Origin of the sequence: Cupriavidus sp. HMR-1 (genome assembly GCF_000319775.1) — a bacterium.
Classification (GTDB): domain Bacteria; phylum Pseudomonadota; class Gammaproteobacteria; order Burkholderiales; family Burkholderiaceae; genus Cupriavidus; species Cupriavidus metallidurans.
This window is the reverse complement of record NZ_ANKP01000026.1, coordinates 1-57,671: the sequence shown is the minus strand read 5'-3', so window position 1 is coordinate 57,671 and position 57,671 is coordinate 1. Positions and strand designations below refer to the sequence as shown.

General features: G+C 63.9%; 51 protein-coding genes and 1 tRNA gene (1 of these 52 running past the window's edge). 38 read left to right on the top strand and 14 right to left on the bottom strand.

The features are described from left to right. The 3 genes from D769_RS02650 to ttcA all read left to right on the top strand — a co-directional run. Positions 1–286, top strand: partial view of an SDR family oxidoreductase gene (locus D769_RS02650; protein WP_080709639.1) — the 3' portion only. Its footprint begins 533 nt before the window's first position; only the last 286 of its 819 coding nucleotides appear in the window; its start codon lies beyond the left edge, outside the window; it ends in the stop codon at positions 284–286. A gap of 21 nt (positions 287–307) precedes the next feature. Continuing rightward, complete coding sequence (locus D769_RS02645; protein WP_008641837.1) at positions 308–706, top strand: dihydroneopterin aldolase; 399 nt, start codon at positions 308–310, stop codon at positions 704–706. Positions 707–821: 115 nt separating this feature from the next. After that, entirely contained in the window at positions 822–1,766 is a 945-nt protein-coding gene (ttcA, locus tag D769_RS02640) for a tRNA 2-thiocytidine(32) synthetase TtcA (protein ID WP_008641835.1), read from the top strand. A gap of 39 nt (positions 1,767–1,805) precedes the next feature. Here ttcA and D769_RS02635 read toward each other — a convergent pair whose 3' ends face one another. Further along, positions 1,806–2,669 carry a DUF6279 family lipoprotein gene (locus D769_RS02635; RefSeq protein ID WP_008641834.1) on the bottom strand — a complete coding sequence of 288 codons (864 nt, stop codon included), beginning with the start codon at positions 2,667–2,669 and terminating at the stop codon, positions 1,806–1,808. A gap of 230 nt (positions 2,670–2,899) precedes the next feature. Between D769_RS02635 and glmU the strand changes: the two genes are divergently transcribed. The 9 genes from glmU (at position 2,900) to D769_RS02590 (ending at position 14,646) form a co-directional block, all read left to right on the top strand. Beyond that, positions 2,900–4,264, top strand: coding sequence for a bifunctional UDP-N-acetylglucosamine diphosphorylase/glucosamine-1-phosphate N-acetyltransferase GlmU (glmU, locus tag D769_RS02630; protein WP_008641833.1), 1,365 nt, complete (start codon positions 2,900–2,902; stop codon positions 4,262–4,264). A 14-nt stretch (positions 4,265–4,278) separates the two neighbouring features. After that, positions 4,279–6,117 carry a glutamine--fructose-6-phosphate transaminase (isomerizing) gene (gene glmS, locus D769_RS02625; RefSeq protein WP_008641832.1) on the top strand — a complete coding sequence of 613 codons (1,839 nt, stop codon included), beginning with the start codon at positions 4,279–4,281 and terminating at the stop codon, positions 6,115–6,117. A gap of 508 nt (positions 6,118–6,625) precedes the next feature. Next, complete coding sequence (locus D769_RS32900; RefSeq protein ID WP_081596762.1) at positions 6,626–7,147, top strand: type IV pilin protein; 522 nt, start codon at positions 6,626–6,628, stop codon at positions 7,145–7,147. Next, the gene (locus D769_RS02615) at positions 7,147–7,746 is read left to right on the top strand and encodes a GspH/FimT family pseudopilin (protein ID WP_008641830.1); all 600 of its coding nucleotides are present in this window, start codon (positions 7,147–7,149) and stop codon (positions 7,744–7,746) included. The genes D769_RS32900 and D769_RS02615 overlap by 1 nt, the downstream gene beginning before the upstream one ends. Then, a complete protein-coding gene (locus D769_RS02610; RefSeq protein WP_080709641.1) occupies positions 7,733–8,218 on the top strand; it encodes a prepilin-type N-terminal cleavage/methylation domain-containing protein in 486 nt (161 codons plus the stop codon). Before D769_RS02615 ends, D769_RS02610 begins: the two co-directional genes overlap by 14 nt. An 89-nt stretch (positions 8,219–8,307) precedes the next feature. After that, positions 8,308–9,462, top strand: a complete 1,155-nt coding sequence (locus D769_RS02605; RefSeq protein WP_193750026.1) for a PilW family protein — start codon at positions 8,308–8,310, stop codon at positions 9,460–9,462. A gap of 2 nt (positions 9,463–9,464) precedes the next feature. Beyond that, positions 9,465–10,079 (top strand): hypothetical protein, encoded by a 615-nt coding sequence (locus D769_RS02600; RefSeq protein ID WP_008641827.1) that lies wholly within the window; start codon positions 9,465–9,467, stop codon positions 10,077–10,079. A gap of 15 nt (positions 10,080–10,094) precedes the next feature. Next, the gene (locus tag D769_RS02595; RefSeq protein ID WP_008641826.1) at positions 10,095–13,943 is read left to right on the top strand and encodes a PilC/PilY family type IV pilus protein; all 3,849 of its coding nucleotides are present in this window, start codon (positions 10,095–10,097) and stop codon (positions 13,941–13,943) included. Positions 13,944–13,974: 31 nt separating this feature from the next. Next, entirely contained in the window at positions 13,975–14,646 is a 672-nt protein-coding gene (locus D769_RS02590; protein WP_008641825.1) for a hypothetical protein, read from the top strand. 37 nt (positions 14,647–14,683) lie between these two features. Here the strand turns inward: D769_RS02590 and D769_RS02585 are convergent, their stop codons facing one another. Continuing rightward, positions 14,684–15,916, bottom strand: a complete 1,233-nt coding sequence (locus D769_RS02585; protein WP_008641824.1) for a GGDEF domain-containing protein — start codon at positions 15,914–15,916, stop codon at positions 14,684–14,686. Between the two features lie 321 nt (positions 15,917–16,237). On the opposite strand from D769_RS02585, the gene ribA reads away from it, so the two are divergent. The 6 genes from ribA (at position 16,238) to D769_RS02560 (ending at position 19,553) form a co-directional block, all read left to right on the top strand. Next, a complete protein-coding gene (gene ribA / locus D769_RS02580) occupies positions 16,238–16,834 on the top strand; it encodes a GTP cyclohydrolase II (protein WP_008641823.1) in 597 nt (198 codons plus the stop codon). A gap of 25 nt (positions 16,835–16,859) precedes the next feature. Further along, on the top strand, positions 16,860–16,988 hold the full coding sequence (locus D769_RS32895) for a hypothetical protein (RefSeq protein ID WP_267880398.1): 129 nt from the start codon (positions 16,860–16,862) through the stop codon (positions 16,986–16,988). 60 nt (positions 16,989–17,048) lie between these two features. After that, complete coding sequence (gene bfr / locus D769_RS02575) at positions 17,049–17,525, top strand: bacterioferritin (RefSeq protein WP_008641822.1); 477 nt, start codon at positions 17,049–17,051, stop codon at positions 17,523–17,525. 84 nt (positions 17,526–17,609) lie between these two features. After that, positions 17,610–17,684: transfer RNA gene (locus D769_RS02570), tRNA-Cys, on the top strand. Between the two features lie 361 nt (positions 17,685–18,045). Beyond that, positions 18,046–18,489 (top strand): GNAT family N-acetyltransferase, encoded by a 444-nt coding sequence (locus D769_RS02565; RefSeq protein WP_008641821.1) that lies wholly within the window; start codon positions 18,046–18,048, stop codon positions 18,487–18,489. 80 nt (positions 18,490–18,569) lie between these two features. Next, on the top strand, positions 18,570–19,553 hold the full coding sequence (locus D769_RS02560) for a quinone oxidoreductase (RefSeq protein ID WP_008641820.1): 984 nt from the start codon (positions 18,570–18,572) through the stop codon (positions 19,551–19,553). Positions 19,554–19,575: 22 nt separating this feature from the next. On the opposite strand, the gene dmeF is transcribed toward D769_RS02560, so the two are convergent. Continuing rightward, positions 19,576–20,640 (bottom strand): CDF family Co(II)/Ni(II) efflux transporter DmeF, encoded by a 1,065-nt coding sequence (gene dmeF / locus D769_RS02555; RefSeq protein WP_040010833.1) that lies wholly within the window; start codon positions 20,638–20,640, stop codon positions 19,576–19,578. A 131-nt stretch (positions 20,641–20,771) separates the two neighbouring features. Further along, on the bottom strand, positions 20,772–21,698 hold the full coding sequence (locus D769_RS02550; protein ID WP_008641816.1) for a LysR family transcriptional regulator: 927 nt from the start codon (positions 21,696–21,698) through the stop codon (positions 20,772–20,774). A gap of 134 nt (positions 21,699–21,832) precedes the next feature. Between D769_RS02550 and leuC the strand changes: the two genes are divergently transcribed. The 4 genes from leuC (at position 21,833) to D769_RS02530 (ending at position 25,931) form a co-directional block, all read left to right on the top strand. Beyond that, on the top strand, positions 21,833–23,251 hold the full coding sequence (gene leuC / locus D769_RS02545) for a 3-isopropylmalate dehydratase large subunit (RefSeq protein ID WP_008641814.1): 1,419 nt from the start codon (positions 21,833–21,835) through the stop codon (positions 23,249–23,251). After that, on the top strand, positions 23,244–23,897 hold the full coding sequence (gene leuD / locus D769_RS02540) for a 3-isopropylmalate dehydratase small subunit (protein WP_008641813.1): 654 nt from the start codon (positions 23,244–23,246) through the stop codon (positions 23,895–23,897). The genes leuC and leuD overlap by 8 nt, the downstream gene beginning before the upstream one ends. A 13-nt stretch (positions 23,898–23,910) precedes the next feature. Beyond that, complete coding sequence (locus D769_RS02535; protein WP_008641810.1) at positions 23,911–24,789, top strand: alpha/beta hydrolase; 879 nt, start codon at positions 23,911–23,913, stop codon at positions 24,787–24,789. Between the two features lie 554 nt (positions 24,790–25,343). Then, complete coding sequence (locus tag D769_RS02530) at positions 25,344–25,931, top strand: acyloxyacyl hydrolase (RefSeq protein ID WP_040010832.1); 588 nt, start codon at positions 25,344–25,346, stop codon at positions 25,929–25,931. Positions 25,932–25,948: 17 nt separating this feature from the next. Here D769_RS02530 and D769_RS02525 read toward each other — a convergent pair whose 3' ends face one another. After that, the gene (locus D769_RS02525) at positions 25,949–27,394 is read right to left on the bottom strand and encodes a PLP-dependent aminotransferase family protein (protein ID WP_008641807.1); all 1,446 of its coding nucleotides are present in this window, start codon (positions 27,392–27,394) and stop codon (positions 25,949–25,951) included. A gap of 300 nt (positions 27,395–27,694) precedes the next feature. Here D769_RS02525 and D769_RS02520 point away from each other — a divergent pair, with 300 nt between their 5' ends. The 3 genes from D769_RS02520 to D769_RS02510 all read left to right on the top strand — a co-directional run bounded on the left by D769_RS02520 (position 27,695) and on the right by D769_RS02510 (position 32,191). After that, complete coding sequence (locus D769_RS02520) at positions 27,695–29,026, top strand: aspartate aminotransferase family protein (protein ID WP_008641804.1); 1,332 nt, start codon at positions 27,695–27,697, stop codon at positions 29,024–29,026. A gap of 40 nt (positions 29,027–29,066) precedes the next feature. Then, complete coding sequence (locus tag D769_RS02515; protein WP_008641802.1) at positions 29,067–30,584, top strand: CoA-acylating methylmalonate-semialdehyde dehydrogenase; 1,518 nt, start codon at positions 29,067–29,069, stop codon at positions 30,582–30,584. A gap of 197 nt (positions 30,585–30,781) precedes the next feature. Then, positions 30,782–32,191 (top strand): amino acid permease, encoded by a 1,410-nt coding sequence (locus tag D769_RS02510; protein ID WP_008641800.1) that lies wholly within the window; start codon positions 30,782–30,784, stop codon positions 32,189–32,191. Here the strand turns inward: D769_RS02510 and D769_RS02505 are convergent, their stop codons facing one another. After that, complete coding sequence (locus tag D769_RS02505; protein ID WP_008641798.1) at positions 32,192–33,592, bottom strand: PLP-dependent aminotransferase family protein; 1,401 nt, start codon at positions 33,590–33,592, stop codon at positions 32,192–32,194. A 160-nt stretch (positions 33,593–33,752) separates the two neighbouring features. Between D769_RS02505 and D769_RS02500 the strand changes: the two genes are divergently transcribed. The 5 genes from D769_RS02500 (at position 33,753) to D769_RS02480 (ending at position 40,707) form a co-directional block, all read left to right on the top strand. Next, the gene (locus D769_RS02500; RefSeq protein WP_008641796.1) at positions 33,753–34,091 is read left to right on the top strand and encodes a DUF2917 domain-containing protein; all 339 of its coding nucleotides are present in this window, start codon (positions 33,753–33,755) and stop codon (positions 34,089–34,091) included. A gap of 248 nt (positions 34,092–34,339) precedes the next feature. After that, positions 34,340–37,621, top strand: a complete 3,282-nt coding sequence (gene icmF / locus D769_RS02495) for a fused isobutyryl-CoA mutase/GTPase IcmF (RefSeq protein WP_008641794.1) — start codon at positions 34,340–34,342, stop codon at positions 37,619–37,621. Between the two features lie 89 nt (positions 37,622–37,710). Then, positions 37,711–38,148, top strand: coding sequence for an HIT family protein (locus tag D769_RS02490; protein WP_008641792.1), 438 nt, complete (start codon positions 37,711–37,713; stop codon positions 38,146–38,148). 57 nt (positions 38,149–38,205) lie between these two features. Continuing rightward, a complete protein-coding gene (locus D769_RS02485) occupies positions 38,206–39,060 on the top strand; it encodes a 3-hydroxybutyryl-CoA dehydrogenase (protein WP_008641790.1) in 855 nt (284 codons plus the stop codon). Positions 39,061–39,243: 183 nt separating this feature from the next. Then, the gene (locus tag D769_RS02480; protein WP_241227834.1) at positions 39,244–40,707 is read left to right on the top strand and encodes an insecticidal delta-endotoxin Cry8Ea1 family protein; all 1,464 of its coding nucleotides are present in this window, start codon (positions 39,244–39,246) and stop codon (positions 40,705–40,707) included. A 3-nt stretch (positions 40,708–40,710) separates the two neighbouring features. On the opposite strand, the gene D769_RS02475 is transcribed toward D769_RS02480, so the two are convergent. After that, complete coding sequence (locus D769_RS02475) at positions 40,711–41,388, bottom strand: Crp/Fnr family transcriptional regulator (RefSeq protein ID WP_008641787.1); 678 nt, start codon at positions 41,386–41,388, stop codon at positions 40,711–40,713. Positions 41,389–41,644: 256 nt separating this feature from the next. Here D769_RS02475 and D769_RS02470 point away from each other — a divergent pair, with 256 nt between their 5' ends. From D769_RS02470 to D769_RS02440, 7 genes are all read left to right on the top strand, one after another. Continuing rightward, positions 41,645–43,609, top strand: a complete 1,965-nt coding sequence (locus tag D769_RS02470; RefSeq protein ID WP_008641785.1) for an AMP-binding protein — start codon at positions 41,645–41,647, stop codon at positions 43,607–43,609. A gap of 16 nt (positions 43,610–43,625) precedes the next feature. Continuing rightward, entirely contained in the window at positions 43,626–44,567 is a 942-nt protein-coding gene (locus D769_RS02465) for an ABC transporter ATP-binding protein (protein WP_008641783.1), read from the top strand. A gap of 40 nt (positions 44,568–44,607) precedes the next feature. Beyond that, complete coding sequence (locus D769_RS02460; protein WP_008641781.1) at positions 44,608–45,522, top strand: branched-chain amino acid ABC transporter permease; 915 nt, start codon at positions 44,608–44,610, stop codon at positions 45,520–45,522. 12 nt (positions 45,523–45,534) lie between these two features. After that, the gene (locus D769_RS02455; RefSeq protein WP_008641779.1) at positions 45,535–46,611 is read left to right on the top strand and encodes a branched-chain amino acid ABC transporter permease; all 1,077 of its coding nucleotides are present in this window, start codon (positions 45,535–45,537) and stop codon (positions 46,609–46,611) included. A 63-nt stretch (positions 46,612–46,674) separates the two neighbouring features. Beyond that, a complete protein-coding gene (locus D769_RS02450; RefSeq protein WP_008641778.1) occupies positions 46,675–48,012 on the top strand; it encodes an ABC transporter substrate-binding protein in 1,338 nt (445 codons plus the stop codon). Between the two features lie 62 nt (positions 48,013–48,074). After that, complete coding sequence (locus D769_RS02445; RefSeq protein ID WP_008641776.1) at positions 48,075–48,890, top strand: ABC transporter ATP-binding protein; 816 nt, start codon at positions 48,075–48,077, stop codon at positions 48,888–48,890. A 14-nt stretch (positions 48,891–48,904) separates the two neighbouring features. Further along, positions 48,905–50,167, top strand: a complete 1,263-nt coding sequence (locus D769_RS02440; protein ID WP_008641774.1) for an AMP-binding protein — start codon at positions 48,905–48,907, stop codon at positions 50,165–50,167. Between the two features lie 50 nt (positions 50,168–50,217). On the opposite strand, the gene D769_RS02435 is transcribed toward D769_RS02440, so the two are convergent. The 7 genes from D769_RS02435 to D769_RS02405 all read right to left on the bottom strand — a co-directional run bounded on the left by D769_RS02435 (position 50,218) and on the right by D769_RS02405 (position 55,941). Continuing rightward, positions 50,218–50,670: a YbaN family protein gene (locus D769_RS02435; RefSeq protein ID WP_008641772.1), complete on the bottom strand. Its 453-nt coding sequence runs from the start codon at positions 50,668–50,670 to the stop codon at positions 50,218–50,220. A 40-nt stretch (positions 50,671–50,710) separates the two neighbouring features. Beyond that, on the bottom strand, positions 50,711–51,688 hold the full coding sequence (locus D769_RS02430) for a nitronate monooxygenase family protein (protein WP_008641770.1): 978 nt from the start codon (positions 51,686–51,688) through the stop codon (positions 50,711–50,713). A 403-nt stretch (positions 51,689–52,091) separates the two neighbouring features. Further along, positions 52,092–53,285: a class I SAM-dependent rRNA methyltransferase gene (locus D769_RS02425; protein ID WP_008641768.1), complete on the bottom strand. Its 1,194-nt coding sequence runs from the start codon at positions 53,283–53,285 to the stop codon at positions 52,092–52,094. A 4-nt stretch (positions 53,286–53,289) separates the two neighbouring features. Continuing rightward, positions 53,290–53,598, bottom strand: coding sequence for a YbeD family protein (locus D769_RS02420; RefSeq protein ID WP_008641766.1), 309 nt, complete (start codon positions 53,596–53,598; stop codon positions 53,290–53,292). 17 nt (positions 53,599–53,615) lie between these two features. Continuing rightward, a complete protein-coding gene (locus D769_RS02415; RefSeq protein ID WP_008641765.1) occupies positions 53,616–54,809 on the bottom strand; it encodes a D-alanyl-D-alanine carboxypeptidase family protein in 1,194 nt (397 codons plus the stop codon). 43 nt (positions 54,810–54,852) lie between these two features. After that, positions 54,853–55,497 (bottom strand): alpha/beta hydrolase, encoded by a 645-nt coding sequence (locus D769_RS02410; protein ID WP_008641761.1) that lies wholly within the window; start codon positions 55,495–55,497, stop codon positions 54,853–54,855. 123 nt (positions 55,498–55,620) lie between these two features. Beyond that, on the bottom strand, positions 55,621–55,941 hold the full coding sequence (locus tag D769_RS02405; protein ID WP_008641760.1) for a ferredoxin: 321 nt from the start codon (positions 55,939–55,941) through the stop codon (positions 55,621–55,623). A gap of 446 nt (positions 55,942–56,387) precedes the next feature. Here D769_RS02405 and D769_RS02400 point away from each other — a divergent pair. After that, positions 56,388–57,671 (top strand): dicarboxylate/amino acid:cation symporter (locus D769_RS02400; RefSeq protein WP_040010830.1); only part of this gene is annotated, 1,284 nt, incomplete at its 3' end.

Below are 57,671 nucleotides of genomic sequence, written 5' to 3'. Positions count from 1 at the left end.
CGCGCTGCAGACTGCCACGGTGCAGCTTGCGCAGGCACTGGCGCCGCGTCTGCGGGTGGTGGGCGTCGCGCCCGGCATCACGCTGGTGTCCGGCGACCAGTCCGACCCGGGCTTTGTCCGCGCCCATGGGATGACGCCGCTGGGCCAGTCGTCTACGCCGGAAGACATCGCGCAGGCCGTGGCCTACCTGGCCGTGGCGCGCGCCGTTACCGGCACCACGTTGTACGTCGACGGAGGCCAGCACCTGATGCCGCTGGCCCGCGACGTGATGTTCCTTACTGAATAAGCTGTTTCTGATTTGCCAGCCATGACCTTTGCCGCCCTCTCCCATCCCAGCCTGCAAAACTGCCGTCGCATGTTCCTGCGCAACTATGAAGTGCAGATCAACATTGGCGTGCACGAATTCGAGAAGAAGGGCGAACAGCGCGTGCTCGTCAATATCGACCTGTTCGTGTCGCTGGCCGAGACCACGCCGCAGGCCGACAAGCTCGAGGAAGTGGTCGACTACGACTTCATGCGCAACACCGTGGCCGAGCGCATGGCGCGTGGCCATATCCACCTGCAGGAAACGCTGTGCGACGACGTGGCGCGCGCGATGCTGCAGCACCCGAAGGTGCGCGCCGTGCGCGTGTCGACCGAAAAACCGGACGTCTACCCGGATTGCGATGCCGTCGGCGTGGAAGTGTTCCACGTCAAGCCCGCCTGATCTGGCCGCTCTGCCCGAGCGGGGCCGCGCAGCGCCGGGCGGTGGGCTCCAGTAGAATGTTGGCCCGTTGAAACCGGGCCATTGTTCCGCGCCCGTACTGATCCAGGTATGTCATATGAGTCACTCCGCTAACTTCTATCGTCTCGAAACCCGTCTGCAGTCGCTGACCGGCAAGGCCATCGGCGACTTCGGCATGATCGAGGACGGCGACACAGTGCTGGTCTGCATGAGTGGCGGCAAGGACTCTTACACGATGCTGTCGGTGCTGACGGCGCTTCAGAAACGGGCGCCGATCCAGTTCAAGCTGATCGCGATGAACCTGGACCAGAAGCAGCCGGGCTTTCCCGAGCATGTGCTGCCGGCATACCTGAAGTCTCTCGGCGTGGAGTATGTGATCGTCGAGGCGGACACGTACTCGATCGTCAAGGAGAAGGTGCCCGAGGGCAAGACCACCTGCTCGTTGTGCTCGCGCCTGCGCCGCGGCGTGATCTATCGCACGGCCAAGGAGCTGGGCGCCAACAAGATCGCGCTGGGCCATCACCGCGACGACATCGTCAATACGTTCTTCCTGAACATGTTCTTCGGCGGCAAGATGAAGGCGATGCCGCCGAAGCTGGCCACCGACGACGGCCAGCACATCGTGATCCGGCCGCTGGCGTACTGCGCGGAGAAGGACATCGCGTCGTATGCGCGTGCCATGGCATTCCCGATCATCCCGTGCAACCTGTGCGGCTCGCAGGAAAACCTGCAGCGCAAGAAGGTGAGCGAAATGCTGCAGGCATGGGAGCGCGAGAACCCGGGCAGGATCGACAACATCTTCTCGGCGCTACGCAACGTGGTGCCGTCGCACCTGGCCGATACGGACCTGTTCCCGTTCACGGGGCTGGCTACCGGGTTGGGCAAGATCGACGAGGCATCGCTGTTCGGCGAGACCACGTTCACGCAGCAGGCGCTGACCTTCACGGGCAATGTCGAGGCGAACCGGATGGAGTTCGTGCGCTTCGACAAGATCCAGAAGGCCCAGGAGGCGTCGGAACAGGCTTCGGAACCGTCGGCCTGACGCCTCCCCCCGCCTCCCCCCGCCTTCCCCCAAGGTTGGCTACTGTGACGCCTGCGCGGAGCGCCCGGGCTCGCGCATCAACGCCTGCACATCCTCGATCCATCCCTGGAAGCGCTTGACCGCGTGGGCCTTCTGTTCCGGCGTGGTCAGGTTGGCGATCGTCACCGTCAGGTTGATCCCCGCATCGGTACTCCGCTGCTGGCCCGTGGCCGGGCGCTGCCAGTCGTCGGCATAGTGACGCAGCATCTCTTCGGCCTGCGCCTTGGGCGGGCGCGTGGTCGAGATCTCGCGCGCCAGCGCCACCCATTCCTGCTGGCGGCGCACGCGCTCGCTGTAACGGGCGTCGGCGTTCAGCATATAGGGCCCCATCGCGTCGCGGATGGCCTTTTCCTGGTCGCGCGAGAAGCTGCCATAGACCAGCTTGGCATAGTCCATGATCTTGTCGTAGCGGGCATCGGTGCGCGCGTCGGCATCGGAGCCGAGGAACTGCTTGCGATATTTCGTATTGCTCTCGGCGAACTTCGTCTCCATCCGCTTGATCTGGTCGGGCGATAGCGTGAGCATCAATTCTGCAAGGTCAGGAATCGTGTTCTCGTACGCCTGACGTCCCAGTCGCTGGCTGTCCTGCTGGGCCTCCCGGATCATCGCGATATCGACGGGTCCGGCCACCTCGCCCTTGACCCGGGCAAGGACCTTGGTGACTTCCGGAAGCTGCGAGCGCCGGTGCCACGCGAAGAATCGGGCGATGGCGTCGCGTGTCGGCACCTCCTGGGCATCCGAGACATCCACGTAGCGGTCCACCCACCAGTAGGCGAGCCGGTCCCCCTGCTCGTAGCCCAGCTTCATGGCGTTGCAGCCGCCAAGTACCGCGACGAACGTGAGTGTTGCGATCGCCACAAACACGCGACGTGACCAATTGTGAAGAATGGTAATTCGGCGTGATATGGCCAGATCGGTCCGGGGGGGCGTGCTAGAATCTGCGCGCATGTTTCCAGGGGCGGCGGATCGCCCGCCAGCCCAAGCGTGGCAACGGTTTGGGCGCGGCCAGCCAGTTCGGCGCACGGCCGGACGCGACGCTCCCAGGCACGGATTTTCCAGCTTATTCTCAGACACACTCACTTAGGGACCTCCTTGTGAATATCGTCATTCTTGCCGCGGGCATGGGCAAGCGGATGAACTCCGCGCTGCCCAAGGTGCTGCACCCGGTGGCCGGCCAGCCAATGCTATCCCACGTCCTCGATACCGCGCGCACGCTGTCGCCGTCGCGGCTCGTGGTGGTGGTGGGTCATGGTGCCGAGCTGGTGCGCAAAGCCGTTGGCGCGGACGATGTTGCCTTTGCCGAGCAGGCTCAGCAACTGGGCACCGGCCACGCCGTGATGCAGGCCCTGCCGCTGCTCGACGACAGCCAGCCCACGCTGGTGCTGTACGGCGACGTGCCGCTGACCTCGGTCGACACCCTGAAGGGCCTCGTGCAGGCCGCCGGCGCCGAGCGCCTGGGCGTGCTGACTGTCGAGATGCCCGATCCTACCGGATATGGACGGATCGTTCGTGACGCCGCCGGCAATATCGTGCGCATCGTCGAGCAGAAGGATGCCAGCGAGGACGTTCGCGCGATTCGCGAGATCAACACCGGCATTATCGTCTGCCCGACGGCGCATCTGCGCCAGTGGCTGGCCACGCTGCGCAACGACAACTCGCAGGGCGAGTACTACCTGACCGATACGATCGAGCGCGCCGTCAATGATGGCGTGGAGGTCGTGTCGGCCCAGCCGGCCGCGTTGTGGGAGACGCTCGGCGTCAACAGCAAGGTCCAGCTTGCCGAGATCGAACGTATTCACCAGCGCAACATTGCCCAGCGGCTGCTGGAGGCGGGCGTCACGCTGCTCGATCCGGCACGCATCGACGTGCGCGGCGAGCTAACCTGCGGGCGCGACGTCACCATCGACGTGGGCTGCGTGTTCGAGGGTCGTGTGCACCTGGAAGACGGCGTGTCCGTCGGCGCGCACTGCGTCGTTCGCAACACGACGATCGGCGCCGGCGCGCGTATCCAGCCGTTCTGCCACTTCGAGGACGCCAAGGTCGGGCCGGACGGACGCATCGGACCGTACGCGCGGCTGCGCCCGGGCACGGAGCTCGGCCAGGACGTGCATATCGGCAATTTCGTCGAGATCAAGAACAGCCAGATCGCCGACCACAGCAAGGCCAATCACCTGGCCTACGTGGGCGACGCGACGGTGGGGCAGCGCGTCAATATTGGCGCGGGTACCATTACCTGCAATTACGATGGCGTGAACAAGCACCGCACGGTGCTCGAGGACGATGTGTTCATCGGCTCCGACACCCAGCTGGTGGCGCCGGTGACGGTGCGCCGCGGCGCCACGATTGGCGCGGGGACCACGCTGACCAAGGAAGCGCCGGCCGACAAGCTGACGTTGTCGCGCGCCAAGCAGATGACCCTGGATGCGTGGCAGCGTCCGGTCAAGCAACCGAAAAAATAAGAGGGGTTCAAAACATGTGTGGCATCGTTGGGGCGGTCTCTCACCGCAATATCGTTCCTGTCCTGATCGAGGGCCTGCGCCGTCTCGAGTACCGTGGCTACGATTCCTGCGGCGTGGCCGTGGTGCGTGACGGTATTCTCGAGCGCGCCCGTACCGTATCGCGCGTGGCCGAACTGGACGCGCAGACGCAGTCGTCTGGCCTGGCCGGCCACATCGGCATCGCGCACACGCGCTGGGCCACGCACGGCAAGCCGGACACCGTCAACGCCCACCCGCACTTCTCGGACGAGACCATCGCGCTCGTTCACAACGGCATCATCGAGAACTACGAGCCGCTGCGCGACGAACTGCGCGCGGTCGGGTACGGTTTCGAGTCGCAGACTGATACCGAAGTGGTGGCGCACCTGATCCACCAGGCTTACACGTACCCGAGCAGCGCCACGCGAGGCGACCTGTTCGGCGCGGTGCGCGCGGTCACCAAGCGCCTGCATGGCGCCTACGCGATCGCCGTGGTGGCCAAGGACCAGCCGGACGTGGTGGTCGGCGCGCGCGCCGGCTCGCCGCTGGTGGTGGCACTGGGCGAGGGCGAATCGTTCCTGGCTTCTGACGCGCTGGCCGTGGCCGGCACCGCCAACCGCATCGTCTATCTGGAAGAGGGCGATGTGGTCGAGATCTCGCGCGGTGGCGCGCGGATTCGCGACGTGCTCGACCACGAGGTCGAGCGCGAAGCGCGCGTGGTGGAAGCCCACGCCGCCGCGGTGGAACTGGGCCCGTACCGGCACTTCATGCAGAAGGAAATCTTCGAGCAGCCGCGCGCGCTGGGCGATACGCTGGAAGGCATCTCCGCGATCACGCCCGAGCTGTTCGGTGAGAACGCCGCGCAGGTGTTCTCGGAAATCGACAGTGTGCTGATCCTGGCCTGCGGCACGAGCTACTACTCGGGCTGCACGGCCAAGTACTGGCTCGAATCGATCGCGAAGATCCCGACCCAGGTGGAAGTCGCCAGCGAATACCGCTACCGCGACACCGTGCCGAACCCGCGCGCGCTGGTGGTGGTGATTTCGCAGTCCGGTGAGACGGCCGACACGATGGCCGCGCTGCGTCATGCCCGCTCACTGGGCCACACGCACACGCTGGCCGTCTGCAACGTGGCGACGAGCGCCATGGTGCGTGAGACCGAGCTGAGCTTCCTGACACGCGCTGGTACCGAGATCGGCGTGGCGTCGACCAAGGCCTTCACGACACAACTGGCTGCGCTGTACATGCTGACGCTGGCGCTGGCCAAGGTGCGCGGCTACCTGACCGATGCGCAGGAAGCCGAAGCCCTGACCAACCTCCGCCACCTGCCGGCAGCGCTGCATGGTGTGCTGGCGCTGGAGCCGCAGATCATCGCGTGGTCGGAAGACTTCGCGCGCCGCGAGAACGCGCTGTTCCTGGGGCGAGGCCTGCATTACCCGATCGCCCTGGAAGGCGCGCTCAAGCTCAAGGAAATCTCGTACATCCATGCTGAAGCCTATCCGGCTGGCGAACTCAAGCACGGCCCGCTGGCGCTCGTGACCGAGGCGATGCCGGTGGTGACCGTGGCGCCGAACGACGCGCTGCTGGAGAAGCTGAAGTCGAACATCCAGGAAGTGCGCGCCCGCGGTGGCCGTCTCTATGTGTTCGCCGACTCGGACACGCATATCCAGTCGTCGGATGGCATCCAGGTGATCCGGATGCCCGAGCACTATGGTGCGCTGTCTCCGATCCTGCATGTGGTGCCGCTGCAACTGCTGGCGTATCACACCGCCTGCGCACGCGGTACCGACGTCGACAAGCCGCGGAACCTGGCCAAGTCGGTGACGGTGGAGTAAATCCGGTTTTGACCGCCGTCCGTATCATTACTTGATCTCGGACGTGTCTCGCTTTGTGCGGGCAAATGAGTGCCGCTCATACGGCGGGGCGGTAGCCGCAGATGCTGGACGGCGTCTGCGGCCCGTCTGCGGCTGCCTTGCGGCAGTCATGAGAAGTTTCTTATACGTCTCTTTTCTTCCGCGAATTTCCCATTCAGACAACGGTGTGCCCGGCCGGAGTCCTCGCCATTCGCATGGTTGCATCGACCCAACAGAAGAGCGTTGCGCGTTGATCCGGGGCTATTGACACTCGTAGGTCACATCGGCCACTATCGTGCCGTCCAATCCCGGCATTGCACTTGCCGGAAGTCGCGGACAACAGAATCAAAAGAACATAATCGGGTTATTGGGAGCAGCGCCTCACCAGAGAGTGGGGCCTGTTGTCAGAAGAAACCGGGGGTCAAGATGAACAGGGTCAAGGCAACACTCGTCCAGTGTCCGCAGTCGATCATTCTCTGGCGACACTAGCATGCACGCGCCGCTCTGCAACAACGCAAGCGCGCCGCGCCGTTCCAACTTAGCAGCTTCCCGCTCAATCAGGAGGGGAGGGCTTCGTTCGGTAATTGTGCGTGCTTCTGGATTTACGCTCATCGAAGTCATGGTGACGGTGGCCATCATCGCCATCCTGGCTGCGATTGCAATCCCAAACTACAGCGACTACGTTCTGCGTGGCCAGCTCGCCAATGCTACCAACATACTCGGGGGCATTCGGGCGCAGATGGAGCAGTACTATCAGGACAACCGCACTTACGCGGTTTCCGGGACGTTCTCTCCCCCGTGCCTGTCGATTACCGCGGTTGCCCAGTTCACGTTGTCCTGCACGATTTCGAATAACGGCAACAGCTATCTCATGACCGCCACGGGCTCGGGGCCCACGGCCGGCTTCACCTATACGGTGAACGAAGCAAACGTGCAGCAGACCACCGCGGCGCGAGCAGGCTGGAACACTTCCAATACCTGCTGGGTCACCAAACGAGGCCAGGTGTGCTGATGTACGCCGGCACGCGGCGCGGCTTCACGCTGATCGAACTGATTACCACGGTCTCCGTGTTCGGCATTCTGCTGGCCATGGCCGCGCCGAATTTCATGAGCTGGATCCGCGACGCGCAGGTACGTACCGCGGCGGAAGCCTTGCAGAACGGCCTGCGCGTTGCGCAGGCCGAGGCCGCGCGGCGCCATCGCCAGGTGGCACTGGTACTGACCAATGGCGCGACAGCGGCAGGAGCTGCTGCACAGGCCAATGGCAAGAACTGGATCGTCAACGTCATTGCCAATACGCTCGCCGGGGATGGCTCCGACAGCAGCGATGCAATGCTGGTGCAAAGCGGTGCGCTTGGCTCGGTGTCGCCGACAGCGCAGATCACCGGACCAGCCGCAATTTGCTTCAATTCGCTGGGTCGGCTCACCACGCTGAACGACGGCACCTATAACTGCACCATCCCGGCAACCGGCGTGGTGACGTATAGCGTGACCAGCAGCCAGTCCACCGCGGCTCGCAATCTCAATGTGACAGTGAGCCTGGGCGGCTCGATTCGCATGTGCGACCCCGCCAAGTCGCTATCCCAGGGGGCGCCTGATGCGTGTTCGTAGACGCGAGGCATACCGCATCCATCGCGCCCGGTGCCGGCAGTCCGGGATGACGCTCATCGAGGTGCTGGTGTCGATGATTCTGCTGACCGTTGCCTTGTTGTCGATGGTGATCGCGCAGGCCCGCGTGTCGCAGATGTCGTCCGATGCCGAGGACCGCAACCGCGCCGCCATGCTGGCTAACGAGTTGGCGACGATGATGTGGCAGAACCGTACCGTCAGCCTGCCAGCCTCGGTCGTCTCCACGTGGCAAACGATGGTGGCCACCAATGTCAGCTACAGGAGTGCCACGACATCGAGCGCGGTGGGCAGTGGCCTGGGCGGCTTGCCCAATGGTACTGGCACGGTCTCCGTCAATGCCGCGACGAATACGGCCACGATCACGATAACCTGGCAGGCGCCGTCACGTGGCATCAACGCGGCGGTTGGCATGAGCGGCACAAGTCAGTACGTCACGCAGGTGGTGCTGCCATGACCATCCCAAGATCTCGGACGAGGTTATCGCGTACCGCTCGCCAGACTGGTCTCAGCCTGATCGAGCTCATGGTGGTATTGGTGATCAGCATGATCATCGTGGGCGCGGTGTTCGGCATGATGAGCGTCTCCGAGGGGCGGAAGCGCACCACCATGTCCGTCAATGACATCAACCAGGGTGGCATGTTCGCCCTGTACCAGCTTGACAAGGCGGTACGCAGTGCCGGATCGGGATTTTCCCAGAACTGGCCGCTCACCTATGGCTGCCGACTCAACGTCAACCTCAACGGGGACCAGATTCTGCCGTTGCCGGCGACCATCGCTGCGCCATTCACCGGCTTGCCGGCACAGCTGGGCGGGTTGCGGCTGGCACCTGTGTTGATCGTGCAGAACGGCACGCCCTTGGCGACCGGAAGCTCCGACGTTCTTATCACGATGGCGGGCAATGCCGGCTTTGGCGAGATTCCCGCCGAGTTTTCGGGCACGGCGCCGGCGCTCGCAGGGAATGTGGTGAACCTCAGCCTGGTAAACACCATGACGTTCAACGACGGCAATCTGGTGCTGGTGGCGGACCGCAACGATGCACAAGGCAACGTACAGCCTTGCTATGTCGGCCAGGTGCAGACCGGCTTCACAGGCAGCGTGGCGGTACAACTTCCGCTTGCGGGGGCCTACAACGCTTCGGCTGGCAAGGATGGCGACGCCACCAGCATCTCCGCCACGGGCATCGCCATGAACTTGGGAAATGTCGGCGCGGGTAACCTGCCGGGATTTGCTGTCTACGGGGTTGGCGCAAACCAGACACTGATGTTCTACGACCTGTTGCAGTCGGGGGGCAACGGTTATGGCACGGTGCCGCTTGCAGATGGGGTGCTGGAAATGCATGCGCTATATGGCATCGATCCGAACAACAACGGCACCATCAGCTGGCAGGCCCCGACGGGGGCATTCGATGCCGCTCAGTTGTCGAACGGCAGCCAGACCGCTGCGGCGAATCTCTATGCGATCAAGGCCGTACGTATTGGACTGATACTGCGGACATCTCTGCCCGAGCGGGCGCAGCAGTTGATTGGGAGTCCCAGTACGGCCACCGCGACCGGCGTCGTCAGCCCGGGTCCGCTGGTGCTCTTTGCCGATGTGCCGGGTCTGTCCTATACCCGCACGCTGCAGGGCGCGGAACAGAACTATCGCTACCGCGTTTTCGAAACCACCATTCCCTTGCGCAACACGTTGTTGCAACGCTGACGATGCCGATCAAGCCAAACGTTCGTCCGGTTCGTGGCTCTCGCGGTCCATTGCGCCAGCGCCAGTCAGGCATTGTCCTGCTGGTCACGTTGATCGCCATGGTCATCCTGGCTATCGGCACGGTTGCGCTTCTTCGCTCTTCCGATGCCGCCCTGTTCAATGCTGGGAACCTGGCATTCAAAAGGGATTTGACCAATCGGGGCGAGATGGCGATTGCCGCGGCCAAGACGGCGCTAACCAGTGGCGCGCTCAGCGCCGAGCCGACGCGACAGAGCGATCAGCCGGCCAGCGGCTACTACGCCACGATGCAAGCGACGGACAAGCACGGCGTGCCGAACAATCTGGTCAGCCTGGCCACGGCGGTAGCGAATACGAAGATCAATGGTGGTGACGGCATCACGATCTACTACATGATCGACCGCCTGTGTACCACAGCGGGATCGACCGATCCAGCCAATGGCTGCGTGGTCAGTTCGATTGGTTCCGCAAAGGGTGGGACGGCCTTGCCATATCGCGGTCAGGCGCAACCGCCTTCCGTGCCTGTCTACCGCATCAGTGTGCGTGTGGACGGACCACGCAGCACCCAGACCTTCCTGCAGACAACCGTTTCTCTCTGAGTTGCCCGAATTGCCATGCACGCCAATCACGCTCAAGGTTGGAAGGCCAGCGTTTCACGGAAGCCTTCCCTCGCGACTTTCCTGCGCTACCTGCTTGCCAGCACGCTATCGCTGATTGCGTTGCTGGGGTCGGCGGCGCAAACCGACCTCGCGGACCAGCCGCTCTTCAGCTCCGTATCTGTTCCTGGCAACCTGCTGCTCTCGTTATCGGTGGAGTATCCGACCGCCAACAGCATTGCGTACGTCGGCGACTATCAGGCGGGGGTCAAATACCTGGGCTACTTCGATCCGCTCAAGTGCTATACGTACAACTACGACAGCAAGGTCGACAGCAATAACTATTTTGTCCCGGCAACGGCTGCCAACAGCAGTTACCAATGCGCCAGTGGCAACAAATACTGGAGCGGCTCGTTCCTGAACTGGGCGACGATGCAGACCATCGATCCGTTTCGATGGGCACTGACGGGCGGCTATCGTTTCACCGATACGGCGTCCCTGACCGTTCTCGAGAAAGCCTGGGCGTCTGGCCAGGGCGGTTCCGGCGAAACCCCGAATCGTACTATCAGCGGTAGCACCACTGTGGCGGCAGTCACACCGTTCAACTGGAAGAACATCAGTGTGCGGATCTGGGGCGCCGGCAACAAGCTCTACTTCACCAACAGTGGCAATCTGGATAAGGACTCGGTCAGTGTCTACAATCCCGGATCGTCGTCTGTGAGCTCCTCAAGCGTGTGGTCAGTCATCGTGCGAGCCAAGGTGTGCGACCCGGCGCAACCGGAGAGCAACTGCATCAAGTACGGGACCAATTACAAGCCGGAAGGCCTGATGCAGCAGTATGCGCAACGCATCCGGTTCGGTGCCTTCGGCTACATCAACGACTCGAGCATCATGCGCGATGGGGGGGTGTTACGCGCCAAGATGAAATTCATTGGCCCCACCCAGCCGGTTCCCGGTCAAAGTGCCAAGAGCAATACGCAAGCGGAGTGGAGTGCAACGGACGGAACCATGCTGGTCAACCCGGACACTGCTGATGCCACTGCCAGTGGTGTCAGCAACAGCGGGGTAATGAACTACCTCAACAAGTTCGGATCGCTTTCCCAGACCTACAAGACGTACGATCCTGTTGGCGAGCTCTACTACGCAGGCATCCGCTACTTCAAGAATCTGGGTAACGTGGCCGCGTACTCCAACGTGACGCAGGACGCGAACGGCAAAAACGTCAGCGCCAGCACTACGGCTACCTACATTGATGGGTTCCCGGTGGTACAGAAGTGGGATGACCCCATCCAGTACTCTTGCCAGAAGAACTACATCCTCGGCATTGGTGACGTCAATACGCATGCCGATGCCAATTTGCCGGGCAGCACCATCATCAATAGCAGCTATGAGCCTTCGCTGCCTGCGGAGGTCTCGAGCGATTCCACGGTCAACGTTGATTCCGCGACCAAGCTCGTGGGCAAGATGGAAGGGATCAGCAATCTCAACACGGCCGGGCCCTCGTGGTGCTGTGGAGACAACAACACGTTTCTGATGGCCGGGCTTGCCTACGATTCGCACGTGCGGGATATTCGCCCGAACGATTTCAAAGACAGCCTCGGAAACAAGTCCAAGATCCAGACCATCTCCACCTACTGGCTGGATGTCCAGGAATACCAGAGCTACTACTACCAGAATCAGTTCTGGCTGGCCGCGAAGTACGGTGGCTTCAACGTCCCCAACGGCTATAGCCCGACCAACACGACTGCGCTGGCGCAGTCGTTATGGAATGCGAGCACCAATACCGACCCCAATGGCAAGCCGATGCCAGACAACTACTATCTGGCCGGCCAGGCTGACCTGATGGTGAAGGGTTTGAATTCAGCGTTCCTTAACATATCCAATGACATTCAGGCCGCCACCACGGCGCTGGCGGTGTCGTCGGCCAATGTGAGCCTGACCGGTAACATCGGGTATTCGGCTTCATACAATTCGGCAAGCTGGAGCGGCGATGTCATTGGCAGTTCGCTCAGTTTCGATCCCACAAAAGGGACGCCCATCCAGCAACAGGCGTGGTCCGCGCAGGCGCAACTGGCGAGCCAGGTTGCCTTGGGAAGCAATACAGGCTGGGACAAGAAACGCATTATCGCCACCAGTACCGCAGTGGGGGCCGCGAAGGGCGCGCCGTTCAGGCTGGCGAGCCTGAGTGCGACCAATCAGACCGCGTTGAACAATTCGACGCTGAAGAACTGGAACAACCAGGACTTTCTGAACTACCTGCGCGGCGACCGCAGCAACGAAGGTTCGAATGGCAAGGCCGTATATCGTCAGCGCACGAGTCTGCTTGGCGATATCGTTGGCTCGAAGGTAAGCGCCGTCGGCCCACCGATCTCGGTGCTGTCCAGCGCAACCAACCCGGGCTATGCGGCATTCAAGAGCAATAACGCCACGCGCAATCCGGTGGTCTACGTCGGCGCCAACGACGGCATGATGCACGCCTTCGACGGCACGCTGGCCACCACGGGTGGCAACGAGTTGTTTGCCTATGTGCCGAGCTTTCTCTACCAGGGGCCTTGCAACTCGGGTTGCACACCGACGGTGGATGGCCTGGCTTCGTTGGGATTGCCTGGCAACAGCTTTGTCCATCATGCAATGGTGGATGCCACACCGCAGGCGTTCGATATCGATTTGTCTCGCGCGGGCGGCGCGAAGCCTGCTTCGGCGAGCACGTCGAACTGGCACACGATGTTGATCGGAGGCCTGGGCAAAGGCGGCAAAGGCTACTATGCCCTGGATATCACCAATCCCGCGGCGCTGACGACAGAACAGGCCTTGTCGGCAGCGGTGATGTGGGAGTTCGGTGGCCCGTCTGGTTCGCAGGCAGGAAGCCTGGGTTTCAGCTACGGCGACCCGATTGTGGTCAAGACCAAGAAGTACGGCTGGATCGTTGCATTTCCATCGGGCTATAACAATAGCGATGGTCAAGGGTGGCTCTTCATCGTGAATCCGGTCAACGGCGCCTTGCTGGAGTCGATCCCGACCGGGGCCGGCTCGGTAAGCAATCCCGCAGGTCTTGCCTATGCGTCGGCATACGTTGCCGACTATACGGACAACACCGCAGACTCGATCTACGCTGGCGACCTGCTTGGCAATGTCTGGCGTTTCGATCTGACGCAGACTGGAACGACGGCTTATCCGGTGGCCACCAAGATTGCGACGCTCACCGACCCGAACGGCGCTGCGCAGCCCATCACGACTCCGCCGTTGATTGAGATCCAACCGAACTCGCTCAAGCGTTACGTCATGGTCGGCACCGGCCGGCTCCTCGGCAGCACTGATGTCAACAGCAGTCAGACGCAGAGCTTCTACGTTATCTACGACGGCGTAGTCCAGCGTTTCAACAGCAGCACCGATCTGCCCACCGGGGTGTCGTTCCCGATCACGCGTGCGAATCTCAACGCGGACACCAACCTGGTGAACGGCATTGGCAGCGCGCCAAAATCACTGATGGGGTACTACATCGACCTTGGCCAATCGACCAACAATGTTGCAGAGCGGGTGAATGTGTCGCCAGTATCAAACTACGGCACGGTTTCCTTCGCCGCCAACCTGCCCAACGGCGATGCCTGCAATCCCTCGGGGACCAGCCGCGTGTTCTCGCTGGATATCGGCACCGGGGCCAGCCGCGTGGTCAGCATTACAGGGACGCCGCAACCCTACTACACCAGCGGCGGCCTGGTGGTGGAGTTGTCATACCTCAACGTGAACGGATCTGTCCGGCTCGAGGCAGGCATGGACAACAGCGCAATCAATTCCGTCCCATTGATCCCGACGCTGGTACAGGCGATCCGCCAGATCAACTGGCGTGAAGTGCCGACGGCGGACTGACGCGACGCAGACTAGTTGGGAAGCAGACGGAATGCGGCGCACCTGGATTGCATGTGCAGTGGTCGCTGCGGGCCATCTGGCCATCCTGTATGGCGCTGGCTTGTGGCTGCCGCAAGCTGGACAGGGCGGCCGCCAGGACGATCGCCAGGTGCTGTCCGTCCATTTGTTGGCGGCGCCAGGGGAAGAGGCAACGTCGGCAGCAGCGCAAGGTGGGGCGGCGATGCCATCCGTCCCCGTCCCGAGTCGGCCGCGTAGCGATTCATATGGCATCGGTGCGCCGGCCGGCGCGACGCGACAGGATGCGGCGCTGGTGCATCAAGCGCAATCTTCCGCCGATCTCCCAAGGGTCCGGTTCTACACCACGTCCGAAGTCGATCGCCCAGCATTGCCCGCCAGCTCGCTCGAACTCCCGGACATCGCGGCACTCGTGGCAGACTCTTCATCGATGATGCTGCGTATTTTTGTCGACCGTGACGGCACCGTTTTGCGTGCCGAAGTTATCCGAGTCAGCGAAGGAAATCATGCCGCGGCAGCGCGATTGGCGTTGATACTCATGGAGACGCGCTTCGTCCCGGCGAAGCGTTCCGGCATGGATGTTGCGGCAGTCAGGGATCTGGAATTCAAGATTGAACCTTCCGGCGATGTCACTCGGGATGCTTGGCGTCCGGATGCCGGGCCGGCAGCCAATCCAACACCGGGATGACGAACGGCGCCAGGTCCCCCTGCTGCTGGTCGCCCATTCAGGCGCCGGTCGGCAGCATCGGCCGCGCGGGCGAGACACCTAGCGGGTCGTGCGCCACCACGCGTCCACGGCCCTCCTGCTTGGCCACATAGAGCGCGGCGTCGGCGCAGCGGTAGGCTGCCTCGAAGCCCTGTGCCGGCGGCAGGCAGCACAGGCCGATGCTCAGTGAAACGGCGCTGCCGTCGGGCATCAGGATCGCGCCCGCCTCCACGCGAATCCGTTCGGCCAGTGCCATGGCTTCAACGCCCGTCACATCGCGTAGCACGATGGCGAATTCGTCGCCACCAAGACGTCCAACGAGGTCACTGCCGCGCGTGTTGTGACGCAAGACCTGGCCGACGCTGGCCAGCACGCCATCGCCTTGCAGGTGGCCGAACGTATCGTTGATCGACTTGAAGTGGTCGACGTCGATCAGCACGAATGCCATCGGCGTTTCATTCCGTCCCGCCGCGGAAATGGCCTCCGGTGCCTGCATCTCGAAGAACGAGCGGGACATGACGCCGGTCTGCTGATCGAAATTTGCGCGCCGCTCGATGTCCTGGTTTGCCGCGCGCAACCGTTGCTCGGTACGGCTCTGGACCAGATACAGCGCGCAGCAGGCGCGCAGGAACGCCGAGAATGCGGCGGCGAACGTTAGCAGCGGCAGCATCGTGTCCTGCTGCCAGGACATGATCGTATCCATATGACGCAGCACGTGGATCATGCGCGCGAAGAGCGCAGCGGCCACCAGCAGGATTGCGAGCAGCAGAAGCCGTTGCACGAAGCGCAGCCCATGGCCGTGCAGGCTGACGACGTACGTCAGCAGCAGTGCCAGCTGGATCAGGAACGCGCTGGAGAAGACGATCGCGCGCTGCGCGTAGGTCCATCCGCCGTGCCAGGTCAGGCACCATGCGCCAAAGACCAGCGCGGCAACAAGCCAGCGCAACGCCAGTCCGGGCCAGACCGCGTCGTGCAGGAACACGCGCAGGGCGGTTTCGATCGTCGCGACGTTCGAGAAGATCAGCAAGTTCGACCCGGCCAGGATCATCCATGGCGGGAGGTTGCCGGCGGCCAACAGCAGCAGCGTGGCCATTGAGAGTTGCAGCCCGTCGAGAATCCACCAGCCCAGGCCGCGTTCGGCGCGTCCGGCGCGCCAGAAGCTGGCCAGTACTCCGGCAAGCAGTCCATGGGCCATGAACGCAAAGACATAGCTGGTCCTGATATCCAGGGTGTGAATCAAATCGGCGGTCATGCGGGGTGGGTTGCGCTTTGAGCCAGGCCGCCCGAGGGTGTTCGGGCCGGCAAAATGATGGCGACGGCTGGTCGCCCGGGGGGCCGATTCTACGAGCGTTCTATGCTCTCGCCGTCACAGTCTTCAGTCGGGTTGCCAACCGCCGCGGGGTGGTGCCGCCCCGTCTCCGGTAACCCCGCGCAGGGTAGGAAATTGCGTTTCGCGGTATCCTTGCCGGCGTGCCACGTCCGCGCCGCCTGCCCGGCGCCGCCCGGCGCGCCTGCCCCGGCCCGGTATCATGCCGCTCGGGCCCCACGGCGCATCAAGCATTTTGCATACCCTATGAAAGATCTAGAAAGTGAGCTGATCGGCTCTGCCCGGCTGCCGACCCGCTACGGAGAATTTACCGCACACGCCTTCCAGGGCGTTGATACCGGTACTGAACATCTCGCGCTGTCGATGGGCGAAATTTCGGGCGAAAACCTGCTCGTGCGCTTGCATTCGGAATGCCTGACCGGTGACGTCTTCGGTTCCTGCCGCTGCGACTGCGGCGAGCAACTCGACCTCGCGATGAAGCGGATCGCCGAAGAGGGCCGCGGCATCCTGCTGTACCTGCGTGGTCACGAGGGACGCGGCATTGGCCTGTCGAACAAGATCCGCGCGTATGCGTTGCAGGATGGCGGACTGGATACGGTTGATGCCAATCTGGCGCTGGGCCAGGCGATCGATTCGCGCACCTATGCGTTCGCGGCCGATTTTCTGCGTCAGTGGGGTGTGAGTTCGGTCCGTCTGATGAGCAACAACCCGATCAAGATCAAGGCGCTCGAGGATGCAGGCATCAAGGTGACCGAGCAGGTCCGCCATGTGGTGCCGGCGAACGCCGAGAACGAGAAGTATCTGGCCACCAAGCGGTCGCGCATGGGGCACCTGCTGGACTGATCGACTGGGTTGAGGCAAGCGGCCGATGGCTGACATCGAAGGCGCTTCGTATGACGAAGCGCCTTTTCTTTTGTGCATCGGAATCGAAATCAAAATCAGTCGCATAATCGTCGATACTGCCTTGATTTTCGCGGAAAATCGCACTGGAGCTTGATCTTCCGCTGTCGGGAATTACCATGAAAATCACGCCGAAAAACCTTTCGGAGGATTTGTCATGAAGGCAGACAAAAAGGTCATCCAGTTACTGAATGGCCAGCTCAAGCACGAACTGACCGCCATCAATCAGTATTTCCTGCACGCGCGCATGTATCGTCACTGGGGGCTCAAGGAACTCGGCAAGCACGAGTACGAGGAGTCGATCGAGGAGATGAAACATGCGGACAAGCTGATCGAACGCATCCTGATGCTCGACGGTCTGCCCAATCTGCAGGACCTGGACAAGCTGCTGCTGGGCGAGAACACCGAAGAGATGCTTGCCTGTGACCTCAAGCTCGAACTCGGGTCTCAGGTCACCAGCAAGGATGCGATCAAGTACTGCGAGTCGGTGGGCGACTATGTCTCGCGCGAGATCCTGAGCGAGATCCTCTCCGATACCGAGGATCACATCGACTGGCTGCAGACGCAGCTCGAGCTGATCGGCAAGATCGGTCTGCAGAACTACCAGCAAAGTGCGATGGGCGGCGTCGAATAAGCCCGTCGCCAGCAGGTTTTTCCAACATCGGATACACTGCGCCCCGCACCTCGGAGCGGTCCCACACGCGGACCGGCATCCCACGGCGGGGTGGCAGAGTGGTTATGCGACGGCCTGCAAAGCCGTTTACGACGGTTCGATTCCGTATCCCCGCCTCCAATTCCCCAATCTCCCCGAAATCCCTTTTCATTCTCCGGACGCATTTTTGTCATTGCGGTGTCTTCCGGTTCGTGAGTAAAAGCTGGCGCGTTTCATGCAGCATGGCGGGTGGTTTGCACCGTCATGCGTGGTCAGGCGTGGCGTGCGTCGCATCGGGCCATCTCCCTCTGGTAAGTCCGCCCCGATTGCGATACTGTCGAACCGGGCGTGCACCAAACGTCAGCATCCCGCCGCTCGCCAAGGGCGCACGTTCGTCGTACGACAAGTCCGGCTCTCGTACCAGCCGCCGGCAGCATTATCTGACCATGCAGGGCTTCCATGGCGTATCCGTCCAACGTGATGAGACATACAGAGGCTCCAGATGATTAGGGACTTGCGAATCCGCGCGGCGCAGCCGGCGGATGCCGCCGCAATCGGAGCGGTGCTCGAGCGATGCGGTCTTCCCGTGGACGACCTGGCGCGACTCGTCGGCGAGTTCCATGTGGCGGTACTCGAATCGCAGATCGTCGGTTGCGCGTGTGCCGAACTGTTCGGCGACTCCGCCATCGTGCGATCGGTGGCGGTACTGCGAGAATGGCGCGACCAGGGGATTGCGAGCCATCTCGTCAACGCCGTGATGATGCGCGCCCGTGCCAACGGCAGCCGCCGCGCCGTGCTGCTGACGTCGACTTGTCCGAGCTACTTCGCGCGTTATGGCTTCACGCTGATTCACGCATCGAAGCTGCCGCCGGAAATTCTCGAAAGCAAGGAGTTCCAGCGGATGCGCAATACCAGCGCGCTTTGCATGTGCTGCGAGCTGGCCTGAGAGACTTGAGCGTCGGCAGGATTCCGCAAAAGCGTCAATAATCGGGTCTCCGCAATTCGCACGAGCATCGAGGAGCCCCCATGCGAACCACCGTCCGCGCCGTCCGTCTTCACGAATTTGGTTTGCCGCAAGTGATGCGGCTCGAGTCCGTCGAATTGCCGCCACCAGCGGCAGGCGAGGCGCGGGTGCGACATACCGCGATCGGTTTCAATTTCATCGACGTCTACCAGCGGCGCGGCACCTATCCGCTGCCGGTCGGCACGGGTCTGGGCCATGAGGCCGCCGGCGTGGTCGAGGCGATTGGTGCTGGTGTGACCGATGTCGCGGTCGGTGATCGCGTGGCCTACATGAACGCCGGACTCGGCGCCTACGCCGAAGGGCGCAATATCCCCGTGGACAAGCTTGTGAAGCTGCCCGATGCGATCAGCGACGAGCAGGCCGCGGCCGTGATCTTCAAGGGCATGACCGCGCAGTACCTGGTCCGCCACACCTATGCGGTGAAACCGGGCGACACCGTACTTGTGCACGCGGCGGCAGGGGGCGTCGGGCAGATCCTGAGCGGCTGGGCGAAGGCGCTGGGCGCGCGCGTGATCGGCACGGCCGGGTCAGCGGCGAAATGCGAGATTGCCCGCGCCGTGGGATGCGACGTCGCTATCGACTACAGCCATGGCGATTGGGTCAAGCAGGTGCGTGATGCCACCGATGGGCGCGGCGTGAACGTAGTCTATGACGCCGTGGGCAAGGACACCTTCCTCGGCTCGCTCGATTGCGCGCAGACCTTCGGCATGGTGGTGCTCTACGGCGGCGCGTCCGGCCCGGCACCTGCCATCGAGCCCGAGTTGCTCAACAAGAAGGGCTGCCTGTACCTGACGCGGCCCTCGGTGTTCCCGCACAACGCCGATGCGACACGTTTCCGCGCCAATGCGAAGGACCTGTTCGATGCCATCGCCGCCGGTCACGTGAAGGTCCAGATTGGCGCGCGCTTTCCGCTGGAGGATGTGGCGCGCGCGCACGAGGCCGCCGAAGGCCGGGCGACTACCGGCGCGATCCTGCTGCTGCCCTGAGTGACATGAGCGGGTTTGCCGCCTAGTGACGATGGCCGCGATGCGCCGCGTGGCCGTCGTGGCCATCTCGGCCACCGTCGCATTGATTGATTTCGACGCTCACGTGCACGAGTTCATCGTGTACCGATAGCGCGTGCCGCACGCGCTGCGGCGTCAGGCTGGCGTCGTGGGTGACCAGGCTGGCGATGCACGCGAATTTCTCACGGCCCACGCGCCAGACGTGCAGGTCGGCCACGCGCGTGCCGTCCTCGCCGTGCGAGAACTGCGCCAGCACTTCGCGTACTTCTTCGACCACCGGGTGATCCATCTCGCGATCTAGCAGCACCGTCCCGCTCTGGCGCATCAGGCCGATGGCCCAGCGGCCTACCAGCACCGCGCCGACCAGACCCATCACCGGGTCGAGCCAGCTCCATCCCAGCCACCAGCCACCCGCCAATGCAACGATCGCCAATACCGAGGTGGCAGCATCGGCCACCACGTGCAGATACGCCGAACGCAGGTTGATGTCGTGATGGCGGTGGCCGTGATTGTCATGACCATGGCCATGATCGTGGTGATCATGCCCGTGCGCCTGATGGCCGTGGTCGTGCCCTTGAGCGTGCCCTTGACCCTGACCGTGATCATGGCCGTGGTGCGCGCCGCCGAGGATCAACGCACAGGCCAGGTTGACGATCAGGCCGATCACGGTGATCGCCATCGCCTCCTGATAGTGAATTGGCTGGGGGGTGAACAGCCGCTCGACCGAGCCAAACACCATCAGGCCAGCGACGCCAAGCAGGAAGATGGCGCTGGCGAATGCGGCAAGAACTTCGATCTTCCAGGTCCCGAAAGAGAATCGGCCGTCCTGCGACAGTCGCCGGGCCGCCGCATAGGCGAACGCGGACAGGCCGATGGCCAGCGCGTGTGAACTCATATGCCAGCCATCGGCCAGCAGTGCCATCGAGTTGAAGACGAGACCCGCGGCGATTTCGACGATCATCATCGCCAGCGTGATCCACATGACCAGCCGGGTGCCGCGTTCGGCCGCCTGGTTGCCTGCGTCGAACACGTGGGAGTGGGTCCACGCGGAGAGATTCTGTGTGTGCATGGCGGTGCAGTCCGGATGGGTTGGATCAGGATTTGAAGTATGCGCGATGGGTAGCAGCATGGGTGATCGACAGGGTCTTCACCCCTGCCGTCGACATGGCTGCCCGGCTGCAGTCGGCTACCAGCGATGAGTTACCAGCCGTGATATGGCGCAGCCGGGTCGTAGTGGCCGAAGCGCTCCGCGAGGAAGTCGACGAATGCGCGTACGCGTGCCGAGAGCTTGTCACGAGACAGATACACGGCATGGATGTCGGCGGCCGGTGCGGACCATTCCGGCAACACTTGCCGCAGCCGTCCCGAGCGCAGCAGCGGCGCGACCTCCCATTCGGACCTCAGCACGATGCCGTGGCCCTGCAGCGCCCAGTTGACGGCCACCTCGCCATCGTTGGTCGCCGCCATGCCGCGCACCTTGACCGTCTCCTGCCGCGCGGCGGATTGCTGGTGCTGGAGGTGCCAGGTGCCGTATGCGGCCTCGCTCTCGCGGATCACGATGCAGCGATGCTGCGTCAGCGCGCGTGGCGACGCGGGCTCGCCGTGGCGGGCGAGGTAGGCGGGGGATGCGCACAGGAGCCGGCTATTGAGCGCGAGCCGTCGGGCGTTGAGGCGGGCGTCGGGCAGGTCGCCCACCAGGATGCCGACGTCGTAGCCTTCCTCGGCCAGATTCAGTGCGCGGTCGGTCAACTGAAGCTGCACTTCGATATCGGGACAGGCCACGAGAAAATCACTGATGGCGGGCGCCAGATGGCGGCGTCCGAACCCGAGCGTGCCATTGACCCGCAGCAGGCCGCGCGGCGCCACGCGGCTGCCCCGCAAGCCCTGCTCCAGCTCGTCGAGCTCGGCCAGGATTCTTCCACCCTGGGCCAGATATGCCTCGCCCTCCGGCGTGACCGACAGTCGCCGCGTGGTGCGATTCAGCAGCCGCACCCCAAGGCGTGCCTCGAGCGCCGCCAGCCGCTTGCTGGCCGCCGACGGCGTGACGCCAAGCTGCTGCGCCGCGCCGGCAAGACTGCCGCGCTTGACCAGCAACACGAAGAACGCGAGATCGGAGAAGGCATCCATGGCGGCCGGTTATTGGTGATGCATTCGTGAACTAAAGGAACGAATGTAAGTAATTTGGCGAAATTATAGCGATGGATTCCGCGATTAGACTGCGTGCATTCATTCATTCGAATTGCATTCACCCAGCCAATGCCATGACCGGTCGCACGCTATATCAGAAGCTCGTGGACTCGCACACGGTCGTCACGCTCGATGCGGACAACGTGCTGCTGTACGCGGATCTCCACATCATGAACGAGTACACGAGTCCGCAGGCGTTCGCCGGGCTCGCCGAGCAGGGCCGCAAGGTGGCGACGCCGGGCCAGAACCTGGCCGTGGTCGATCACATCATCCCGACGCACGCGGAATCCCCGCGCGTGATCCAGGATCCCGCCTCGGCGCTGCAGGCCCGCAACCTGAAACGTAATTGCGACCTGCACGGTATTCCGCTGTTCGATACCAACGATCCGCTGCAGGGTATCGAGCATGTGATCGCGCCCGAGCACGGCATGATCCGGCCCGGCATGGTCGTGCTTTGCGGCGACAGCCATACCACCACCTACGGCGCATTCGGCGCGCTGGGCTTCGGCATCGGCACCTCCGAGGTGGAGCACGTGCTGGCCACGCAGACGCTGGTCTACCGGCTGGCCCGCGACATGCGTATCCGCGTGGATGGCCCGCTGCCATCGGGCACGACATCGAAAGACCTGATTCTCCACATCATCTCGCGCATCAGCGCGCAGGGCGCGCGTGGCTACGTGGTGGAGTTCACCGGCAGCACGATCCGCGCGTTGTCGATGGAAGCGCGCATGACCCTGTGCAACATGACCGTGGAGGCGGGCGCGCGCGGGGCACTGATCGCGCCCGATGCCACGTCGATCGACTATGTCCTGCGCCGGGCGCCAGACATCGACGCCGACATGGCCGAAGCAGCGAGCCGGGCATGGGCCGGGCTGAGTTCGGATGCCGATGCCGGCTTCGATCTCGAACTGGCATTCGATGCCGCTGCGGTCGAGCCGTTCGTCACCTGGGGCACGAGCCCGGATCAGGCGATTCCTGTGAGCGCCCCGGTGCCGCAGCCGGCCGACGCCGGAGACAGCATCGCCCGCGTCTCCGCCGAGCGCGCGCTTGAATACATCGGCGTGACGCCCGGAGTGTCGCTGCAGGGGCTGCCCGTGCAGCGGGTGTTCATCGGCTCCTGCACGAATGGCCGCATCGAGGACTTGCGCCAGGTGGCCGCCGTGGTACGCGGCCGCAGGGTGGCGCCGGGCGTCCGTGCAATGGTGGTGCCGGGCTCCGGCGCCGTGCGCGATCAGGCTGAAGCCGAGGGCATTGCGGCCTTGCTGATCGATGCTGGATTCGAATGGCGCAAGCCCGGCTGTTCGATGTGCCTTGCGATGAACGACGACGTGCTGGCGCCGGGCGAGCGCTGCGCGTCGACCACCAACCGAAACTTCGAGGGCCGCCAGGGCCGTGCCGGACGCACGCACCTGATGAGCCCGGCCATGGCCGCCGCCGCGGCTGTTACCGGCTGCATCACCGACGTGCGGGAACTGGAGATCCAACATGGATGACATCACGACGATCGAAGGTGTCGGCGCGCCGCTACCGCTGCCGAACCTGGATACCGACCAGATCATGCCGAAGCAATTCCTGCGTGGCATCGACAAGGCGGGGCTCGACCGCGGACTGCTTCACGACATGCGTTTCGACGCGAACGGCGCCCCGCGCGCGGACTTTGTACTGAACCAGCCGGCGTGGCGCGACACGCGCGTGCTGGTCGCCGGGCCGAACTTCGGCTGCGGTTCGAGCCGCGAGCATGCGGTCTGGGGGCTGCAGCAATATGGCATCCGCGCGGTCATCGCGCCGAGCTTCGGCGAGATCTTCTACTCGAACGCGATGAACAACCGGTTGTTGCTGGTGGCGCTGCCGCAGGCGGATGTCGACCAGATCATGGCGGCCGTGAGTGACCCCGTGGCGCCGGCGTCGATCCGTATCGACCTGTCGACCATGACGGTCCGTGCCGGCGAATTCACCAAGGCGTTCTCGCTCTCTCCGCGCCACCTCGACATGTTCCGGCTCGGCCTCGATGTCATCGGCATGTCGTTGACGCACGCCGATGCGATTGCGGCATTCGCAAGCCGGCACCACGCGGACAACCCCTGGCTACGCGACGTGGCCGCGACTACCATGGCACGGCTCGGCCGTATGGCTGGCTGATGGAGGAGACACGATGTTCGAAGGATTCACGACCCACCGCATCGATCACAACGGCGTGGCGATCCACGCGGTGGTCGGCGGAGACGGTCCGCCGCTGCTGCTGTTGCACGGCCATCCGCAGACGCATGTGATCTGGCACAAGGTGGCCGGTGAACTGGCCCGGCATTTCACGGTGGTGGCCACCGACCTGCGTGGCTACGGCGATAGCGACAAGCCGGCGGGTCTGCCCGACCACAGCAACTACAGCAAGCGGACGATGGCGGCCGATCAGATGGCGGTGATGCGGGCACTCGGCTTCGAGCGTTTCCGCGTGCTTGCTCACGACCGCGGCGCGCGCGTGGCGCACCGGCTGGCCGTCGATCATCAGCAGGCTGTGGAGAAGCTCGTGACGCTCGATATCGCCCCGACGCTGGCGATGTACGCGCAGACCAACGAGGCGTTTGCCCGGGCCTACTATCACTGGTTTTTCCTGATCCGTCCCGCGCCGTTCCCGGAGACCCTGATCGAGGCCGACCCCGAGCTTTACCTGCGCCAGACCATGGGTAGCCGCAGCGCCGGCCTGGCGCCGTTCACCGACGAGGCGCTGGCCGAATACCTGCGCGGGCTGCGCCAGCCGGGCGCGGCGCATGGACTGTGCGAGGACTATCGCGCCAGCGCGGGCATCGATCTCGATCACGACCGCGCCGATATCGCGGCTGGCCGCATGATCGAATGCGAGATGCTGGCGTTGTGGGGAGCCGACGGGGCTGTCGGAAAGTGTTTTCAGCCACTTGAAGAATGGCGCAAGGTCGCGCGCCGTGTGACCGGTCATGCACTGCTATGCGGGCACTACATCGCCGAGGAAGTCCCGGAGCAACTGCTGGCGGAAGTGCTCCCGTTCCTGCGCGCCTGAGCAAGGCAACCTGTTGATTCCACGATGTTTATCCCTCTCCCGCAGTCAGCCGGGAGAGGGATTGTTGGCATCGGCGTGTGATTCGCGCCGATCGCGCTCGCGTAGGCCCACCATATCCCGCCTCGCACTATCTCCAATTTTTTTGATCTTCATGTTTAACCGCCGTTGTGCAGCATATGTCCTACGCTGGCATGATGGCGGCCAGATGGTTCTTTGATGAGTCGGATGTTGTCGTGTCAACATGCGCGACAACCTGCGCAAACATACATTCATGGATGGATGTATAATGCGCAGCAAAAATTCATTCCAAGACCCCTTTACTGCTGTTAGTTTTCACAATGACGTACCGATTTATTGCAAGCTGTCTTGCCGTCTGGCTCGGAATCTGTGTCGCCGCGAGCTGGTTGGTGGAGCGACTCTGGGCTTGACCGCCATCTGAGCGGTAGAGTGCTTCAGCCGGCATGGCTGCCTATGCAGTTCCCTTCGATGTCCGTTGCCGAGCCAATCTCTCTTCCATGTCCATGAACAAGAAGACAGAACAACAAGAACATCACATGCCCCCAGTTTCCCTGTTCCGCAAGCTACCCTCCGTACGCCTTCTGGCTGTCGCCGCACTGGTGGCGGGCGCCAGTTCGGCGGCCAGCGCCGAGGAACTGGTCGGTTGGGCGCACCCGGCCGTGCAGGCCGCGTTCGCGCGCGATACCGACCATGGCATCAACAAGTACGAAATCGCGGTCAACTTCAACACGCCAATCCAGTACGGCAATCCCGATGGATGGCTGTTCAGGCTGCAGGCGGAAGCCAACATGGGCTACTGGGACGCGCGCAGCGGCACCAATCGCCAGAACCTGATGGAGTTCGGCCTGACGCCGATCCTGCGTGTGGAAAAGCGCGGCGGCTACTTCGTGCCGTTCCTGGAAGCCGGCGTGGGCTTGCGCCTGCTGACGCACACGTCGACGTCAGACCAGCACAATTTCAGCACAGCCTTCCAGTTTGGCGACATGGTCGGCCTGGGTGTGGGGTTCGGCAAGAATGCCGCGACCGAAGTGGGCATGCGCTTCCAGCACATCTCGAACGCCGGCATCAAGGAACCGAACCCGGGCACCAATCTGTACACCGGGTACGTGCGCTATCGCTTCTGATTCGGACGGCCGGCTGATCAGGCGGCGCGCGCCAACGCGCCCTGATCGGTGCGTACCGCATCGAAGAAGTCCCACAACTGCGGTGCGTCGCTGGTCGCCACATTGAAGCGAATCCAGGGCGAATCGGCTTCGCCGGGCTCGAAGTAGGCGCCGGGCGCCAGCCAGATACCGTGCTCCAGCGCAAGCGTGGCCAGCCTGTTGCCCGACGGCGCGGGCCCGTCGGCATCTCGCATGCGTGCCCACGCGAACATCCCGCCTTCGGGGCGCAGCAGGACCTCCAGGCCGTGCGCGTCCATCTTCTCGGTCACCAGATCCTGCTGGGCGCGTAGCCGCTCGGCGAGCGCCGCCACGTGCCGGCCATAGTGCCCGCTGGTCAGGACCGAATACACGAGCCGCTCGGTCACTTCCGAGGACGTCAGTCCCACGGCCATCTTCGTGCGTGCGAAGGCCTTGGCCAGATCCGGGCTTGCGGCCAGATAGCCGACGCGCAGCGACGGCGCGATCGTCTTCGAGAAACCGTTCACATAGACCACCTGCGAGAGCCCGTCCATTGCCGCGAGCATCGGCGACCCGGCCGGCGCCAGTTCGCGATAGATGTCGTCTTCCACCACCAGTAGCCGGTGCTGCTCCGCGATCTGCAACACGCGGAACGCGTTCATGCTGGTCAGGCTCGCGCCGGTGGGGTTCTGCAGCACCGTGTTGATGAACAGCGCACGCGGCGAGTGCTGGCGAATGGCGTCTTCGAGCGCGTCCGTGTCGAGGCCCGCAGCCGTGCGCGGCACGCCGATCGCGCGCAGGCCCGCCAGCCGAAGGATCTGCAGCAGATTGCAGTAGCACGGCGACTCCACCAGTACCGTGTCGCCGGGGCGCAGCAGTGTGCGCACGACCAGATCCAGCGCCTGCGTGGCGCCCTGGGTCAGCACCACCTGTTGCGATCGCGCCGGAATGCCGTACTGGCTCAGGTGCGCGGCGATATGCTCGCGCAGCGCGCCGAAGCCGTAGGGATGGCCGTATCCAGACACCTGCGCGGCCGGCACGCGCGCCGCGCTGCGCATGGCCTGATGCAAGCCTTCCTCGTTGAGCCAGTCGCCGGGCAGCCAGCCAGCCCCCGCCTTGATCGGCACGGAGTGGTCGGCGAATACATCGGAAAGCAGCCAGGCCGCGTTGAGTCCCGGGGCCTCCCAGTGTGGCGCGCGCGCATGGCCGGCTGGGGCGTGCCGGTGTGCCACCGTGTAGCCGGAGCCGGGGCGGGCCGCGAGATACCCGAGCGCTGTCAGCCGGCCATAGGCCTCGGCGACGGTGAAGGTGCTGACATCGTGCTGCTGGGCGAAGCGACGCACCGACGGTAGCAACGCGCCGGCCCGCAGGGCCCGGCTGTCCACGAGCGCGGCGATGCCGGCTACGATCTGTTCGGTCAGCGTCTCGCCGCCCCGGCGGCTGCGAACAAGGTTCAGGTTGAGCATTCGACGCCCGCAAGAGAACGAAACCTGTACAGTGTAGCGGGTACGGCGGATTGATGCGTTGCAGCGTGAACCCTTATTCCAGTGCCAACACGGGGCCTTCCGCTCGCGTCGTGTGATGTGGTGTACCTGTACGGTTTGAGCTTCCTAAACTGTACGGTAAGGCGTCGATCTCGCGACCGTATATTCTTGATGCCAGACCCCGCCGGTAGAGTTGCCCGAAACCGTGGCCGAACTCCCGAAATGAGCCCGGCTTCGCCCCACACCGCCCCACAACGCCTCACACCGCCATCAGGAGAATGTATGGACGCCGCCAAGACCGTGATCCCCGATCTCGAATCCCTGTGGATGCCCTTTACGGCCAATCGCCAGTACAAGTCCGCGCCGCGCCTGCTGGTATCGGCCAGCGGCATGTACTACACGACCCATGACGGTCGCCAGATCCTGGACGGTTGCGCCGGCCTCTGGTGCGTGGCCGCGGGCCACGCCCGCAAGGAAATCGTCGAGGCGATCGCGCAACAGGCCGCCACGCTGGACTACGCGCCGCCGTTCCAGATGGGCCACCCGCTTGAATTCGAAGCGGCGACCAAGGTGGCGTCGCTGATGCCGCAGGGGCTGGACCGCATCTTCTTCACGAACTCCGGTTCCGAATCGGTCGATACCGCGCTGAAGATCGCGCTGGCCTATCACCGTGCCCGTGGCGAAGGCCAGCGCACGCGCGTTATCGGCCGCGAGCGCGGCTACCACGGCGTGGGCTTCGGCGGCATGGGCGTTGGCGGTATCGGGCCGAACCGCAAGATGTGGTCGGCCAATGTGATGCCCGGCACCGATCACCTGCCTGCCACGCTGAACATCGCCGAGGCCGCGTACTCGAAGGGCCAGCCGCAATGGGGCGCCCATCTGGCCGATGAACTCGAGCGGCTGGTCGCGCTGCACGACGCTTCGAACATCGCCGCTGTGATCGTGGAGCCGATGGCCGGTTCGGCCGGCGTGCTGATTCCGCCGGTTGGCTATCTGGAAAAACTGCGCGAGATCACCAGCAAGCACGGCATCCTGCTGATCTTCGACGAAGTGATCACCGCGTTCGGCCGCCTGGGCGCCGCAACCGGCGCCGAGCGTCTGAAGGTGACGCCGGACCTGATCACCATGGCCAAGGCCATCAACAACGCCGCCGTGCCGATGGGCGCCGTGGCCGTGCGCCGCGAAGTGCATGACGCGGTGATCAACGCCACGCCGCAAGGCGGCATCGAGCTGCCGCATGGTTACACGTACTCGGGCCATCCGCTGGCGATGGCGGCCTGTATCGCCACGCTCGACCTCTACAAGCGCGACAAGCTGTTCGAACGCGCGGCCGAGATGTCGCCGAAGTTCGAGTCGGCCGTCCACGGCTTGCGTGGCGAGCCGTATGTGAAGGACATCCGCAACCTTGGCCTGGTGGCGGGCGTGGAACTGGAATCGCGACCCGGCGCGCCGGGCGCACGTGCCTACGAGGCATTCCTGAAATGCCTGGAGCTGGGTCTGCTGGTACGCTACACCGGCGATATCCTGGCGTTCTCGCCGCCGCTGATTATTTCGGAGGCCGAGATCGACCAGATGTTCGACACCGTGCGCCAGGCCTTGCATAGCATCAAGTAAGACCCGCCCCAGAGCGCCAGAGACAACGAGGAAGACCGCAGTGAACATTGCAGAAAACCGGCAGATCGCCGAAATCCATCACTACGTTGGCGGGACCGTGCGCCGTGCGGGCACGGACCGCTTTGCCGATGTGTTCAACCCCGCCACGGGCGAAGTGGCCGCGCGCGTGGCCATGGGCTCAGCGGATGACGTGGCGGCAGCAGTCGCCGCCGCCAAGGCCGCGGCCCCGGCATGGGCGGAGATGCCGCCGCTGCGCCGCGCCCGCATCCTGTTCAAGTTCAAGGAACTGCTCGACCGCCATCACGACGACCTGGCCGCGCTGATCACGCGTGAGCACGGCAAGGTGTTTTCCGATGCCAAGGGTGAGGTGACGCGCGGTATCGAGGTGGTGGAATTCGCCTGCGGCATCCCCAACCTGCTCAAGACCGACTTCACCGACAACATCGGCGGTGGCATCGACAACTGGAACCTGCGCCAGCCGCTGGGCGTGGTGGCCGGCATCACGCCGTTCAACTTCCCGGTCATGGTGCCGATGTGGATGTTCCCGGTGGCCCTGGCATGCGGCAACACGTTCGTGCTGAAGCCGTCCGAGCGCGATCCGTCGCCGAGCCTGCTGATCGCCGACCTGCTCAAGCAGGCCGGTCTGCCCGATGGCGTGTTCAACGTGGTGCAGGGTGACAAGGTCGCCGTCGACGCGCTGCTGGCGCACCCGGACGTGCAGGCGCTGTCGTTCGTCGGCTCCACGCCGATCGCCGAGTACATCTACACGGAAGGCACGAAGCACGGCAAGCGCGTGCAGGCGCTGGGCGGCGCGAAGAACCACCTGGTGGTGATGCCCGACGCCGATCTCGATCAGGCCGTGGACGCGCTGGTTGGCGCGGCGTACGGTTCCGCCGGTGAGCGCTGCATGGCGATCTCGGTGGCCGTGGCCGTTGGCGACGTGGCCGACCGTCTGGTGCCGCGTCTGGCCGAGCGCGCGGCCACGCTGAAGATCCGCAACGGCATGGAGGATGACGCCGAAATGGGTCCGCTGGTGACCGCCGCGCACAAGGCGAAGGTCGAGGGCTATATCGCCAAGGGCGTGGCCGAAGGCGCGAAGCTGGTGACCGATGGCCGCGGCCACAAGGTGGACGGTCACGAGAACGGCTTCTTCGTCGGTGGCACGCTGTTCGACAACGTCAAGCCGGACATGACGATCTACAAGGAAGAGATCTTCGGTCCGGTGCTGTCGGTGGTGCGCGTGCACGACTTTGCCGAGGCGGTGGATCTGATCAATCGCCACGAGTTTGGCAATGGCGTGTCGTGCTACACCAGCGACGGCGGCATCGCACGCGCTTTCGCGCGTCAGATCCAGGTGGGCATGGTCGGCATCAACGTGCCGATTCCGGTGCCGATGGCGTGGCATTCGTTCGGTGGCTGGAAGCGCTCGCTGTTCGGCGATCACCATGCCTACGGCGAGGAAGGTGTGCGCTTCTACACACGCTACAAGAGCGTGATGCAACGCTGGCCGGACAGCATCGCCAAGGGTGCGGAGTTCACGATGCCGGTGGCGAAGTAACGGCGTCAGCGCACGGCGATTGTCGGCTGGATCGGGCGTCCCTTCGGGGGCGCCCTTTTCTTTTGCGAGTTTCTTTTGCGAGTATCATGCCGCCCTTCCGCCGGTGCGGCTGCCGTTCAAAAGATGCGCAGCCCAGACCGCTGGCGGATTCCGCACAACCTATAGTCCTTACACGGACTTTTTGCCGGAGCCACGCCATGAGTCTCTTTCGCACCAAAAACATCGACGCCATGCTGGAAGTCAGCGAGCACGACGGATTGCGAAAGGTGCTGGGGGCGGTGGATCTGGTGCTGATGGGTATCGGGGCCATCATCGGCACGGGGATTTTCGTGCTGACTGGCACCGGGGCGCTGACCGCGGGCCCCGCGCTGACGGTGTCGTTCGTGATCGCGGCCATGGCCTGCGGATTCGCGGCGCTGTGCTATGCGGAGTTCGCGTCCGCGATCCCCGTATCCGGTTCGATCTACACCTATAGCTACGCCACGCTCGGCGAGATCGTGGCGTGGATGATCGGCTGGGACCTGCTGCTCGAGTACGGGCTGGCCACGTCGGCAGTGTCAGTGGGGTGGTCCGGCTACTTCCAGTCACTGATCGCCGGGTTCGGCATCCATCTGCCGACCGCGCTGACTGCCGCGCCGGGTGCGGTGCCCGGTGAACACACGCTGTTCAACCTGCCCGCCTGCCTGATCATGCTGGCGATCACGTGGATCGTTTCGTACGGCGTCAAGGAATCGGCACGACTCAACAACGTGATGGTGGCAATCAAGATCAGCGTCGTGCTGCTGTTCATCGCCGTCGGCGTCTGGCACGTGAGGCCCGCCAACTGGCAGCCGTTCGCGCCGTTCGGCATGACCGGCGTCTTCAACGCCGCCGCGCTCGTCTTCTTCGCGTTTATCGGGTTCGATGCGGTGACGTCGGCCGCCGAGGAAGTGCGTAACCCGCGCCGTGACCTGCCGATCGGCATCATCGGTTCGCTGGCGGTATGCACCATCCTTTACGTGACCGTGGCGGCCATCATGACCGGCATCGTGCCGTACATGAAGTTCGAGGGCGTCGACCATCCGGTGTCGCTGGCGCTGCAATACGCGGGGCAGAACTGGGTGGCCGGGTTTGTTGATCTGGGCGCCATCCTCGGCATGACCACCGTGATTCTGGTGATGACCTACGGGCAGACGCGGATCATCTTCGCCATGTCGCGCGACGGGCTGCTGCCGGAAGCGTTATCGACGGTGCACCCGGTTCATGCCACGCCGTACACGGCCACATGGACCGTCGGCATTGTGTTCGCGGCGATCGCCGCCTTCGTGCCGCTGAACGTACTGGCCGAACTGATCAACATCGGCACGCTGGCCGCGTTCACGCTGATCTCGATCGCGATCCTTGTGTTGCGCCGCACGCGCCCAGATTTGCGGCGCGGCTTCCGCTGCCCGGGCGTGCCCGTGGTGCCGCTGCTGGCCGTTGGCTTCTGCCTGTTCCTGATGGCCCATCTGCAGGCGCTGACCTGGATCGCATTCCTGTGCTGGATCGGGTTGGGCTTGATCATCTACTTCGCTTACTCGCGCCGCAACGCGGTGCTGCACAACCACGGCGGCGACGCCGAGGGCTGATCAGCGGCTGCCGGCGTCTTCGAGGAACGCGCGTGCGCGGGGATCGCCCGCGTAGGCCGAGTTGATGCGCACCCACGCCGTGGTCTCGCCGCCGGGGCGAAAGAAGTGTCCCGGCGCCAGCGCCACGCCGTGGTTTTCGGCCAGCGTGACGAGTTCGCGCGAGTCCTCGATGCCGCGCGGACGCGCCCACAGGAAATTGCCGCCTGCCGGCTCGCAGAACACGTCCCAGTTGTACTGGCCCAGAAGCTTGACCACATCGGCCGTGACTTCGCGCGTGCGTACGCGCAGCCGCTCCACGTACTTGCGGTAGTTGCCGCGCTCCAGCATCGTCGCGGTGACGGCTTCGGCGAAATGGGAGCCCGCCACGCTCGTCAGCACCTTCACGTCGATCAGGTCCTTGACCAGCGCCTTGTCTGCAACGATGTAGCCCACGCGCAGCGCCGCCGACACTGTCTTCGAGAACCCGCCAACGTAGATCACGTGCTCGAGCTGGTCGAGCGTGGCCAGCCGGTCGGTGAAGTTGAGCTGGAAGTCCGAGAAGATGTCGTCTTCCACGAAACGGAAGTTGTGCTTGCGTGCCAGTTCGAGCAGCCGGAATGCCACCGGTGGCGCCAGCGTGGAGCCGGTTGGGTTCTGCAGCACACTGTTCGTGAAGAACAGCTTCGGCTTGTGATCACGCAGCAGGCGCTCGCAGGCCTCGGGGTCAGGCCCGTTCGGCGTGTGCGGCACGCCCACGAGCTGCACGCCCTGCATGCGCAGCAAGCCAAACAGGTTGTAGTAGCCGGGGTCTTCCACGAACACGGTATCGCCGGGCTTGAGCAGGTGGCGCGCCACGAGGTCGAGCGCCTGGCTTGCGCCCGTCGTGATCAGGATCTGAGACAACTCGGCCTGGATGCCGACCTGCCGCACGCGCGTCAGCACCTGCTTGCGCAGTTCCGGATGACCCAGCGGCGTGGCGTAGTGGATCACGCTGTCGATGTCGTGGCGCGTGATGTGACGAATGGCCTGCGTCAGGCCCTCCACATCGCGCCATTCCTCGGGCACGAAGCCGCCAGCCAGCTTCAGCGTGCCACTGGGGTGGTGGAACTGGTCGATGATATGGAGCGACAGGTCCTCCGCCAGACTCGGGTCGGACCAGCCGCGTCCGCTGCGCCCGGCCAGCGTGCTGTCCGCGACGTAGAAGCCCGAGCCTTGCCGCGAATCGACCAACCCCTGCGAGACCAGTCGGTCGTATGCCTCGATAACCGGGAAACGGCTGATGCCGTGCTCGGCGGCCATTTGCCGGATCGACGGCAGACGTGCCCCGGGCAGCGCTTCCCGCGAGCTGATCCAGGCCTTCACGCCCAGCACGATCTGTTCGGTCAGCGGTACGCCGGTGGAGGGGTCTAGTATGAGTCTCATAGGAGGCGGCAGCGGCAACTGTCAGCAAAAACTACTGAACAGTTCAATGAAAACTGTTCGGAACTGTGCATGGGATTGTAGTCCGCGCCGTGAATAATGGAAGCGTGGCGCGGCGTCACCGGAATCCTCACCGTCGCGCCGGCAAGATCAGGAGACACCCATGCGCGAACTCAGGACATTTGAGCTTGAAGAACCCGACCAATCCGTGACGTGGCGTGCCCGGCACGGTCATAGCGTCACCGCGCTGGAAGGCCGGCTGTGGCTGACTGTGGAAGGGCATCTGGCCGATATCTGGCTGCGGCCCGGCGATGTCATGACGTTGCCGGAAGGCGCGCGCGTCTGGCTGTCGGGCGACGTACCCGGGTCGCGGTTCCTGCTGACTGAATCCCCGGCCCCGTGGTCGTTGCGGCGCGCAGTCTTCATCACCCGCCAGCTTGCCCGCCGCTGGGGCGAGCACAAGACCGCCGCCTTCGGCGACTGCCCGCGGATCAGCGCCTGATTCGCCCCTGATTCGCCGCCACGGCTTCACTGTCGAGACCCGGACGCCCGCCTGACGGGCGTTCGTGGCCATCAGGCCGCTTCACCCAGTCCCTCCTCTGTGCGACGATGCCGCCATGGCGACCGAGCTTACGCGCGCGCCTTGCCTTACGTTAACGTAAACGTCATATAATCGTCCGGCCCTCGTCAACGTGGTCGTCAGAACCACCGGCGTGCGGCAGCCAGCCACAAAACAGAGCGGTGGAGACAATGACTGATCTTTCTGATGTGAGCAGGACCGCGGCCGCCAAGCCGCAGGCAGCGCCTGGCCGGGGACCGGCCAACAAGGTGCGCTTTGTCACCGCGGCGTCGCTGTTCGACGGCCACGACGCCTCGATCAACATCATGCGGCGCATCCTTCAGTCGCAGGGGTGTGAAGTCATCCACCTCGGCCACAACCGCTCCGTGCAAGAGGTCGTCACGGCCGCGCTGCAGGAAGACGTGCAGGGCATCGCCATCTCCAGCTATCAGGGCGGGCACGTCGAATACTTCAAATACATGATCGATCTGCTGCGCGAGCACGGCGGCGAGCACATCCAGGTGTTCGGCGGCGGCGGCGGCGTGATCGTGCCGGACGAGATCCGCGAACTCCAGGCCTACGGCGTGGCCCGCATCTACAGTCCCGAGGACGGCCAGCGCATGGGTCTGGCCGGCATGATCACCGACATGGCGCAGCGTTGCGATATCGACCTGACGCGCTACGCACCCACCACGCTCGGCGCCGTGGCCGCCGGCGACCGCCGCGCGCTGGCGCAACTGATTACCGCGCTCGAGAACGGAAAGGCGGACCCGGAACTGGTCAGCGCACTGCATGCCCAGGCGAAGGCCGCGGCCGTGCCGGTGCTGGGCATCACTGGCACGGGCGGCGCGGGCAAGTCATCGCTGACCGATGAACTGATTCGACGGTTCCGGCTCGACCAGGACGACGCGCTTTCGATCGCCGTGATCTCGATCGACCCGTCGCGCCGCAAGTCGGGTGGCGCATTGCTGGGCGACCGCATTCGCATGAATGCGATCAACCACCCGAACATCTTCATGCGTTCGCTGGCCACCCGCGAGGCTGGCTCGGAGATCTCCCAGGCGCTGCCCGACGTCATCGCCGCGTGCAAGGCGGCGCGTTTCGATCTCGTGATCGTGGAGACGTCCGGCATCGGCCAGGGCGACGCAGCCATCGTGCCGCACGTCGACCTGTCGCTCTACGTGATGACGCCGGAATTCGGCGCGGCCAGCCAGCTCGAGAAGATCGACATGCTCGACTTCGCCGACTTCGTGGCCATCAACAAGTTCGACCGCAAGGGCGCGCAGGATGCCTGGCGCGACGTGGCCAAGCAGGTGCAGCGCAACCGCGAGCAATGGCACAGCCGGGCCGAGGACATGCCGGTCTATGGCACGCAGGCATCGCGCTTCAATGACGATGGCGTGACCATGCTCTACCAAGGACTGGTGGGGGCGCTGGGCGCGCGTGGCATGAGTCTGAAGCCGGGCACACTGCCGAATCTGGAAGGCCGGATTTCGACCGGCCAGAATGTGATCGTGCCGCCCGCGCGCAGCCGGTATCTGGCGGAACTGGCCGATACGGTGCGGGCCTACCATCGCCGCGTGGTCGCCCAGAGCAAACTGGCGCGTGAGCGCCAGCAACTGCGTGCGGCGCATGACATGCTGCAGGGCGCCGGGCACGAAAGTGCCGCGCTCGAGACGCTGGCCAGCGAACGCGACGTCTCGCTTGGCGCGGTGGAGCGCAAGCTGCTGGCGATGTGGCCGCAAATGCAGCAGGCCTACAGCGGCGACGAGTACGTCGTGAAGATTCGCGACAAGGAAATCCGCACCGGCCTGATCAGCACCACGCTGTCGGGCACCAAGATCCGCAAGGTGGTGCTGCCGCGCTTCGAGGACGAAGGCGAGATCCTGAAGTGGCTGATGCGCGAGAACGTGCCCGGCAGCTTCCCATACACGGCCGGCGTGTTCGCGTTCAAGCGCGAGGGTGAGGACCCCACGCGCATGTTCGCGGGCGAGGGCGATGCATTCCGCACCAATCGCCGCTTCAAGCTCGTTTCCGAAGGCATGGACGCCAAGCGGCTGTCCACGGCGTTCGACTCGGTCACGCTCTACGGTGAAGACCCGCACGAGCGGCCGGACATCTACGGCAAGGTGGGCAACTCCGGCGTGTCGATCGCCACGCTCGAGGACATGAAGGTTCTCTACGATGGCTTCGACCTGACCAACCCGTCCACGTCGGTCTCGATGACGATCAACGGCCCGGCGCCCACGATCCTGGCGATGTTCATGAACACGGCCATCGACCAGCAGATCGACCGTTTTCGTGCCGATAACGGCCGCGATCCGACGGCCGACGAGGAAGCGAAGATCCGCGCGTGGGTGCTGCAGAACGTCCGTGGCACGGTACAGGCTGACATCCTGAAGGAAGACCAGGGCCAGAACACGTGCATCTTCTCGACCGAGTTCTCGCTCAAGGTGATGGGGGACATCCAGGAGTACTTCGTCCACCATCAGGTGCGCAACTTCTACTCCGTGTCGATCTCGGGGTATCACATCGCCGAAGCCGGCGCGAATCCGATTTCGCAACTGGCCTTCACGCTGGCCAACGGCTTCACGTATGTCGAGGCCTATCTGGCGCGCGGCATGCATATCGACGACTTCGCGCCCAACCTGTCGTTCTTCTTCTCGAACGGCATGGACCCGGAGTACAGCGTGCTGGGCCGCGTGGCACGCCGCATCTGGGCGGTGACGATGCGCGACAAGTACGGCGCCAACGACCGCAGCCAGAAGCTCAAGTACCACATCCAGACATCGGGCCGGTCACTGCACGCGCAGGAGATCGATTTCAACGACATCCGCACCACGCTGCAGGCCCTGATCGCGATCTACGACAACTGCAATTCGCTGCACACCAACGCCTATGACGAAGCCATCACCACCCCGACGGCCGAATCGGTGCGCCGGGCGCTGGCGATCCAGCTGATCATCAATCGCGAATGGGGCGTGGCCAAGTGCGAGAACCCGAATCAGGGCAGTTTCCTGATCGAGGAACTGACCGATCTCGTCGAGGAGGCCGTGCTGCAGGAGTTCGAGCGCATCGCCGAGCGCGGCGGGGTGCTGGGCGCGATGGAAACCGGCTACCAGCGCGGCAAGATTCAGGAGGAATCGCTGTACTACGAACAGCTCAAGCACGACGGCACCTTGCCGATCATCGGCGTGAACACGTTCCGCAATCCGAACGGGGACCCGACGCCACAAACGCTGGAACTGGCCCGCTCCAGCGAGGACGAGAAGCAGAGCCAGTTGCACCGCCTGACGGAATTCCATGGGGCGCACCAGGCCGATGCGGAGGCGATGTTGGCAAGGCTGCGTCAGGCCGTGATCGACAATCGGAACGTCTTTGCCGTGCTGATGGACGCGGTGCGCGTGTGCTCGCTGGGGCAGATCACGCACGCGCTGTTCGAGGTCGGTGGGCAGTACCGGCGCAATATGTAATTGCGTCGATGGAAATAATGGGTGGGGCGGTTCACGGCGGCGGACGCTGGGGCTACACTCAGCGTTCCGCTTGAAAAAACGAGACACCCATGCAGGCCGAGTACGACAGCAACAACATCTTCGCGCGCATCCTGCGCGGCGAACTCCCGTGCTTCAAGGTTTATGAAGACGCGGACACGATTGCGTTCATGGACATCATGCCGCAATCAGACGGTCACACACTCGTTGTGCCGAAGGAGCAGGCCGTCGACGTGTTCGGCCTGTCCGAGGCCGGCGCGGCCGCGGCGATCCGCGCGACGCAGATCGTCGCGCGTGGCGTGCGCGAGGCCTTTCAGCCCGATGGCGTGGTGATCAGCCAGTTCAATGGCGCAGCGGCCGGCCAGACCGTGCCGCACATCCACTTCCATATCGTGCCGCGCTACGTGGACCAGCCGCTGCGCGGCCATGCACGCCAGCAACAGGACATGGCCGTGCTCAAGCAGCATGCCGAGCGCGTCATTGCCGCGCTGGCGAAGCTCAAGGGCTGAGCGCGCCTGGAAATACGAATCTCCAAACAACTGGAAACTGAAGGAAGGAAGACAGACATGGCAATCAAGACAGTGGGCATCGTTGGTGCCGGCACGATGGGTAACGGCATTGCGCAGGCCTGCGCGGTGGTCGGTATCGACGTGGTGATGATCGACATCAGCGACGCCGCCGTCCAGAAGGGCATCGCCACCGTGGCGGGCAGCCTCGACCGCCTGATCAAGAAGGAAAAGGCCACCGAGGCGGACAAGGCCGCGGCGCTGGCACGTATCCACGGCAGCACGTCGTACGAGGATCTGAAGCGCGCCGACATCGTGATCGAGGCGGCCACCGAAAACTTCGACCTGAAGGTCAAGATCCTGAAGCAGATCGACGGCATCGTCGGCCCCGACGTGATCGTCGCGTCGAACACCTCGTCGATCTCGATCACCAAGCTGGCCGCCGTGACGTCGCGCGCGGACCGCTTCATCGGCATGCACTTTTTCAACCCGGTGCCGATGATGGCGCTGGTCGAACTGATTCGTGGCCTGCAGACCAGCGATGCCGCGCACGCCGACGTCGAGGACCTCGCCAAGCGTCTGGGCAAGTACCCGATCACGGTCAAGAACAGCCCGGGCTTCGTGGTCAACCGCATTCTCTGCCCGATGATCAACGAAGCGTTCTGCGTGCTTGGTGAAGGCCTGGCCTCGCCCGAGGAAATCGACGAAGGCATGAAGCTCGGCTGCAATCATCCGATCGGCCCGCTGGCGCTGGCCGACATGATCGGCCTGGACACGATGCTTGCCGTTATGGAAGTGCTCTACACCGAGTTCGCCGATCCGAAGTACCGTCCGGCCATGCTGATGCGCGAAATGGTGGCCGCAGGCTATCTGGGCCGCAAGACCGGCCGTGGCGTGTACGTGTACAGCAAGTAAGTCTCAGGCGCGCGTTGCGCGCTGATCCGGCCCCTTCCGCCACGGCGAGAAGGGGCCGCGAATAACGATGAGCCAATAGTTTGCCACACGTCAATTGTTCGCGAATGTTGGGTCGCACTGGGAAGTAGCATCGCTGCACATGTACTCGATGTGGTGGTGATGATGGTAACGAGGCGCGAGATTTTGATAGCCATTCCCGCAATGGGTGTGGCGGCAGCCACCGGCTGCCATGCAACGGAACCGGGGGACTCGCTGCGTTCCGACTTCAAGGACCCCGATATCACGGATCCGCTGGAGGATCTCAAGGCGGTGCTTCAGGTGCTGCTTGGCGAGATTCCGATTGTCGGTTCGTCCGCCTCGGCATTGCTGGGTTTGCTCTGGCCCTGGAATCGAGATGTCTGGGACGATATCCGCGGGCGCGTGGAAGCGTTGATCAACCAGAAGATCGAGGAGGCCGTCTTCAGTCTTCTCAAGCAGAAGCTCAACGGTATCGCCGATACGCTCAAGCTCTACGTATCGGCCGCCTCGACGGGCGACACGCAGAACATGATGATGCAATTCGTCGCGACCAATACGTCGATGGTCGCCGCTTCGCGGGAATTCCGTAATCCCGATTTCCAGTGGAAAATCGCGCCGCTTTTCGCGGTATTCGCGCAATTACATATGGTGCTGTTGCGTGACGTCGCCCTGAACGGCAAGGACTGGAGCTGGAACGCGAAGGTCTATGAGAGCTATGTCAAGCTGGCCACCGACACAGCGCAGGACTATGGTCAGTATCTCGACGATGTGGCGCAGGCCGAGCGCAAACGACTAGCTGAGCAAGCGCCGACGAGTCCCGGCCAGCATCGCACGAACATCCACAATTACTGGCAACCGTTCGCGTGGCAACGCATCACGCTGTTGTCGGACTTCCGCGTACTCGTGGCGGCGATGGACCCGGTGACGCATCCAGGCCCCGTGCATGACCTGCCGTACGAAGATGTGTACAGCAAAGCGTATGGTACGGCCGACAACTGGGACAATACCGCTCGGGGTTGGGCCGATGGCGTGACCACGCCGTTCGCGCGGCCACTCGCCAATCCTTCGAGCATCTACATTGAATACTTCAACGGCACGCCGCGTGTCGTGGATGTGCGTTACCCGTCGGCGATGGGGCCGATGGTGTTCGGCGGCAGGCGCACCGACGTCGTTGGCATCATTGCCAATCGCGCTCCCGGCGTGGAGACGCGTACCGTGACCATTCCCGCCCCGGTGGGCGGAGCGCGCTTCAACATCGTTGGCGCATCGATACGCAGCGGCAGTATCCCGCTGACGCTGGTGCTCAAGCTAGACGACGGCACGTCGTTGACATTGTGGAATCGCACGGACCTGCGTGCGCCGATGGAGGATGTGCCGGTACCGTCCGGGCGCAAGCTCACGACGCTGACGATGTGGACGCGCAGCCGGTTCTACCAAAACGATCTCGGTTGTCTGGTGATTGGCTTCAGCCGCGATCCCGACGATGTGCCGCAACGCACACGCGATCTGCTCTATATCACGTCGACCGGCGAGGACCTCAACACACGGCTGCTGCGCAGTAGCGGCATCTCGCGGAGGCTGCAGGAGCAGCGCGACGCGTACTGGAATTGGCTGCGCAGCGCACGCTGATCGTCATTCCCCATACTGCCGCAGTCCCTCCAGATCGAGTGCTTCGATCACACCATAATCCACGCGTACCAGCCCCTGCTGTTCCAGCACCTTGAGGGCCTGGTTCGCGCGCTGACGCGAGATGCCGGCGAGCAGTCCGATCTCTTCCTGCGAGATTTCGAGCGTGGTGCCAATGCCGGGATAGAGGCTCTCATTGAACAGCGACGACACGGCGCGCGCCACGCGCGAATCGATGTCGAGCAGCCGTTCGTATTCGACCGCCGCGATGAACTGGCCAAGCCGGTCATTGAGTTGCATCAGCAGAAATCGCGTGAACGGCAGGCTGGTATCCAGCAACCACTGAAAAGTCTCGATGGGAATGAAGGCGATGCGTGACCGGCGCAGCGCCATGACGTCGTACTTGCGGATCTCGTGCTTGAGCACCGCGCCTTCGCCAAACCATCCGCCCGTGGGCACGCCCGTGAACGTGACCGACTTGCCCGACGGCGAGACAGTTGTGATCTTGACCACGCCCTCCACGACGCCGAGCCAGTGCTCGGCCATCTCGCCCTTGTGGCAGACATACTCGCCCTGGCTGTACTCGCGCACCGCAGTCACACGTTTGACACGCGCGCGCTGTTCGGGGCTCAGGTTGATGGCCCAGGCGCATCGGTCGATGAAGTCGTTGTTGGTGGCGGTCATCTCAATCGTAGGGATTAACCCGGAATTGTCATCGGCGTGACAACCCCGGGGGATGGCATCGGCTATCTTACGATCACGCGGAACCGGCCTTTGCCAGCACATTCAGATGCGATCGCACTAACAGGCAAGGCAGGCATGATGCAGTGCGGCAGCGCCGCATGTGACGTGCCCAGTATAACGACCGGTCTAGGGGCTTGATACCCGGCGTGGCCCGTAGGGAACCAACCCTGCGTCCGATGGTGGAGAGGAGACAGCGATGCAGGAATCGTCGGCAACGACCTTCCCGCGATGCCTGCTGGCGCACGCCACGCAGCGGCCCGATCATCCGGCCTATCGCGAGAAGGATCTCGGTATCTGGCAGACATATGGCTGGGCGCAGACCGCGAACGAGGTAAGGGCACTTGCCTGTGGGCTCGCGGCGCTGGGCTTCCGGCGCGGCATGAACCTGGCCGTGGTCGGTGATAACCGTCCGCGTCTGTACTGGGCCATGACCGCCGCCCAGGCGCTGGGAGGCATTCCGGTGCCGCTGTACCAGGACGCGATCGCCAACGAGATGATCTATGTGCTCGACGATGCGGAGATCGAGTTCGCGATCGTCGAGGACCAGGAACAGGTCGACAAGCTGCTCGAAGTGGAATCGCAGCTCGCCGCGCGAGGCCGCGCGGTACGCCACCTGATCTACGAAGACCCACGCGGACTGCGCGATTACGATCACCCGTCGCTGCTTTCGTACGAACGCGTGCAGGAGATCGGCCGCGAGTTCGACCGCGCGAACCCCGGATTCTTTGACGCGGCAGTGCAGGCCGGCGCGCCGGAAGACACGGCCATCATCCTCTATACATCCGGCACCACTGGCAAACCGAAGGGCGTATGCCACTCGCATGCGGGCCTGATTGGCTCGGCCCGTAACGGCTGCCAGTTCGATGGCCTTGGTGCCGATGACGACGTGCTGTCGTACCTGCCGATGGCCTGGGTAGGCGACAACCTGTTCTCGTACGCGCAGGCGCTGGTGGCAGGCTTCACAGTGAACTGCCCGGAGTCTCGCGAGACCGTGATGACAGATCTGCGCGAGATCGGCCCGACTTACTACTTCGCACCGCCGCGCATCTATGAAGGGCTGCTGACGCAGGTCATGATTCGCATGGAGGACGCGGGCTGGGTCAAGCGCCGCCTCTTTCAATGGGCGATGAACGTGGCGCGCCGTTGCGGCGCGGACATCCTCGACAAGCGGCCGGTAGCGACGCTGGATCGTCTGCGCTACGCGCTGGGTGAAGCGCTGATCTACGGCCCGCTTCGCAACGTGCTTGGCATGAGCCGCATCCGCGTGGGCTACACGGCAGGCGAGGCGATTGGTCCGGACCTGTTCCGCTTCTATCGCTCGATCGGCATCAATCTGAAGCAGTTCTACGGCCAGACCGAAACCTGCGCGTACGTCTGCCTGCAGCCGGACGGACAGGTCAAGTTCGATACGGTGGGACCGGCCGCCCCAGGCATGGAGATCCGCATCGCCGAGAACGGCGAAGTGCTGGTGCGCGGCGTGGGGCTGCTCAAGAACTACTACAAGCGCGACGACGCCACACGCGAGGCGATCAATGACGAGGGCTACTTCCTGACTGGCGACGCCGGCGTGATCGATGCCGACGGGCACCTCAAGATCATCGACCGGGCCAAGGACGTGGGCAAGCTGGCCGATGGCTCGATGTTCGCGCCCAAGTACATCGAAAACAAGCTCAAGTTCTTCCCGTACATCAAGGAAGCGGTGGCCTTCGGTACCGACCGCGACCGGGTCTGCGCGTTTATCAATATCGACTTCGACGCCGTGGGCAACTGGGCCGAGCGCCGCCATCTGCCCTATGCGGGCTACGTCGACCTGGCTGCCCAGCCCGACGTGATCGCGATGATGGCCGAATGCGTCGAGCAGGTGAACGCCGATCTGGCCGCCGATGCGATGCTGGCTGGGTCGCAGATCGCACGCTTCCTGATCCTGCATAAGGAACTCGATCCGGACGACGACGAACTCACGCGCACGCGCAAGGTGCGGCGCGGCTTCATCGCGGAGAAGTACGGCGTGCTGGTCGACGCGCTCTATGCGGGCAAGCCCGAGCAGTTCATCGAGACGCGCGTGAAGTTCGAGGATGGGCGCGAGGGCAGCGTGTCGGCCACGCTGAAGCTGGTGGATGTGAAGCGCTTCCCGCCCGTAGGCGGCGCGCGCGCGGCGTGAGCACGGAGGGTATGGCATGACGGTCACCCAGACAGCGTGGCAAGGCGGCATGGCCCGCGTGGACGCCACAGGCACGTTGGTGCCGCCGGGCGCGATTGCTCCGGCCGGGCACGTGGAGGGCACGCACGGCGACAGCCCGCGGCCCGACAGTGCGCGCGAGCCAGAATCGACGTCCCACGTCCGCACGCGCGGCGACGTGATTCTCGATCTGCAGAACATTTCGCTGTCGTTCGGCGGCGTGAAGGCGCTGACCGATATCTCGTTCGACGTCTGCGAGCACGAGATCCGCGCAATCATCGGCCCGAACGGCGCGGGCAAGAGCTCGATGCTGAACGTGATCAACGGCGTCTATCACCCGCAGCAGGGCCGCATCGTGTTTCGTGGGCAGGAGCGTCGCCAGATGCATCCCACGGCAGCGGCGCGGCAGGGCATCGCCCGGACGTTCCAGAACATCGCGCTGTTCAAGGGCATGACCGTGCTGGACAACATCATGACCGGCCGCAACACGCAGTTCCGCACGGGCGTGTTCGCGCACGCGCTGTGGTGGGGGCCGGCACGCGCCGAGGAGATGCGTCATCGCCGCAAGGTCGAGGAGGTGATCGACTTTCTCGAAATCCAGGCGATCCGCAAGACACCGGTCGGCAGGCTGCCTTACGGCCTGCAGAAGCGCGTGGAGCTGGCGCGCGCGCTGGCCGCGGAACCGTCGATGCTGCTGCTCGATGAACCGATGGCGGGCATGAACGTGGAAGAGAAGCAGGACATGTGCCGTTTCATCCTGGACGTGAACCATCAGTTCGGCACCACCATTGTGCTGATCGAGCACGACATGGGCGTGGTGATGGATATCTCCGACCGCGTGGTGGTGCTCGACTACGGCAAGAAAATCGGCGACGGCACGCCCGATGAGGTCAAGTCGAACCCGGACGTGATTCGCGCATATCTCGGCACGGCGCACTGAGCGCCCCGGGGTCATAGAGAGCATTGAGAGGATAGCGGCGATGAGTTTCTTCTTCGAAATCCTGATCGGCGGCTTGCTGTCAGGACTGATGTACTCGCTCGTGGCACTGGGCTTCGTGCTGATCTACAAGGCGTCCGGCGTGTTCAACTTCGCGCAGGGCGCGATGGTCTACTTCGCCGCGCTTGCCGTGGTCGGTCTGATGGACAAGGGTCTGCCGATGTGGGCCGCCGTGATCGGCGCGTTCATCGTCATGATCATCGTCGGCATGAGCACCGAGCGCTTCGTGCTGCGCAAGCTGGTCAACCAGCCCCCAATCACGCTGTTCATGGCCACGATCGGGCTGTCGTTCTTCCTGGAGGGGCTGGGGCCGCTGCTTTTCGGCAACGAGGTGCGGCCGATCCAGCTCGGCATCGTCGACGAGCCGATCGAATCGATCCTGACGCGCTTCAACATCGTCGTGTCGAAGTTCGATCTGGCCGCCGCGCTGATTGCGGCGGTGCTGGTGGGGGGGCTGGCGCTGTTCTTCCAGTACACCAAGGTCGGCCGCGCGCTGCGCGCGGTGGCGGACGACCATCAGGCCGCGCTTTCGCTCGGGATTCCGCTGCAGAACATCTGGGCCATCGTCTGGGGCGTGGCCGGATTCGTGGCGCTGGTGGCCGGCATGTTGTGGGGCTCGCGCAATGGCGTGCAGTTCGCGTTGACGCTGACCGCGCTCAAGGCGCTGCCGGTGCTGATTCTCGGCGGCTTCACGTCGGTGCCCGGCGCGATCGTGGGCGGGCTGATCATCGGCGCATCGGAGAAGCTGGCCGAGATCTACATCCCGCCGGTGTTCCAGTCGGTGTTCGGCGGCAATTTCGGGGGGATCGAAGGCTGGTTCCCGTATGTGTTCGCGTTGCTGTTTCTGCTCGTACGGCCAGAGGGGTTGTTCGGCGAGAAGCACATTGACCGCGTCTGACGGAGAACCGACATGCTTTATCGCGAATCCGGACAGTTCAAGACCAGCTACGTTGCCGACAGCCAGATTTTCCCGATCCGGCAGGACCGCATCTTCTTTGCCCTGCTGATGGCGGTGGCGTTCGTGGCAATTCCGTTCGTCGGCACCGAATACTGGCTCAGCGCCATCCTGACGCCGTTCCTGATCTTCTCGCTGGCGGCGCTTGGGCTCAACATTCTCACCGGCTACGCTGGCCAGCTCTCGCTCGGCACGGCTGCATTCATGGCGGTGGGCGCGTACGCGGCCTACAACTTCCAGCTTCGGATCGAAGGCATTCCGGTGCTGCTGACGTTCATCCTGGCCGGCGCGTCGGCGGCGGTGGTGGGTGTGGCGTTCGGGCTGCCGTCGCTGCGCATCAAGGGCTTCTACCTGGCGGTGGCCACGCTGGCCGCGCAGTTCTTCGTGGTGTGGGCGCTGACCAAGTTTCCCTGGTTGTCGAACAACAGTTCCTCGGGCGTGATCACGGCGCAGCGGCTCGACCTGTTTGGCGTGGCGATCGACACCCCGGTGAAGAAGTATCTGTTTGTGTTGGGCATCGTCACCGTGCTGGCGCTGATCGCCAAGAACCTGGTGCGCTCGGCCACGGGCCGCGCGTGGATGGCGGTGCGCGACATGGATGTGGCGGCCGAGGTGATCGGCATTCCGCTGATGCGGACCAAGCTGCTGGCGTTCGCAGTCAGTTCCTTCTATTGCGGCGTGGCCGGCGCGCTGTATGCGTTCTGCTATCTCGGCTCGGTGGAGCCTGATGGCTTCTCGCTCGATCTGTCGTTCCGCATCCTGTTCATGATCATCATCGGCGGCGTGGGCAGCATCCTGGGCTCGTTCCTGGGCGCCGCATTCATCCTGCTGCTGCCGATCTTTCTCGACAACGTGCTGCCCGCGCTGGCGTCGTTGCTGCACCTGCCGTTCACGAACGCCACGGTGTCGCATATCCAGCTTATGGTGTTCGGCGGGTTGATTATCTTCTTCCTGATCGTCGAGCCGCATGGGCTGGCTCGCCTCTGGCAGATCGCCAAGGAGAAACTGCGCCTGTGGCCGTTCCCGCACTAGCCCTGTGCCCCGTATTTCATGTCGTTCCCATAACAACGCCCGATCGAGGTGAAGGAGACTGTGATGACAACCGTGTTTCGCAACGTGCAGCGCGCCGCCCTTGTGGTCAGCGTCGCGGCTGCCATGCTGGTACCGGCCTTGCCGGCGCTGGCGCAAACCAATGATCAGTTCGTCGCGCTGCCAAGCTACCGTGTTGGCCCGTACGGCGCCAACGGCCAGTCGTTCTATGGCGGCTTTGTGGACTACCTGAACTACGTCAATCTCAAGGAGGGTGGCGTCAACGGCGTCAAGCTGAGCTGGGAAGAGTGCGAGACCGAGTACAACAACGCCAAGGGCGTGGAGTGCTACGAGCGCCTGAAGGCCAAGAGCAGCGCGAGCAAGGGCACCGCCTATCACACGATGTCCACGGGTATCTCGTACGCGCTGGTCGACAAGACCGCAGCAGACAAGGTGCCGCTGGTGATGATGGGCTACGGACGTACCGATGCCGTGGATGGCTCGGTCTTCCCGTATGCGTTTCCGCTGGTGACGACGTACCAGATGCAGGTATCGGCCATCGTCAAGTTCCTGACGTCGAAGAACGGCGGATCGCTGGCCGGCAAGAAGATCGTCTACCTGTATCACGATTCGGCCTACGGCAAGGAGCCGATCGTCGCGCTCGAGGCCGAAGCCAAGCTCGGCAAGTTCAACCTGGTCGAGATTCCCGTGGCGCACCCGGGCAACGAGCAGGGCGCGCAGTGGCTCAAGATCCGCCAGGAGAATCCTGACTACGTGATCTTCTGGGGCTGGGGCGTGATGAACCAGACCGCGCTGAAGGCCGCGCAGAAGGTCGGCTACTCGCGCGACAAGATGATCGGGTCGTGGTGGGCCGGGTCCGAGGAGGACACGGTACCGGCCGGCGAGGCCGCCAAGGGCTATATGAGCGCCACCTGGAATGTGGCTGGCAAGAACGTGCCGTTGATCGCTGACATCGAGAAGGTGGTCTACGGCGCCGGCAAGGGCAACATGCAGGATCGCAACAAGGTCGGCTCGGTGCTCTATAACCGCGGCGTGTCGGCGGCCGTGGTGACCGTCGAAGCCATCCGCGGGGCGCAGGCGAAGTTCGGCAAGGGCAAGGTGATGAACGGCGACGAAATGCGCTGGGCCTTCGAGAACCTGAACCTGACCAGCGCGCGGTTGCAGCAGGTTGGCGCCACCGGCCTGCTGCCGGAGATCAAGACGAGCTGCGACAACCACGAGGGCTCCGGCAAGGTGAAGATCCAGCAGTGGGACGGCGCCAAGTGGGTGGTGGTGTCCGACTGGATCGAAGGCAACAAGAGCCTGATTCACCCGCTGTTCAAGGCCACGGCGGCGCAGTACGCGAAGGAGAAGGGCATCACGCCGGCTTGCATGAAGTCGTAGGCGTTGTCTTTCCCCCGCTCCCACTCGTGGGGGCGGGGAGCAAAACGATCTGGGATGCGGACATGACCCTTCTATCCGTCAACAACATCGAAGTCATCTACGACCACGTGATTCTCGTGCTCAAGGGCGTGTCGCTCGAAGTGCCTGAGGGTCGCATCGTGGCATTGCTGGGCGCCAATGGCGCGGGCAAGACCACCACGCTCAAGGCGATCTCGAATCTGCTGCATGCGGAGCGTGGCGATGTCACCAAGGGCTCGATCGAATATCGCGGGCAGCGCGTGGACCAGCTCACGCCAAACGATCTGGTCAAACGCGGCGTGATCCAGGTCATGGAGGGGCGCCACTGCTTCGCGCACCTGACGATCGAGGAGAACCTGCTGACGGGCGCCTATACCCGTGGGCTGTCGCGCGGCCAGACGCGCGATGAACTCGAGAAGATCTACGCGTACTTTCCGCGCCTGAAGACGCGCCGCAAATCGCAGGCCGGCTATACGTCCGGTGGCGAGCAGCAGATGTGCGCGATCGGGCGAGCCATGATGGCCAAGCCGGCGATGATCCTGCTCGACGAGCCGTCGATGGGCCTGGCGCCGCAGATCGTCGAGGAGATCTTCGAGATCGTGCGTGACCTGAATACCCGCGAGCGCGTCAGCTTCCTGCTGGCCGAGCAGAACACGATGGTGGCGCTGCGCCATGCCGACTACGGTTACATCCTCGAAAACGGCCGCGTGGTGATGGATGGCGATGCGGAATCGCTGCGCACCAACGAGGACGTCAAGGAGTTCTACCTGGGCGTGGCCGCCAACGATGCGGATGGTGCCGCGCGCAAGTCGTTCCGCGATGTGAAGAGCTACCGCCGCCGCAAGCGCTGGCTGGCGTGAACACAAGACAGACCATGGCTGCTGATCCTGTTGAATACTTCGATGCACTCGAGACACGCAACCCGGCCGAACGCGAGGCGGCGCTGTTTGCCGCCCTGGTGCGGCAGATTGCCCATGCGCAGTCGCGCGCGGCTTACTTCGCGGAGATACTCTGCGACATCGACGCGCGCGACATCACGTCGCGAGCCGCGCTGGCGACGCTGCCGGTCACACGCAAGTCCGAAATGACCATGCAGCAGCGTATCGCGCCGCCGTTAGGCGGCCTGAACGCGACCCCGCTGCGCGATCTGCGGCATGTGTTCCAGTCGCCGGGCCCGATCCACGAGCCCGACGGTCATGGACCAGACTGGTGGCGCACGGCGCGCGCCATGTTCGCCGCCGGCTTCCGTGAGGGCGATCTGGTCTACAACACGTTCTCATACCACTTCACGCCGGCCGGCATGATGATGGAGTCGGGTGCGCATCGGCTTGGATGCTGCGTGTTTCCGGCCGGCGTCGGGCAGACCGAATCCCAGGTGCAGGCGATGGCCAGTCTGCAGCCTTCCGCCTACGCGGGCACACCGTCGTTCCTGAAGCTGCTGATCGAGCGGGGCGAGGAGATGGGCATGGCGTGCTCCAGCATTTCCAAGGCGCTGGTCAGTGGCGAGGCCTGTCCGCCCGCGCTGCGTGCCTGGCTGCAGGACCATGGCATCACCGCGCGGCAGATGTATGGCACCGCCGATCTCGGCCTGATCGCCTATGAGACCGAAGGCGGCGATGGCTGGGTGGTCGACGAGGGCGTGCTGGTCGAGATCGTCGAGCCGGGCGGCACGGAGCCGATGCCGGAAGGCGAAGTCGGCGAGGTCGTGGTGACGGTGCTCGGCAATGGCGACTACCCGTTGATCCGCTTTGGCACGGGCGACCTGTCGGCGATCGTGGCCGATTCGTCGCATCGGGCAAGCCCGTGCGGCCGGACCAATATCCGGCTCAAGGGATGGCTCGGGCGCGCGGACCAGGCCACCAAGGTCAAGGGGATGTTCGTACACCCAGGGCAGGTAGCCGATGTCGTTCGGCGTCATGCGGAGATTCGCGCGGCGCGGCTGATCGTGACAGGCACGGTTGGGGCCGATGTGATGACGCTGCATTGCGACGTCACGTGCGAAGACGAGGCGCTGGCGGCGGCCATCCGTGAATCCATGCGCGAAGTCCTGCGGCTGCGTGGCGAAGTCCGCTTCGTGCCGGCAGGATCGCTGCCGCAGGATGGCAAGGTGATCGAGGATGCGCGTAGTTACGACTGACTACGACTGACGTGTGCCGACCCGCGCGGCCGCCTGATCCGCACGCCGGATCATTCCGGCTGCGCGTTGCTGCTCCGCGCATGGCCACCGCGAGGCCGCGTGGGCAGGCGCACCATCCACACGGTGGTTCCCAGCGCGATCGCGATCAGCGTGATCGACGCCACCGGCCGTTCGCGCATCATCCATGCCGTGATGGTCATCGAAGGCCACATCATCGACAACGCCAGGCATTTGGCCCGGAACGGGATGCTGCGGTGGGTCTGCCAATCGTGCACGAGCGGACCGAAGCGGTGATGTGCGAGCAGCCAGCGATGAAAGCGCTCCGAGCCACGCGCAAAGCACGCGGCCGCCAGCAGGACGAATGGTGTGGTGGGGAGGACTGGCAGGAAGATGCCGATGACCCCAAGCGCGAGGCTCAGGGTGCCGCAAGTGACCCAGAACGCGCGAATGGCGCGTTCGCGGTGCGTTAGCGTGGTCTGGCGTTCGGGGTCGTCTGGTTGCAACTGGAGAAATGCGGCTAGCGCGCCAAGGGCGGAAACGCCCTTATGCTACCAGCCCCAGGCGGGCGCGCGCGGCGTCGTACTCGCTCTTCATGCGCGCCACGATCTCTCCGGCGGTGGGGATGTCTTCGATCTGGCCCACGCCCTGACCGGCGCCCCAGATGTCCTTCCATGCCTTGGCCTTCGAGCTGCCGCTGGAGAAGTCCATCTTGCTCTTGTCGGCCACGGGCAGGTTCTCCGGATCGAGCCCCGAATTGACGATGCTCTCGCGGATGTAGTTGCCGTGCACGCCCGTGAACAGGTTCGTGTAGATGATGTCCGACGCGGCCGAACTGGTGATCGACTGCTTGTACTCGAGCGCTGCGTGCGCCTCTTGCGATGCGATGAAGCGTGTGCCCACGTAGGCGAAATCCGCGCCCATGGCCTGCGCGGCCAGCACGGCTTCACCGGTGGCGATGGAGCCGGACAGCGCGATCGGGCCGTCGAAGAACTTGCGCACTTCGCCCACCAGCGCGAACGGCGATAGCGTGCCGGCATGGCCGCCCGCGCCGGCCGCCACCAGGATCAGGCCGTCAACGCCGGCCTCGATCGCTTTTTCGGCGTGGCGAATATTGATGACGTCGTGCAGCACGATGCCGCCGTAGCTGTGCACGGCGTCGATCATTTCCTTGGGCGGCGCGCGCAGCGACGTGATGAAGATCGGCACCTTGTGTTCGACGCAGACCTTCACGTCATGCTCGAGGCGCGCGTTGGAGGCGTGCACGATCTGGTTGACCGCGATCGGGCCCACCGGCTTGCCGGGATTCGCCGCCTTGAAGTTGGCCAGTTCCGCCTGGATCTGGGTCAGCCATTCATCGAGCAGTTCGGCGGGGCGCGCGTTTAACGCGGGGAACGAGCCGACGATGCCGGCCTTGCACTGCGCCAGCACCAGTTCCGGATAGCTGACGATGAACATTGGCGACGCGATAACGGGCAGGGCCAGGTTTTGCAGCACTGGCGGAATAAGCTTGGCGGCAGGCATGAAGTCTCCTCACATCCGTGTTATGGAACGATCGTTCGATTATAGGGAGTTTCGGGTAGCGTGGCGCCGGGCTAGAGGGCGCAGTCTATGCGCTTGCCTTGGGGTCTGGAATGGGAATCCTGCCAATCGTCCCCTGCGCGGTTGGCGCGCGAGACCTTGCCTGCTTGCTGAAAGCCACGACGAGTCGTGAGTTAGCGCAGAGCCAAAAAAAAGGCCCCGCTGGGTTAGCGGGGCGATTACCACGAAGACTGATAAGAAGAGACGGTCAGACACCTGCCAATGCCTTACCGTGAGACGAATCTTAGTAGCTGTTTGTGACCGCAAGAAGTCAGGCCGAGGACAATTCCGGAAAACCCTGAGTTTGGCCTTTCCGGGCGATTTTCGGCCCGTCCCCTGATTCCGGTCAGATCTTTTCGAGCAGCAGACCCTTCAGATATTCGCCTTCCGGGAAGGCCGCCGACATTGGATGGTCCGTGCCGGCCGACAGGCGGCGCAGGATGCGCGCATCCGAGCGCGCATCGGTGGCCGCGCCCGCCACGATCTTCTGGAACAGCTCCATGCTGATCGCACCCGAGCACGAGTACGTGAACAGCAGGCCGCCCGGACGCAGCAACTGCATTCCGACCAGGTTGATTTCCTTGTAAGCGCGGGCCGCACGGTCGATATGCTGTGCCGACGGCGCGAACTTGGGCGGGTCCAGCACGATCAGGTCGAACTGACGGCCCTCGGCGCGGAACTCGCGCAGCGTCTTGAAGACATCCGCGTCGAGCCACGTGGCGCGCGCCGGATCGAAACCGTTCAGCGTCACGTTGCTGGCCGCGATCTTGAGCGCCTCGCCCGACGAATCGATCGACGTCACCGACGTGGCGCCGCCACGCAGCGCCGCCAGCGAGAAGCCGCCGGTGTAGCAGAAGCAGTTCAGCACCTCGCGGCCCTCGGCGAGGTCGCCGACGAGCTTGCGGTTGTCACGCTGGTCCACGTAGAAGCCGGTCTTGTGGCCGTTGCGCACGTCGACGTGGTAGCGCACGCCGTGCTCGGTCACCGACAGTTCCGGGTCGGGCTCGGCACCGGCCAGCACGCCGGTCACCAGCGGCAGTCCTTCGCGCTGGCGCACCGCCGCGTCAGAACGTTCGTAGACGTTCGGGCAGCCGGTTTCCTTGATCAGCGCCTGCACCAGCGCGTCCTTCCATTGCTCCACGCCCGCGGCGTTGAACTGGCAGACGAGCTGGCCGCGTTCGCCCTGGCCGTAGTAGTCGACGATCAGACCTGGCAGGCGGTCGGATTCGCCGAAGATCAGGCGCACGGCGTTGGTGTCGCGCACCCATTGCTTGCGGTGTGCCAGGGCCGCCGACACGCGGCGCTTGAACATCGCGTGATCGACCGGCTCGTTCTCGTCGAACGTCCAGACGCGCGCGCGGATCTGTGATTCGGGGCTGTACGCGCCGCGCGCCAGGAAGCGGCCGTCCGCGCTGCGGATGACCACGGTCGATCCCGGTTCGCAACGGCCTTCGGTAGCGGCGATGCCCGTGGCGTAGACCCACGGATGGCGCCGGAGCAGGGACTTTTCCTTGCCCGGCTTGAGGGTGATGACGTTCATGCGGTTACAGCACCACCTTGACCATCGGATGCCCGGTCAGCGCGCGATACAGCTCGTCGAGCTGCTCGCGGCTCGTGACCCACACGGTCACCGTCAGCCCCAGATAGTTGCCGTTGCGGGACGGACGCATCTCCATCTTGCCGGCGTGGAAGTTCGGGTCGAAGTCCTGGATCAGGGTCACGATCGCTTCGGCGAAGCCATCCTGCATCGCGCCCATGACCTTGATCGGGAAATCGCTCGGGTACTCGATCAGCGACTGTTCCGGCGGAATCTCCCCCGGAATCAGCGGACCGTTGTTCGAATCTGTAGACATCTCGAATCCTTGAACTCTTACTTGCGCTTGAACCAGAGGCGGATCGTATCCCACAGGCGGCCGAAGAAGCCGGCCTCCGGCACTTCCTCGAGCGCCACCACCGGGAATTCCGCCACCTTGTTGGCGCCGTCCATCAGCTTGACGGTGCCCACCTGCTGGCCGGCCGTGATCGGCGCGATCAGCAGTTCCTGGCGCTCCAGCACCGGCTTGAGGCGCGAGCCCGTGCCCTTGGGCACCGTGACGAACGTCTCGTTGGCCACGCCGATCTTGATCGTGCCGGTCTTGCCCTTGTAGATGTCGGGCGTGGCCAGCACCTGGCCCTTGTCGTACAGGCGCAGGGTGTCGAAGAACTGGAAGCCGTAGTTCAGGATCTTCAGGCTTTCCTGTGTGCGGATCTGCTCGGTGGCCGTGCCGATCACGATCGACACCAGTCGGCGCGAGCCGTTGGGCACATTGGCCAGCGGACGCTTTGCCGACGAAATCAGGCAGTAGCCCGCGGACTTCGTGTGGCCGGTCTTCACGCCGTCCACGGTCGGGTCGATGTACAGCAGACGGTTGCGGTTCGGCTGCCTGATCTTGTTATAGGTGAACTCCTTCTGCGAGTACATCGAGTAGTACTCGGGAAAGTCCTTGATCAGGCGCGTGGTCAGGATCGCCAGGTCCACCGCCGTGGTGTAGTGGTTCGGATCGGGCACACCGTCGGTGTTCGTGAAGTGCGTGTTCTTCATGCCCATGCGCTGGGCTTCACGGTTCATCATCACGACGAAGCCTTCTTCCGAGCCGCCCACGGCTTCGGCCAGCGCCAGCGAGGCGTCGTTGCCCGACTGGACGATCAGGCCCAGCAGCAGGTCCTGCACGCTGACCGGCTTGCCGGCTTCGATGAACATGCGCGATTCATCGCTTTTCACCTTGCGCACGATGTCGGTCGGCGTGACGGTCTGATCCAGCGTCAGGCGCTTTTCCTTGAGCGCCTCGAACGCCAGGTAGGCCGTCATCAGCTTGGTCAGCGACGCCGGCTCGATGCGCATATCTGCATTCTGTGACGCCAGCGCCTGGCCGCTCGTCACGTCGTACAGCATCCAGGACTTGGCGGCGACCTGTGGCACCGGCACGCCTTGCGCCATCACGGCTGCGGGCGCGGCGGCGAGTGTTGCCGCAACGATTACGGGAGCAATGGCGGATGCGACGTACGGCGTGACTCTGTTCAGCATGTGTAGGTTTCCAACAAGAAAGGATTGGCGCGGGCGGGGCGATTCACCGGTCCCACGCGTTGACGACGAGCTGCTTGATCAGGTGCAGCTTGCGATGAAAGAAATGGTCGGCGCCAGGAATGACGATGACCGGCAGGTCCTGCGGGCGTGCCCAGTCGAACACGCTGGCGAGCGGCACGGTGTCGTCCTGCTCGCCGTGGATCACGATTGTGTCAGCCGGCACGTTGGCCACGTCCCAGCGGCTCGTGGCGGTACCCACCACCACCAGGCGTTGCGCGGGCGTGCCAGCTTCGGCCAGACGGCGTGCCACGTGCGTCTGCACGAAGCTGCCGAACGAGAAACCGCCCAGCGCCAGCGGCAGCGTGGCCACGTCGGGCGACCACGCGGTCTGCGTGCGCATCCAGTCGATCACGGCGAGCAGATCGTCCTGCTCGCCGATGCCCTTGTCGTGCTCGCCGGCCGTGCCGCCAACGCCACGGAAGTTCGGGCGCACCGTGGCGTACCCCAGCGCAACGAAGGTACGCGCCAGCGTCTGCGCCACCTTGTTGTCCTTGGTGCCCGCGAACAGCGGGTGCGGATGCGCGACGAGAGCCAGACCGCGCACGGGCGCGTTCTGCGGCAGATCGATGGAGATGTCGATGGCGCCGACGGGGCCGGCGACGGTGGTGACCTGGGTATGCGCGTTCATGGTGGCAGGCGGCTCTCGCACAACGGGGCAACTACTGGGTAACTACAGCGCAGCTACGGAACTACAACAGCGGCACAACAAAAAACCGGGCTGGACCCGGCATGGCTCGGCGGGTAACGCGTTTCAGCGATCGACCATCAGGCGCTGCACGGGCTTTCCGTTGATCAGATGGCTTTCGATGATTTCGTCGATGTCCTGCTCGTCGACGAAGGTGTACCAGACGGCCTCGGGGTAGACCACGAGCACCGGTCCAAGTTCACAGCGGTTCAGGCAGCCGGCCTTGTTGATGCGCACGCGGCCTTCGCCACCGGCGATGCCAAGCTCCTTGCAGCGTTTCTTGGCGTATTCCTGCATGGCCTTCGCATTGTGGTCGGCGCAGCAGGCGGAGCCATCGTCGCGCTGGTTCAGGCAGAAGAAGACGTGGTGTTGGTAGTAGCTGCTCATGACGGCTGACTTGGGGCGCGGTGTGGCGAGGCGTCGTGGCCTGCCATCGCCCGTGATTGGAAGCTCGGAATTATACGTGTTCACGGCCACCAACCCGCGTAACACGTGGTGCACGGAATTCCGGAATCCGGGCCCCGGCCGGGGCCGTCGGGACGCTCTCGCGCCGTGATCGGCGCCCGAATGCGACCGAGGCTCCACAAATATCGAGGTTTAGGGCCATCTGGCCTTCCGAATCTCCGGAGCTGCGCATTCCGGATTTCCGGAATTCCGGAACCCGGTGCCGCCGGATTTCTCATCTTTTCTTTTAAATCAATGACTTGCGGCTGGGCGCCCAGATGGCACGCCTGTTGCAAATAGTTACTTCCAGACGCGCCGCCGTTCAGGTCGAGGCGCGCAACGCGCCACGCCATCGAGCGCCGGGGCACCGGTCAAACACCGAGGACGACATCATGAGGAAACCCTTCTACAAGATCCTGTACGTGCAGGTCCTGTTCGCGATATTCGTGGGCATCCTGCTGGGCCACTACTGGCCCGACACCGGCGTGGCCATGAAGCCGCTCGGTGATGCCTTCATCAAGCTGATCAAGATGATCATTGGTCCGATCATCTTCTGTACCGTGGTGTCCGGCATTGCCGGCATGCGCGATATGAAGAAGGTGGGCCGCGTGGGCGGCAAGGCGCTGCTCTACTTCGAGATCGTGTCAACGTTCGCGCTGCTGCTCGGCCTGATCGCCACGCACGTGCTCAAACCGGGCGTGGGCTTCAACATCGATCCGGCCACGCTGGACACGAAGTCGATCGCGCAGTACGTGTCGAAGGCACACGGTCAGAGCACGGTCGAGTTCTTCATGCACATCATCCCGGACACGATCTTCAGCGCATTCGCCAACGGCGACATCCTGCAGATCCTGATGGTCTCGATGTTCTTCGGATCGGCGCTGGCCGTGGTGGGTGAGCGCGCGCGCATCATCCACGACATGGTGGACCAGGTGTCGAAGGTGTTCTTCCACATCGTGCACGTGATCACGAAGGTGGCCCCGATCGGCGCATTCGGCGCGATGGCGTTCACCATCGGCAAGTACGGCCTGGGCTCGCTGATTCCGCTGCTCAAGCTGATCGGCACGTTCTACCTTACGGCGATCGTGTTCGTGCTGGTGGTGCTGGGTACCGTGGCGCGCCTGACCGGTTTCTCGATCATCCGCTTCGTCGCGTATATCAAGGAAGAACTGCTGATCGTGCTCGGCACCAGCTCTTCCGAGGCCGCGCTGCCGCACCTGATGGAGAAGATGGAGAAGCTCGGCTGCTCGAAGTCGGTGGTGGGCCTGGTTGTGCCGACCGGTTACTCGTTCAACCTGGATGGCACCAACATCTACATGACGATGGCGGTGATCTTCATCGCGCAGGCCACCAACATCGAGCTGACGCTGATGCAGCAGCTCACGATCCTGGCCGTGGCGATGGTGACCTCGAAGGGCGCCAGCGGCGTGACCGGCTCGGGCTTCATCACGCTGGCAGCCACGCTGGCCGTGGTGCCGACGATCCCGGTGGCCGGCATGGTGCTGATCCTCGGTATCGACCGCTTCATGAGCGAATGCCGCGCGCTGACGAACATCGTCGGCAACGGCGTGGCCACGGTGGTGGTCTCGGCGTGGGAGCACGAGCTCGACCGCGCCCGCCTGACCCGCGTGCTGCGGGGCGAAGATGAGGCGAGCAGCCTCGCCGACGCCGGC

Excerpts from the sequence above, each read along its gene's own strand:
- D769_RS02645 (WP_008641837.1), top strand. The coding sequence starts at position 308 with ATGACCTTTGCCGCCCTCTCCCATCCCAGCCTGCAAAACTGCCGTCGC.
- ttcA (WP_008641835.1), top strand. The coding sequence starts at position 822 with ATGAGTCACTCCGCTAACTTCTATCGTCTCGAAACCCGTCTGCAGTCG.
- glmS (WP_008641832.1), top strand. The coding sequence starts at position 4,279 with ATGTGTGGCATCGTTGGGGCGGTCTCTCACCGCAATATCGTTCCTGTC.
- D769_RS32900 (WP_081596762.1), top strand. The coding sequence starts at position 6,626 with ATGCACGCGCCGCTCTGCAACAACGCAAGCGCGCCGCGCCGTTCCAAC.
- D769_RS02615 (WP_008641830.1), top strand. The coding sequence starts at position 7,147 with ATGTACGCCGGCACGCGGCGCGGCTTCACGCTGATCGAACTGATTACC.
- D769_RS02610 (WP_080709641.1), top strand. The coding sequence starts at position 7,733 with ATGCGTGTTCGTAGACGCGAGGCATACCGCATCCATCGCGCCCGGTGC.
- D769_RS02605 (WP_193750026.1), top strand. The coding sequence starts at position 8,308 with ATGATCATCGTGGGCGCGGTGTTCGGCATGATGAGCGTCTCCGAGGGG.
- D769_RS02600 (WP_008641827.1), top strand. The coding sequence starts at position 9,465 with ATGCCGATCAAGCCAAACGTTCGTCCGGTTCGTGGCTCTCGCGGTCCA.
- D769_RS02595 (WP_008641826.1), top strand. The coding sequence starts at position 10,095 with ATGCACGCCAATCACGCTCAAGGTTGGAAGGCCAGCGTTTCACGGAAG.
- D769_RS02590 (WP_008641825.1), top strand. The coding sequence starts at position 13,975 with ATGCGGCGCACCTGGATTGCATGTGCAGTGGTCGCTGCGGGCCATCTG.
- D769_RS02585 (WP_008641824.1), bottom strand. The coding sequence starts at position 15,916 with ATGACCGCCGATTTGATTCACACCCTGGATATCAGGACCAGCTATGTC.
- ribA (WP_008641823.1), top strand. The coding sequence starts at position 16,238 with ATGAAAGATCTAGAAAGTGAGCTGATCGGCTCTGCCCGGCTGCCGACC.
- D769_RS32895 (WP_267880398.1), top strand. The coding sequence starts at position 16,860 with ATGGCTGACATCGAAGGCGCTTCGTATGACGAAGCGCCTTTTCTTTTG.
- bfr (WP_008641822.1), top strand. The coding sequence starts at position 17,049 with ATGAAGGCAGACAAAAAGGTCATCCAGTTACTGAATGGCCAGCTCAAG.
- D769_RS02565 (WP_008641821.1), top strand. The coding sequence starts at position 18,046 with ATGATTAGGGACTTGCGAATCCGCGCGGCGCAGCCGGCGGATGCCGCC.
- D769_RS02560 (WP_008641820.1), top strand. The coding sequence starts at position 18,570 with ATGCGAACCACCGTCCGCGCCGTCCGTCTTCACGAATTTGGTTTGCCG.
- dmeF (WP_040010833.1), bottom strand. The coding sequence starts at position 20,640 with ATGCACACACAGAATCTCTCCGCGTGGACCCACTCCCACGTGTTCGAC.
- D769_RS02550 (WP_008641816.1), bottom strand. The coding sequence starts at position 21,698 with ATGGATGCCTTCTCCGATCTCGCGTTCTTCGTGTTGCTGGTCAAGCGC.
- leuC (WP_008641814.1), top strand. The coding sequence starts at position 21,833 with ATGACCGGTCGCACGCTATATCAGAAGCTCGTGGACTCGCACACGGTC.
- leuD (WP_008641813.1), top strand. The coding sequence starts at position 23,244 with ATGGATGACATCACGACGATCGAAGGTGTCGGCGCGCCGCTACCGCTG.
- D769_RS02535 (WP_008641810.1), top strand. The coding sequence starts at position 23,911 with ATGTTCGAAGGATTCACGACCCACCGCATCGATCACAACGGCGTGGCG.
- D769_RS02530 (WP_040010832.1), top strand. The coding sequence starts at position 25,344 with ATGCCCCCAGTTTCCCTGTTCCGCAAGCTACCCTCCGTACGCCTTCTG.
- D769_RS02525 (WP_008641807.1), bottom strand. The coding sequence starts at position 27,394 with ATGCTCAACCTGAACCTTGTTCGCAGCCGCCGGGGCGGCGAGACGCTG.
- D769_RS02520 (WP_008641804.1), top strand. The coding sequence starts at position 27,695 with ATGGACGCCGCCAAGACCGTGATCCCCGATCTCGAATCCCTGTGGATG.
- D769_RS02510 (WP_008641800.1), top strand. The coding sequence starts at position 30,782 with ATGAGTCTCTTTCGCACCAAAAACATCGACGCCATGCTGGAAGTCAGC.
- D769_RS02505 (WP_008641798.1), bottom strand. The coding sequence starts at position 33,592 with ATGAGACTCATACTAGACCCCTCCACCGGCGTACCGCTGACCGAACAG.
- D769_RS02500 (WP_008641796.1), top strand. The coding sequence starts at position 33,753 with ATGCGCGAACTCAGGACATTTGAGCTTGAAGAACCCGACCAATCCGTG.
- icmF (WP_008641794.1), top strand. The coding sequence starts at position 34,340 with ATGACTGATCTTTCTGATGTGAGCAGGACCGCGGCCGCCAAGCCGCAG.
- D769_RS02490 (WP_008641792.1), top strand. The coding sequence starts at position 37,711 with ATGCAGGCCGAGTACGACAGCAACAACATCTTCGCGCGCATCCTGCGC.
- D769_RS02485 (WP_008641790.1), top strand. The coding sequence starts at position 38,206 with ATGGCAATCAAGACAGTGGGCATCGTTGGTGCCGGCACGATGGGTAAC.
- D769_RS02475 (WP_008641787.1), bottom strand. The coding sequence starts at position 41,388 with ATGACCGCCACCAACAACGACTTCATCGACCGATGCGCCTGGGCCATC.
- D769_RS02470 (WP_008641785.1), top strand. The coding sequence starts at position 41,645 with ATGCAGGAATCGTCGGCAACGACCTTCCCGCGATGCCTGCTGGCGCAC.
- D769_RS02465 (WP_008641783.1), top strand. The coding sequence starts at position 43,626 with ATGACGGTCACCCAGACAGCGTGGCAAGGCGGCATGGCCCGCGTGGAC.
- D769_RS02460 (WP_008641781.1), top strand. The coding sequence starts at position 44,608 with ATGAGTTTCTTCTTCGAAATCCTGATCGGCGGCTTGCTGTCAGGACTG.
- D769_RS02455 (WP_008641779.1), top strand. The coding sequence starts at position 45,535 with ATGCTTTATCGCGAATCCGGACAGTTCAAGACCAGCTACGTTGCCGAC.
- D769_RS02450 (WP_008641778.1), top strand. The coding sequence starts at position 46,675 with ATGACAACCGTGTTTCGCAACGTGCAGCGCGCCGCCCTTGTGGTCAGC.
- D769_RS02445 (WP_008641776.1), top strand. The coding sequence starts at position 48,075 with ATGACCCTTCTATCCGTCAACAACATCGAAGTCATCTACGACCACGTG.
- D769_RS02440 (WP_008641774.1), top strand. The coding sequence starts at position 48,905 with ATGGCTGCTGATCCTGTTGAATACTTCGATGCACTCGAGACACGCAAC.
- D769_RS02430 (WP_008641770.1), bottom strand. The coding sequence starts at position 51,688 with ATGCCTGCCGCCAAGCTTATTCCGCCAGTGCTGCAAAACCTGGCCCTG.
- D769_RS02425 (WP_008641768.1), bottom strand. The coding sequence starts at position 53,285 with ATGAACGTCATCACCCTCAAGCCGGGCAAGGAAAAGTCCCTGCTCCGG.
- D769_RS02420 (WP_008641766.1), bottom strand. The coding sequence starts at position 53,598 with ATGTCTACAGATTCGAACAACGGTCCGCTGATTCCGGGGGAGATTCCG.
- D769_RS02415 (WP_008641765.1), bottom strand. The coding sequence starts at position 54,809 with ATGCTGAACAGAGTCACGCCGTACGTCGCATCCGCCATTGCTCCCGTA.
- D769_RS02410 (WP_008641761.1), bottom strand. The coding sequence starts at position 55,497 with ATGAACGCGCATACCCAGGTCACCACCGTCGCCGGCCCCGTCGGCGCC.
- D769_RS02405 (WP_008641760.1), bottom strand. The coding sequence starts at position 55,941 with ATGAGCAGCTACTACCAACACCACGTCTTCTTCTGCCTGAACCAGCGC.